The sequence below is a fragment of the Coleofasciculus sp. G1-WW12-02 genome, assembly GCF_040219735.1.
In the GTDB taxonomy this organism is placed as follows: Bacteria; Cyanobacteriota; Cyanobacteriia; order Cyanobacteriales; family Coleofasciculaceae; genus Coleofasciculus.
In genome coordinates this window covers 1-57,671 of record NZ_JAVJRX010000178.1, presented here as the reverse complement: position 1 = coordinate 57,671, position 57,671 = coordinate 1, and the positions used below count along the sequence as shown (strand labels likewise).

At 44.7% G+C, this 57,671-nt stretch carries 54 protein-coding genes, 1 tRNA gene and 2 pseudogenes (1 of these 57 running past the window's edge); 29 read left to right on the top strand and 28 right to left on the bottom strand.

Translation table 11 applies throughout. The features are described 5' to 3' along the window. Positions 1-722 carry the 3' portion of a LysR substrate-binding domain-containing protein gene (locus tag RID09_RS27870; protein ID WP_446339184.1) on the top strand. 292 nt of this gene lie to the left of the window's left edge, so 722 of the gene's 1,014 nt are visible here — the last part of the coding sequence; its start codon lies beyond the left edge, outside the window; the stop codon is at positions 720-722. Here RID09_RS27870 and RID09_RS27865 read toward each other — a convergent pair. Further along, on the bottom strand, positions 664-1,779 hold the full coding sequence (locus RID09_RS27865) for an ABC transporter permease (RefSeq protein WP_446339164.1): 1,116 nt from the start codon (positions 1,777-1,779) through the stop codon (positions 664-666). The genes RID09_RS27870 and RID09_RS27865 overlap by 59 nt on opposite strands. A 10-nt stretch (positions 1,780-1,789) precedes the next feature. Next, entirely contained in the window at positions 1,790-2,665 is an 876-nt protein-coding gene (locus tag RID09_RS27860) for an Npun_R2479 family HD domain-containing metalloprotein (protein WP_446339163.1), read from the bottom strand. A 582-nt stretch (positions 2,666-3,247) separates the two neighbouring features. Between RID09_RS27860 and RID09_RS27855 the strand changes: the two genes are divergently transcribed. Both RID09_RS27855 and RID09_RS27850 read left to right on the top strand, forming a co-directional pair. Beyond that, positions 3,248-3,634, top strand: coding sequence for a hypothetical protein (locus RID09_RS27855; RefSeq protein WP_446339162.1), 387 nt, complete (start codon positions 3,248-3,250; stop codon positions 3,632-3,634). 246 nt (positions 3,635-3,880) lie between these two features. Next, positions 3,881-3,952 (top strand) — tRNA-Gly (locus RID09_RS27850). Between the two features lie 87 nt (positions 3,953-4,039). On the opposite strand, the gene RID09_RS27845 is transcribed toward RID09_RS27850, so the two are convergent. The 3 genes from RID09_RS27845 to galE all read right to left on the bottom strand — a co-directional run bounded on the left by RID09_RS27845 (position 4,040) and on the right by galE (position 6,145). Next, positions 4,040-4,564 (bottom strand): hypothetical protein, encoded by a 525-nt coding sequence (locus RID09_RS27845; RefSeq protein WP_446339161.1) that lies wholly within the window; start codon positions 4,562-4,564, stop codon positions 4,040-4,042. Positions 4,565-4,602: 38 nt separating this feature from the next. Next, complete coding sequence (locus RID09_RS27840) at positions 4,603-4,896, bottom strand: hypothetical protein (RefSeq protein WP_446339183.1); 294 nt, start codon at positions 4,894-4,896, stop codon at positions 4,603-4,605. Between the two features lie 250 nt (positions 4,897-5,146). Beyond that, positions 5,147-6,145, bottom strand: coding sequence for a UDP-glucose 4-epimerase GalE (galE, locus tag RID09_RS27835; protein ID WP_446339160.1), 999 nt, complete (start codon positions 6,143-6,145; stop codon positions 5,147-5,149). 467 nt (positions 6,146-6,612) lie between these two features. On the opposite strand from galE, the gene RID09_RS27830 reads away from it, so the two are divergent. Together RID09_RS27830 and RID09_RS27825 are read left to right on the top strand one after the other, a co-directional pair. Then, positions 6,613-7,590, top strand: coding sequence for a YdcF family protein (locus RID09_RS27830; RefSeq protein ID WP_446339159.1), 978 nt, complete (start codon positions 6,613-6,615; stop codon positions 7,588-7,590). A 444-nt stretch (positions 7,591-8,034) separates the two neighbouring features. After that, the gene (locus tag RID09_RS27825; RefSeq protein WP_446339158.1) at positions 8,035-8,523 is read left to right on the top strand and encodes a hypothetical protein; all 489 of its coding nucleotides are present in this window, start codon (positions 8,035-8,037) and stop codon (positions 8,521-8,523) included. A gap of 157 nt (positions 8,524-8,680) precedes the next feature. Here RID09_RS27825 and RID09_RS27820 read toward each other — a convergent pair whose 3' ends face one another. The 3 genes and pseudogenes from RID09_RS27820 to RID09_RS27810 all read right to left on the bottom strand — a co-directional run bounded on the left by RID09_RS27820 (position 8,681) and on the right by RID09_RS27810 (position 12,692). Continuing rightward, positions 8,681-9,406, bottom strand: coding sequence for a GerMN domain-containing protein (locus tag RID09_RS27820; RefSeq protein WP_446339157.1), 726 nt, complete (start codon positions 9,404-9,406; stop codon positions 8,681-8,683). A gap of 114 nt (positions 9,407-9,520) precedes the next feature. Then, positions 9,521-9,676: pseudogene (locus RID09_RS27815) on the bottom strand (element excision factor XisI family protein); the annotation flags it as partial. A gap of 217 nt (positions 9,677-9,893) precedes the next feature. Then, positions 9,894-12,692 (bottom strand): UPF0182 family membrane protein, encoded by a 2,799-nt coding sequence (locus RID09_RS27810; RefSeq protein WP_446339156.1) that lies wholly within the window; start codon positions 12,690-12,692, stop codon positions 9,894-9,896. Between the two features lie 326 nt (positions 12,693-13,018). Between RID09_RS27810 and RID09_RS27805 the strand changes: the two genes are divergently transcribed. Then, positions 13,019-13,297 (top strand): tetratricopeptide repeat protein, encoded by a 279-nt coding sequence (locus RID09_RS27805; protein ID WP_446339155.1) that lies wholly within the window; start codon positions 13,019-13,021, stop codon positions 13,295-13,297. 179 nt (positions 13,298-13,476) lie between these two features. Here the strand turns inward: RID09_RS27805 and rfbB are convergent, their stop codons facing one another. The 3 genes from rfbB to RID09_RS27790 form a co-directional block, all read right to left on the bottom strand. Continuing rightward, positions 13,477-14,550, bottom strand: coding sequence for a dTDP-glucose 4,6-dehydratase (gene rfbB, locus RID09_RS27800; protein WP_446339154.1), 1,074 nt, complete (start codon positions 14,548-14,550; stop codon positions 13,477-13,479). 125 nt (positions 14,551-14,675) lie between these two features. Then, positions 14,676-16,013: a TonB family protein gene (locus tag RID09_RS27795; RefSeq protein WP_446339153.1), complete on the bottom strand. Its 1,338-nt coding sequence runs from the start codon at positions 16,011-16,013 to the stop codon at positions 14,676-14,678. 63 nt (positions 16,014-16,076) lie between these two features. Continuing rightward, on the bottom strand, positions 16,077-16,811 hold the full coding sequence (locus tag RID09_RS27790; RefSeq protein ID WP_446339152.1) for a precorrin-2 C(20)-methyltransferase: 735 nt from the start codon (positions 16,809-16,811) through the stop codon (positions 16,077-16,079). A 47-nt stretch (positions 16,812-16,858) separates the two neighbouring features. Between RID09_RS27790 and RID09_RS27785 the strand changes: the two genes are divergently transcribed. Beyond that, positions 16,859-17,563 carry an esterase/lipase family protein gene (locus tag RID09_RS27785; protein ID WP_446339151.1) on the top strand — a complete coding sequence of 235 codons (705 nt, stop codon included), beginning with the start codon at positions 16,859-16,861 and terminating at the stop codon, positions 17,561-17,563. Between the two features lie 136 nt (positions 17,564-17,699). Here the strand turns inward: RID09_RS27785 and RID09_RS27780 are convergent, their stop codons facing one another. Beyond that, the gene (locus RID09_RS27780) at positions 17,700-19,676 is read right to left on the bottom strand and encodes a cation:proton antiporter (protein WP_446339150.1); all 1,977 of its coding nucleotides are present in this window, start codon (positions 19,674-19,676) and stop codon (positions 17,700-17,702) included. Positions 19,677-19,998: 322 nt separating this feature from the next. Here RID09_RS27780 and RID09_RS27775 point away from each other — a divergent pair, with 322 nt between their 5' ends. Further along, on the top strand, positions 19,999-21,330 hold the full coding sequence (locus RID09_RS27775; protein WP_446339149.1) for an ArnT family glycosyltransferase: 1,332 nt from the start codon (positions 19,999-20,001) through the stop codon (positions 21,328-21,330). 239 nt (positions 21,331-21,569) lie between these two features. On the opposite strand, the gene RID09_RS27770 is transcribed toward RID09_RS27775, so the two are convergent. Further along, on the bottom strand, positions 21,570-21,974 hold the full coding sequence (locus RID09_RS27770; protein WP_446339148.1) for an AbrB family transcriptional regulator: 405 nt from the start codon (positions 21,972-21,974) through the stop codon (positions 21,570-21,572). Positions 21,975-22,429: 455 nt separating this feature from the next. On the opposite strand from RID09_RS27770, the gene RID09_RS27765 reads away from it, so the two are divergent. The 7 genes from RID09_RS27765 (at position 22,430) to RID09_RS27735 (ending at position 28,792) form a co-directional block, all read left to right on the top strand. Beyond that, on the top strand, positions 22,430-22,873 hold the full coding sequence (locus RID09_RS27765) for an RrF2 family transcriptional regulator (protein ID WP_446339147.1): 444 nt from the start codon (positions 22,430-22,432) through the stop codon (positions 22,871-22,873). A gap of 18 nt (positions 22,874-22,891) precedes the next feature. Next, entirely contained in the window at positions 22,892-23,293 is a 402-nt protein-coding gene (locus tag RID09_RS27760) for a GFA family protein (protein ID WP_446339146.1), read from the top strand. Then, entirely contained in the window at positions 23,286-24,344 is a 1,059-nt protein-coding gene (gene cbiB, locus RID09_RS27755; RefSeq protein ID WP_446339145.1) for an adenosylcobinamide-phosphate synthase CbiB, read from the top strand. The genes RID09_RS27760 and cbiB overlap by 8 nt, the downstream gene beginning before the upstream one ends. Before the next feature lie 34 nt (positions 24,345-24,378). Then, entirely contained in the window at positions 24,379-24,918 is a 540-nt protein-coding gene (gene pyrR / locus RID09_RS27750; protein ID WP_446339144.1) for a bifunctional pyr operon transcriptional regulator/uracil phosphoribosyltransferase PyrR, read from the top strand. A 188-nt stretch (positions 24,919-25,106) separates the two neighbouring features. Next, positions 25,107-26,135 carry a type 2 isopentenyl-diphosphate Delta-isomerase gene (fni, locus tag RID09_RS27745; RefSeq protein ID WP_446339143.1) on the top strand — a complete coding sequence of 343 codons (1,029 nt, stop codon included), beginning with the start codon at positions 25,107-25,109 and terminating at the stop codon, positions 26,133-26,135. A gap of 114 nt (positions 26,136-26,249) precedes the next feature. After that, complete coding sequence (sppA, locus tag RID09_RS27740) at positions 26,250-28,064, top strand: signal peptide peptidase SppA (protein ID WP_446339142.1); 1,815 nt, start codon at positions 26,250-26,252, stop codon at positions 28,062-28,064. Between the two features lie 371 nt (positions 28,065-28,435). Continuing rightward, positions 28,436-28,792, top strand: a complete 357-nt coding sequence (locus RID09_RS27735; protein WP_446339141.1) for a DUF433 domain-containing protein — start codon at positions 28,436-28,438, stop codon at positions 28,790-28,792. A gap of 210 nt (positions 28,793-29,002) precedes the next feature. Here the strand turns inward: RID09_RS27735 and RID09_RS27730 are convergent, their stop codons facing one another. Next, complete coding sequence (locus tag RID09_RS27730; RefSeq protein WP_446339140.1) at positions 29,003-29,539, bottom strand: helix-turn-helix transcriptional regulator; 537 nt, start codon at positions 29,537-29,539, stop codon at positions 29,003-29,005. A gap of 260 nt (positions 29,540-29,799) precedes the next feature. Between RID09_RS27730 and RID09_RS27725 the strand changes: the two genes are divergently transcribed. Further along, positions 29,800-30,303, top strand: a complete 504-nt coding sequence (locus tag RID09_RS27725) for a DUF6232 family protein (protein WP_446339139.1) — start codon at positions 29,800-29,802, stop codon at positions 30,301-30,303. 55 nt (positions 30,304-30,358) lie between these two features. Continuing rightward, a complete protein-coding gene (locus RID09_RS27720) occupies positions 30,359-30,748 on the top strand; it encodes a hypothetical protein (protein ID WP_446339138.1) in 390 nt (129 codons plus the stop codon). 206 nt (positions 30,749-30,954) lie between these two features. On the opposite strand, the gene RID09_RS27715 is transcribed toward RID09_RS27720, so the two are convergent. Together RID09_RS27715 and RID09_RS27710 are read right to left on the bottom strand one after the other, a co-directional pair. Beyond that, entirely contained in the window at positions 30,955-31,905 is a 951-nt protein-coding gene (locus RID09_RS27715) for an alpha/beta fold hydrolase (RefSeq protein WP_446339137.1), read from the bottom strand. A 336-nt stretch (positions 31,906-32,241) separates the two neighbouring features. Continuing rightward, on the bottom strand, positions 32,242-32,904 hold the full coding sequence (locus tag RID09_RS27710) for a GDYXXLXY domain-containing protein (protein WP_446339136.1): 663 nt from the start codon (positions 32,902-32,904) through the stop codon (positions 32,242-32,244). 613 nt (positions 32,905-33,517) lie between these two features. Between RID09_RS27710 and RID09_RS27705 the strand changes: the two genes are divergently transcribed. Beyond that, positions 33,518-34,450 carry a bestrophin family protein gene (locus tag RID09_RS27705; RefSeq protein WP_446339182.1) on the top strand — a complete coding sequence of 311 codons (933 nt, stop codon included), beginning with the start codon at positions 33,518-33,520 and terminating at the stop codon, positions 34,448-34,450. A 95-nt stretch (positions 34,451-34,545) separates the two neighbouring features. On the opposite strand, the gene RID09_RS27700 is transcribed toward RID09_RS27705, so the two are convergent. Together RID09_RS27700 and RID09_RS27695 are read right to left on the bottom strand one after the other, a co-directional pair. After that, positions 34,546-35,907: a DUF2157 domain-containing protein gene (locus RID09_RS27700; RefSeq protein ID WP_446339135.1), complete on the bottom strand. Its 1,362-nt coding sequence runs from the start codon at positions 35,905-35,907 to the stop codon at positions 34,546-34,548. Positions 35,908-35,961: 54 nt separating this feature from the next. Next, a pseudogene (locus RID09_RS27695) lies at positions 35,962-36,180 on the bottom strand (amidohydrolase family protein); the annotation flags it as partial. A gap of 62 nt (positions 36,181-36,242) precedes the next feature. Between RID09_RS27695 and RID09_RS27690 the strand changes: the two are divergent. Next, entirely contained in the window at positions 36,243-36,722 is a 480-nt protein-coding gene (locus tag RID09_RS27690; protein ID WP_446339134.1) for a GNAT family N-acetyltransferase, read from the top strand. Positions 36,723-36,807: 85 nt separating this feature from the next. Here RID09_RS27690 and RID09_RS27685 read toward each other — a convergent pair whose 3' ends face one another. The 4 genes from RID09_RS27685 to RID09_RS27670 form a co-directional block, all read right to left on the bottom strand. Then, the gene (locus tag RID09_RS27685) at positions 36,808-38,262 is read right to left on the bottom strand and encodes an adenylate/guanylate cyclase domain-containing protein (RefSeq protein WP_446339133.1); all 1,455 of its coding nucleotides are present in this window, start codon (positions 38,260-38,262) and stop codon (positions 36,808-36,810) included. 189 nt (positions 38,263-38,451) lie between these two features. After that, entirely contained in the window at positions 38,452-39,189 is a 738-nt protein-coding gene (locus tag RID09_RS27680; protein WP_446339132.1) for a DUF1995 family protein, read from the bottom strand. A 264-nt stretch (positions 39,190-39,453) separates the two neighbouring features. Next, complete coding sequence (locus RID09_RS27675) at positions 39,454-40,104, bottom strand: response regulator transcription factor (RefSeq protein WP_446339131.1); 651 nt, start codon at positions 40,102-40,104, stop codon at positions 39,454-39,456. A 151-nt stretch (positions 40,105-40,255) separates the two neighbouring features. Then, complete coding sequence (locus RID09_RS27670) at positions 40,256-40,792, bottom strand: (2Fe-2S) ferredoxin domain-containing protein (protein ID WP_446339130.1); 537 nt, start codon at positions 40,790-40,792, stop codon at positions 40,256-40,258. 340 nt (positions 40,793-41,132) lie between these two features. Between RID09_RS27670 and groES the strand changes: the two genes are divergently transcribed. The 4 genes from groES to RID09_RS27650 all read left to right on the top strand — a co-directional run bounded on the left by groES (position 41,133) and on the right by RID09_RS27650 (position 44,441). Then, complete coding sequence (gene groES, locus RID09_RS27665; RefSeq protein ID WP_446339129.1) at positions 41,133-41,444, top strand: co-chaperone GroES; 312 nt, start codon at positions 41,133-41,135, stop codon at positions 41,442-41,444. 124 nt (positions 41,445-41,568) lie between these two features. Beyond that, positions 41,569-43,203, top strand: coding sequence for a chaperonin GroEL (gene groL, locus RID09_RS27660; RefSeq protein WP_446339128.1), 1,635 nt, complete (start codon positions 41,569-41,571; stop codon positions 43,201-43,203). A 212-nt stretch (positions 43,204-43,415) separates the two neighbouring features. Continuing rightward, entirely contained in the window at positions 43,416-43,826 is a 411-nt protein-coding gene (locus RID09_RS27655; protein ID WP_446339127.1) for a deaminase domain-containing protein, read from the top strand. 141 nt (positions 43,827-43,967) lie between these two features. Beyond that, positions 43,968-44,441 (top strand): SMI1/KNR4 family protein, encoded by a 474-nt coding sequence (locus tag RID09_RS27650; protein ID WP_446339126.1) that lies wholly within the window; start codon positions 43,968-43,970, stop codon positions 44,439-44,441. 107 nt (positions 44,442-44,548) lie between these two features. On the opposite strand, the gene RID09_RS27645 is transcribed toward RID09_RS27650, so the two are convergent. From RID09_RS27645 to RID09_RS27635, 3 genes are all read right to left on the bottom strand, one after another. Beyond that, the gene (locus RID09_RS27645) at positions 44,549-45,598 is read right to left on the bottom strand and encodes a DUF1611 domain-containing protein (protein WP_446339125.1); all 1,050 of its coding nucleotides are present in this window, start codon (positions 45,596-45,598) and stop codon (positions 44,549-44,551) included. Continuing rightward, positions 45,582-46,655: a dipeptide epimerase gene (locus tag RID09_RS27640; protein ID WP_446339124.1), complete on the bottom strand. Its 1,074-nt coding sequence runs from the start codon at positions 46,653-46,655 to the stop codon at positions 45,582-45,584. Before RID09_RS27640 ends, RID09_RS27645 begins: the two co-directional genes overlap by 17 nt. 362 nt (positions 46,656-47,017) lie before the next feature. Beyond that, positions 47,018-50,146: an NACHT domain-containing protein gene (locus RID09_RS27635; RefSeq protein ID WP_446339123.1), complete on the bottom strand. Its 3,129-nt coding sequence runs from the start codon at positions 50,144-50,146 to the stop codon at positions 47,018-47,020. On the opposite strand from RID09_RS27635, the gene RID09_RS27630 reads away from it, so the two are divergent. Next, a complete protein-coding gene (locus RID09_RS27630; RefSeq protein ID WP_446339122.1) occupies positions 50,136-50,552 on the top strand; it encodes a hypothetical protein in 417 nt (138 codons plus the stop codon). The two genes, RID09_RS27635 and RID09_RS27630, sit on opposite strands and share 11 nt — an antisense overlap. A 200-nt stretch (positions 50,553-50,752) precedes the next feature. Here RID09_RS27630 and RID09_RS27625 read toward each other — a convergent pair whose 3' ends face one another. Continuing rightward, positions 50,753-51,094: a histidine triad nucleotide-binding protein gene (locus RID09_RS27625; protein ID WP_446339121.1), complete on the bottom strand. Its 342-nt coding sequence runs from the start codon at positions 51,092-51,094 to the stop codon at positions 50,753-50,755. Positions 51,095-51,287: 193 nt separating this feature from the next. Between RID09_RS27625 and ebsA the strand changes: the two genes are divergently transcribed. From ebsA to lspA, 3 genes are all read left to right on the top strand, one after another. Continuing rightward, positions 51,288-51,659 (top strand): type IV pilus biogenesis protein EbsA, encoded by a 372-nt coding sequence (ebsA, locus tag RID09_RS27620; RefSeq protein ID WP_446339120.1) that lies wholly within the window; start codon positions 51,288-51,290, stop codon positions 51,657-51,659. A 38-nt stretch (positions 51,660-51,697) separates the two neighbouring features. Then, on the top strand, positions 51,698-52,789 hold the full coding sequence (locus RID09_RS27615) for a phosphotransacetylase family protein (RefSeq protein WP_446339119.1): 1,092 nt from the start codon (positions 51,698-51,700) through the stop codon (positions 52,787-52,789). A gap of 79 nt (positions 52,790-52,868) precedes the next feature. Continuing rightward, positions 52,869-53,423, top strand: a complete 555-nt coding sequence (gene lspA, locus RID09_RS27610; RefSeq protein WP_446339118.1) for a signal peptidase II — start codon at positions 52,869-52,871, stop codon at positions 53,421-53,423. 302 nt (positions 53,424-53,725) lie between these two features. Here lspA and RID09_RS27605 read toward each other — a convergent pair whose 3' ends face one another. Continuing rightward, the gene (locus RID09_RS27605; RefSeq protein WP_446339117.1) at positions 53,726-54,415 is read right to left on the bottom strand and encodes a peptidase C15; all 690 of its coding nucleotides are present in this window, start codon (positions 54,413-54,415) and stop codon (positions 53,726-53,728) included. 64 nt (positions 54,416-54,479) lie between these two features. Here RID09_RS27605 and hisH point away from each other — a divergent pair, with 64 nt between their 5' ends. After that, complete coding sequence (gene hisH, locus RID09_RS27600; protein ID WP_446339116.1) at positions 54,480-55,115, top strand: imidazole glycerol phosphate synthase subunit HisH; 636 nt, start codon at positions 54,480-54,482, stop codon at positions 55,113-55,115. Positions 55,116-55,255: 140 nt separating this feature from the next. Here hisH and RID09_RS27595 read toward each other — a convergent pair whose 3' ends face one another. Beyond that, on the bottom strand, positions 55,256-56,023 hold the full coding sequence (locus tag RID09_RS27595) for a carbonic anhydrase (protein ID WP_446339115.1): 768 nt from the start codon (positions 56,021-56,023) through the stop codon (positions 55,256-55,258). Positions 56,024-56,601: 578 nt separating this feature from the next. Here RID09_RS27595 and RID09_RS27590 point away from each other — a divergent pair. Continuing rightward, positions 56,602-57,459 carry a prohibitin family protein gene (locus tag RID09_RS27590; RefSeq protein WP_446339114.1) on the top strand — a complete coding sequence of 286 codons (858 nt, stop codon included), beginning with the start codon at positions 56,602-56,604 and terminating at the stop codon, positions 57,457-57,459. Positions 57,460-57,671 lie beyond the last annotated feature (212 nt).

Here is a 57,671-nt window from a genome sequence, read left to right as displayed (position 1 = left end):
TTGCTGTGATCACAACAGCCAAATATTTTATTCCCCGGTTACTCGGTCCATTTTGTCGGCGTTATCCAGGAATCGATGTGTCGCTACAGGTGACCAATCACGAACACATCATTGGTCGTCTAAATGACAATGCTGATGACTTGTATGTCATGAGTCAACTACCAGACTATCTGGATATTACCTACGAAGCCATCATGGAAAATCCCCTGGTCGTGATTGCGCCTGCGGATCATCCCTTAGCCAATGAAACCAATATTCCCCTGGAGCGCTTGGGGGATGAACCCTTTATTATGAGAGAACCGGGGTCAGGAACGCGCAAGGCGGTGCAAGAACTCTTCGATGCCCGTGATATTACCCTAAAAGTGCAGCTTGACTTGGGCAGCAACGAAGCGATTAAACAAGCGATCGCGGGAGGGTTGGGTATTTCGGTTTTATCCCGTCACACCTTAGCATTAGAAGGCATCTGCAATGAACTGACGATTTTAGATGTCGAAGAATTCCCAATTGAACGATACTGGTATGCCGTTTACCCAAACGGCAAACAACTCTCCATTGTCGCTCGCACATTTCTCGACTATCTGCTCACGGAAGGCAAAGACTTTGCCCAAAAAACTGCCCCACGCCGAACCTCGGCACAAATACCATCTAATGGAAACCCTCCCCCTAGCGCTGCAGACTCCGAGGATCAAGGGCATCCCGTAGACCATCCCCCAGCAAGTTAAAGGCTAAAACCGTCAAAATAATCAGTACGGCGGGGGGCCAAATTAACCAGGGTTGTAGCACCAAAATCGAAGCATTGGTTGCCAAAGACAGCAAATTTCCCCAAGAGGGGTCAGGTTGCTGAATTCCCAGACCGATTAAACTTAGCACCGACTCCGCCACAATAAAACTAGGTACAGCCAGAGTCGCCGAGATAATCACATAAGTCGCTGTTTGGGGCAGAACATGACGCACAATAATGTATAGCGGCTTAGCCCCCATGGCTTGGGAGGCTTGGACAAATTCTCGTTCTTTAATCGACAAAACCTGTCCGCGAATCACCCGTGCTAATCCAGCCCAGCCAATAAACGACGTAATCAAAACAATTAATAAAAATCGTTGGGCGCTGGTTAGTCCTGGTGGTAACACGGAAGCCAGCGCCACGAGTAGGTATAGGGTGGGAATCGTCATCATAACTTCAACTAGGCGCATAAGAATGCCATCGAGCCACCCCCCGAAATAGCCAGAAATTCCACCAACGATTAAACCCAGAGGAAAAGAGATCGCAATTCCCACTAAACCGATACTGAGACTAATGCGCCCTCCATGCACCAAACGACTAAATTGATCGCGACCTTGCTCATCAGTACCTAATAGATTCAGTTTACCTTCACCAATCGTACCGAATAAGTGCAAATTCATCGGAATTCCGCCAAAGATCTCCACCTCTTCAAAGTTGGGGGGTAAGGGGAAACGAAGTTGGAGAAACTGGTAAGCCGAACCTTGAACAAATAAGCGGATGGGGGATGGATTTTGCCAATCCACAATGAGTTCTCGTTCCCCTGTCTCTAAATCCGTTGGTCCTTGGGTGGTTGGATAGACGTGTAGACCAATAAACCTGCCCTCAGGAGTGCGCCAATAGACTTGGGTTGGTGGCAACAGGGAACCATTCGGTTGGGAGACATAAGGGTCATAAGGGGCTACAAAATCAGCCGCAATCACGGCAATGTAGAAAATCAATAGCACGATCGCGCCAAACCGAGCTAGGGGGTTCTTTTTCAGTTTTTGCCACCAGTTCATAGGTTAGGGGTTAAGAGTGAAGCTGTTGTGCGAGTTGTCGATGTTCTTCTTCGTTCTTTTCGTGTTCCACCACAAACACGTTGGAGTAGAGGTTGGCGGTGATTTGCTTACCCTCTTGAGTTAGGGAAAGGTAACGCAGAGCTTCCTGAATAAAAGGAAACACTCCATTCCAGTAAAACCGAGAATAACCAGCGCGAAGGTCACCAGGATGCTCATATCCTAAGGCTTGATTGACACCTGTTTCTTCAAACTCGTAATATAGAGAACTAATTTTCTTGAGATAGCGGGGATCAGAAAGCTGACCAATTAAGTCAGAGGCACGAATCAAACCGGGATAGTTCAGGGTATCTCGATGATCCCCTTCTTTGGGAACCGGGAAACGAGTCAGTTCAATATTGAGCTTAATCAGTTCAGCGTCAATCAGTTTGTGACCGCCAAATCGCTCATCAATAAACAGTTTCGCCCGATCAACATGATGAGGCGTTAGGGATGCATCGGTAGCGCCAGGGGGCAGATGCACCATCTCACCATGTTTGCCCGTCGCGTACAGTCGTTCAGTTTCGCGATCCTGACGACAGACTCCTTTAACATAGCCAATGTCGTGGCAAACCAGAGAAATGATAAAGTGCAACCAATCTTCTGGAGTGACGCCACCTTCACGGATATGCTTGCCTCGGAGAATCTCCTGACCCACTAACGTGACGAGGATAGAATGCTCGACATTATGATAGAGGGCGTCGCTGTTGGCAATATTTTCCATTGCCATACTGCCTGCCCAAGCAATAATGTCCTCATAGTCAGTTTTCAGCCCTCCATAAGTCCGGTGGTAGCCTTCCCGGAGTCTTTGGACAAATGAGTTTATGAGAATTTCTGTTGCGTTAAACATCCTGGGTAATCCCTGCGGAGTGCAATGGTTTGAGGATTGATGGAACAGTTACAACTCTATACTTTACAGGATGCAACGAAATTAGGCTGATTGCCATCTAAAGATTCACAACCTCAGAGTGTTTTTGGTCATTTGCCATCGCCAAAACTTGATATTCCGTAGGGTGGGCATTGCCCACCAAGCTTCAGTCAGTACCATTCGGGTTCAGCTTTTGTGTCCAGAAGGCAGATATAAGACAAATTTATAGAAGGCGATGGTGAAAGCTTTCGTCCTGAGCTGGCGAAGGATCTATCCGAGGGATGAAACCGAGCAAGGCGTTTCAGCCGAGTAGGGATTTGGTATGCCAAGCCCCTACTTTAGTTGCCTAGTACTCTGAATATATCCTTTAGACGGTTAGACGGTCATAATCTGAGCTTTGTTAAAAGTCTGAAAGCCTAGGGTAAGCAAGGAATCCAGATCTTGTTGATGTGTGAGGTGTGCCTGTTCGATAAAAGAGGAGATAGCGATCTTGAACTGCGAAAATCCAGGCTAATATAATAAGATTATAGAGATAAATAACTTTTTTAAGAAAAAATATGTACTATGCAAAATCCATGGGATGTTTGGATAAATAATAGGAAGCCTATCGATATTTGTTATCAAATCAAAGACACTCTTGTCAAGACTAGCTGGCTATCTATCTTTGATAAAGATACTAGCTATGAGGACAATCTAAACCCTACTTCTGAAGATAATAATAAAATCACACCACTGATGACAACAAAATACATTGATTCTAGAGGTGGAAAATCAGAAGCTTTTAAAGCACCCCGAACATCAAGACAGTACCAAATAAAGTACCAAATAAAATTGCTAGAATATACTCTTGATTTTTATCAGCAATTGCAAGTTCAAATTGAAAATTATTTAAAATCACGAATAAAAAATAATAATGTAGTGATCGAGTTGGCTCTCCCGTACATAAGGTGATAAATTTTCCTTATGTGTGTGGCGATTGGCTTGATTTGAAGAAAACCTAGCTTAATAGCTTGATTCGTTGGGAGTCCTTGGTCAACCCTCTACAGGGAAGCTCTTGACGCACTTGGGATGAACGCGGGTATAAACATACACTGCTAAGTTTTGTCCGATTGTTCCAGTTTTAGGGACATTTTTTCTGGTTTTTAAAAGCAGTATCAATGATATAATATTCTGTAGGTTCTCGTTGAGAGCCAACTTGCGGGTGTAGTTCAGTGGTAGAACGTCAGCTTCCCAAGCTGGATGTCGTGGGTTCGAGTCCCATCACCCGCTTTGTCTAAAACCTAATCATATCAAGCTTTTCCGGCATTAAGTCGTGCCGCGCAGCAAAAAGAAACTATGGCAACGTGTTCATGAGTGTCAATGACCGGAGCAATAAGCATTAAGATTATCCGCTAATTGCTTGTTTGGAGTCATGGCTTGCAGAAAGTTCATCTCTGCCGCTTTCGCCGCTTGGTAGTCATCCTGCTCAAATGCCAGGGCATAATCACCCATCGCGTGACTCATATCGCGATACATGTTGACAAAACTGGCTTGATAGTCCTGTAACGTCTCATCGGTTACGTCTATCGCGTTCATTTCTTCAGAAGCCTTATTCATGACAGCCGCCGCTTGTCGCATTGCCTCTGCTTGCGGATTGTCCTCTTGAACACCACTGGTCACGACTTTGGCGTCACTAACCGCCTGATTCGCTACCTGAATCATTTGGTTACACTGAGAAACCTTGCTCTGACCACAGCTTACCGCTAATAGGCTAATCACAGCCGTGACAAAGAGCCTGAGGAAATTTCGCTGAGGACAATACATAAATGCTCTGGGTTTCCCTTGGGGATGTTGTCCATTTTTTCTCGACTGGCACGTCGATGTCATTTGAGAAACGCTCATAATTTAGGATTAAGCCGTCCAAAATTGTAACGCTACTTCTAGCTTACTGACTTCTGCTGAGCTTCGATGGCAGCAGCAAGGCGTTGGAGTGTTTCCGTGAGTTGTCCAAGTTCTGCGAGTGACTCATTTTGATTTTCGGCTAAGGTTTGCACCGCATCACTCAAAGCGAAGAGTTGGTAACCCTGTTGTTGAACTTGATGCCCTTGGTGTTGTACCTGCACAGCCAAAGCATCAACCCGCTTTCCTAGACGGTCAATAGTCTCAGTTGTGGCAAGCACCGCCTCACCAATTTGTCCAACAATGGATTCCAAGCGGCTGATTCGAGCTTCCAGGGAAAGAGTCCCTTTGTTGGTAGAGTTGAGGTTGTTTTTAGCCTTTCCAGTCTGGGTGTTTCTATTCACCGATAATTGTTTCACTGCTTCTGCTTCAAAAAACTGACGTGAACTCCGAGTTTCTTAGAAAATAGCAGATGAACTACCCAGCCCTACTTCATTGAGGGCTGTATTTGAGCATCCAGCCCTGTAGAACTGCGTTTTCGACGCTTCACTTGCGGACATCGGCGATTAGGTTGTCCATACTGTACTAATGATGACGCCGTTGATGCCACTGCCAAGCATCGCTGATAATTTTACTTAGCTCCGGGTATTTGGCAGACCAACCCAGAATTTTTCTCGCCTTGTCGCTACTACCGACCAAAATGGGTGCATCACCAGGGCGGCGATCGCACTCAATGATTTTAATCTCTTTTTGGGTGACTTGCCTTGCTGTTTCAATCACCTGTCGCACGGAGAAACCGTTGCCACTGCCTAAATTAAAGATTTCACTCTTACCGCCACCTAACAAATACTCTAGCCCCAAGATATGGGCATCTGCCAAGTCGCTGACGTGAATATAGTCCCGCAAGCAGGTTCCGTCTGGGGTGGAGTAGTCTGTTCCCCAAATAGCGATCGAGTCTCGTTTGCCTAATGCTGTCCACAGGACTAAGGGAATCAGATGGGTTTCTGGATAATGGTCTTCACCCAGTAGTCCTTCAGGATTCGCCCCAGCCGCGTTGAAGAAGCGAAACACAATTGAACGTAAATTATAAGCGCGATCAAAGTCGGCTAACATGCGCTCCATCATCCACTTACTCGTCGCATAGGGATTGATCGGATTTTGAGGATGGTCTTCCGTCATTGGTACGTGCTGAGGCATCCCGTAGACAGCACAGGTGGATGGAAACACTAAGGTTTTCACATCAGCGGCGACCATGGCTTCTAAGAGGGTCAGAGTGCCACTGACGTTATTGCGGTAGTACTTGGCGGGGTAGGTAACCGACTCACCCACGGCAATATAGGCGGCAAAGTGGAGTACAGCAGCAATGTTGTGGGTGGCGAAGATTTGGTCTAACAGGGTGCGATCGCCCACATCCCCGATCACCAATTTTGCTTTCAGGATCTCTTCTACGAATTCTCGATGTCCACAAACCAGGTTATCCAGTACAACGACGTTATAACCTGCCCGTTGTAGGGCTAAGACTGTGTGAGAGCCGATGTAGCCAGCTCCGCCAGTTACTAGAATTTCGGGTTGGACTTGCGACACACTCAAACTGCCCCTGTTTCTTTTTATAGACTAACTTTACAAATATTTTTCCTCTTTGTCTTTGCCTGAGAAGTAATTTTGCTCAAAACTGCCTCGAAATTGGGGAGTGGTGATTAGTGAGGAGGGGATTGGGGAATAGGGGAATTCTCCTCCTGCTCTTAGAACTCCTCGCTCCCAGAGTTCTCTTACCTTATACCCCTCTTGTGGACAAAAGCACACAATTGCGTTCTACGCAGGGGTTGCTCAAACCCAAAGTAGGTAGTTGACAGGTTTGCATAAGTTTGACTGTCCGAAATGGAACTATAATGCCCGTGTTAGGGTAGTTTGAACCGTGGTTCTCCCTAGGTGATACGTTACACAAAACTTGATCCCAATCCCCCCTAACTTGTTAATGGTTATTTTGGGGAGTCAGACGAACCCGTCACAATTCCTCGCTCACCATCAAAACGTTACACCATCAAAACACAATGTTTTTACTACTGACTCGAGTCCTACTTTGGCTGCTGATTGCAGTTATTCTTTACAACCTGTTTAAGAAGGTAATCCCCAAGGAGTATTTTACCTTGCTTGGGGGTTTATTTCTGTTTGGCTTCATTGTTGTGGCGTTTTTCTCTCCCAACAATGATGTGGTATCAACGATTTGGGAGGTTCTCTCGTTTCCCTTAAAGCCTGTTGGTGCGACCATTGTGCTGTTGAGTTTTGCCCTGCGCCAAGGGCTGGAGAAGTCAAAGAACCAGGTTTTGGCAGCCTTACTAATCTTACTTATAGCCAGCACGCCTTTTTTCTCTAACCTGTTGGCGGCGACTACAGAACAAGCAGTGGTTACGCCTGAAGCTGCAGGTGCTCAAACCGCCTCAGCGATTGTGGTACTCGGACAAGGAACCACCCAACCTGATGAACCACCTCGAACCCAAATTCAACTTACCGATACGGGCGATCGCATTCTATATGCGGCTCAACTGTATCGACAATCGGGGAATAACCCTTTAGTCGTGGTTAGTGCTGGTCCTCGACCTAACCTGGTAGGAACTCAAGAGCAAATTGTCGAAGCCAATGATATCCGCGCCTTACTGGTTCAGTTTGGGGTTCCTCAAACTCGGATTGTGGTTGAACCGACAGGGACTAATCTCCGCACCAGCGCCGAAGAGGTTGAGGATATTTTACGCGATCGCGGAATAGCGGACAATCGCGTTTTTCTGGTTACTTCAGCCTATAACAGCCGTCGCGCTCAACAGGTGTTTAGAAGTGTCGGTTTAACCAATGTCATTGCTAAACCGACTGGCTTCTTTACTGTTCAACCGGGTTCAAGATCCACAGTTGACCAGTGGATTGCATCCTTTATCCCCTCTGTAGAATCACTGGCTATCACGACGCAAATTGTGGAGGAATTTTACACTTCGGTTTACTATTATTTGCGCGGTTGGCAAACTCCCACCATTATTTAACCCTTTCAAGAATCGGAAAAATCCGTGAGGAGGGGAAGTGCTGCGTTTTTCCGAAAGTAGGGGTGGGTTTCTATCATTTCTTCCCTCATCCAGATGCGGAGAAACCTGCCCCAATCTAGAGTTTTAGCTGGCGTTATCCCAGGTAGCTGTCAAAAGAAGTAATAAGTCATAACCTGAAATATTTGGCAGTTTAGGTTATCTGTTTAATCGAAAATGTGACAGTTTCTATTGATGGGTGCATACTGATTCCATTACTGAACGGATGTTCTAGTGCCAGAATTAACTCCCCTTCCCCATTTCCCCTATCATTCGATACTTTATGGATAATTCGATAATTTGGCGGATAAGCTGAAACATTATATAACCTAAGGTCGATGACAAGTCAACTCAGTGACCCAGACACTGGAGGTTAAATGTTGAATGCCCAACTATTTCTCATCGATTATGGAAACGCTCAAAGAACACAGAGACCTTTTAGAGGTTGCTGAATTTTTTTTTGATGATGGCAAATTAATACAGGCAATTAGTTATGCTACAGCTTCTCTTGACTTGACGATCAGCTTTGCCAAAGGAATTATTTTAGAACTGCAACCCAATGAGGCTTCCAGCCTTGAAGAATTTGACGGATTTATTGTTCAGGATGAATTTGGTAAACAAAAAGTTAATGTTCAAGTTTCTCAAGAATTGCAAAAAATGCAGGAAATCTTGCTATGTTATGCTATACAAATAGATTATGAGAATTATTTGAGATATAGAAACTGGGTGGGTTATGCACTTATAACTGGAGCAAATACCCCTGAGGAAAAAGTACAACTTTCCTTGGACATTAATAATATAGAACAGGATCAGGCGAGAGCAGCTTTAGATTACTGCCAGCAGCTTGTTAAAAAAATTGAAAACAAAATTGATAAATTTCAAATGGGTTTTATTTAAGGTTTTTAGTATATAAATGAACAGAATACGGCAATTAAAATCGCCCTGTTTCCTTTCCGCTTTAGATCCCCCTTCCGTCCCCCTTTTAGATCCCCCTCCCGTCCCCCAATAGATCCCCCTCCCGTCCCCCTTAAAAAGGGGGAAGCCAGCGGATGGGTTAGGCGTTCACATCAAAGTTAATCGCGTCTCCATTACGACTAATGGTATTAATCCCGACTTCCCAAGGTTGGGGATTGACCCTACCTAATTCACCCCCAGACGAGGCTTTAGTCCCAGGAACGGGTCGCCATACGATACCTTCAATGGAATTTAAGCAGGCATTTTTACCACTCATATCTTTAAAGCAGTCGCCGTTCTTGTTGAAAATAACCACTTGATCAACACTATTAAACTGTTTTAGTGTGTTGGTTACCGCTTTTTGGATTCCCGCATCTTCGCCAATTCCAGCCGTAGGGACTGTCCGACAAAATTGGAGTTGGGCAATTCCATTGGAGATATTAATAGTAAAATTTTTCCCACAGGTGGATTCGCCTCGGAAGTCAACTATATTAGTAAATCCTTGCTCTTTTTCGGCGGATGTTGGTCCTTGAATAATTTGCTCAATTGCAAATTCGGCAACATCGACGCGGGATGTGGCTCGGTTAACAGGTTCAACGTAGCCTATCGTTTGATTGTTGGCGGAAGGCTTCGGTAAAAAGACTTGAATTTGCCTGAGATCATCTGCATTTTGGCTAATTTGCGATTGTGAGGTGGCTGGAGAGTTCTCTGGAGGGGTTATTGAGGTACTCTGGGCTTCCTTAGTCGCTGCGGTGGTGAAGGATAGCGCCAAGACAGCACTCATCAATAGGGATTGGTGTTTCAAATTGATTTTACTCCGATTCATAAAGTCAGTCGCTCCTTAGTCGCCTACTGTTTTATGATCAAAGTCAATTCAATTTTATTCATCTTGCTAAAGTAATACTATTGTTCTGATAATGTTTTTAAAGTCCTGGTTCCGTCAAGTAACCGCATAGCCAGTCATTGGACGTACTTCAGGAGGTTTAAACCCCAATACAATATGATCTTTCGGAATTCCCGCATTTTCCAAATCTAGTGCAATTCCATCTTCCGTTCCATCTCGTTGAATCCACACTTTATTACCAATAATATCAATCGTTAACTTTAATTGTGTTCACCTCCTCTCAGTATGCCGCAAGCTTGATGGCAGCAGCTATACTTCTCTGACTTTTCACGGGAAGTCTAGAAACCTGAGTCGGGGCGGGTTTAGTCACATCTGGATACAACCGAAAAGATAGTAGTGAAACCCGCCCCTACACACATTGCCCCAAATACCGTGAAAAGTCTGATACTTCTGCTTTTTTTCACTAGGATTAATTTGGCTCGCCTGCTGATTTTCTCAGATCAGGTGCTGATTTTGGGGTTTGGTTCAATTGCTGCAAGATGCTTTCTAGTTCTTGTTGATATTGACCATATTTTTCCCAATTGCCTTGACGCATGGCTTCCTGTGCTTTTTGATAAGTTTCTAAAGCAGATTGGGCGAGTTTAGAAACCCCTTCTTTTGGTGGAGCAGATGGTGGAGCAGAAGTAGGTTGTTGCACCTCGGCTTGAGTTCCACCAAAGATAGTAGCTAAGGCTTGCTCTAAGGTTTCCTCCATGACCACTTCTTTAGCATAAGCAACAATCACGCGCTTCAATTCCGGAAGTTCCCCTTGTTCGGCTCGCAGATAAATGGGTTCGACGTAAAGTAATGATTGATCAATGGGAATCACTAATAAATCGCCGCGAATTACCCGCGAACCTTCCTGACTCCATAGGGTTAATTCTTGGGAAATTTGCGGATTTTGGTCAATGCGAGCTTCAATTTGTGAAGGACCATAGACAAGTTCTTGTTTAGGGAATTCATACAAAAGCAATTTGCCGTAATTTTCCCCATCAGAACGCGCTGCCATCCAAGCAATCATGTTATCTTTATTGACGGGTGTAAAGGGCAGAATTAGAATAAATTCTTCCCTCGACTCTTCGGGTAAGCGCATAATTACATAGTAAGGCTCCATGATCCGCTCATTCCCTTCATAGATTTCTGTCGGAAAACGCCACAAATCCTCCCGGTTGTAAAAGACTTGGGGATTATTCATGTGGTAAGACAGATACATCTGCGCCTGAATGGTGAACAGATCCAGGGGATAGCGAAAATGAGCTTTTACATCGGCTGGAATAGCCTCCTTGGCGGTAAACAATGTGGGGAATATTTTGCGGTATGTTGTCAGTACAGGGTCATCCTCATCAATGATAAAAAACTGCATTGTGCCATTAAACGCATCAACGACTACCTTAACGGAGTTGCGAATATAATTGATATCGCCTTGGGACATTTGGGCGATATTCCCGCCTTGGAATATGGCGTTTGCATTATGACTTTGGGAAACGGGTTCAGAATAAGGATAGCGATCGCTAACGGTATAGGCATCGATGATCCAGTGTAATCTACCATTAATTAGGGTAATGTAGGGGTCATTATCAAACCGCAAAAAAGGTGCAACTTGGTTCACCCGTTCCTTAATCTGGCGGTGGTAATGAATGCGGGAGGTGTTGATAAAGTAATTGGAAATTAAAATTTTGAGATCGCCCAAATCATAAGCATACGCCAATCGCTGCCAAAAAGAAGGGATTGGTACACCACCTTTCCCGTCGTAGGTGGTGAAGGCATTTTCATCGCCACGGGGATAATCAAATTCTTGGGTATTTGTACCTGTAAAGATATAGTTATCGGTTTCTTCGCCGTAGTAAATGGCGGATTCATTCACTTGGAGATCGATTTGGGAAATCGGTGGAATATCTTGGATAAACAGTTCAGGTAAGCCATCCTCTGTGACGACATTGACTGGACTCATTACCAAACCATAGCCATGGGTATATTTTAGCCTTTGGTTGACCCAAGTCTGAGCGCGATCGGGAACTTGAGAATACAATAGTTCCCGTGGTGAGAGCATGACTTGTCTATAGTTATCGTCAATGGTATAACGATCAACATCGACATCATTGAATCGATAGTAAAGACGAATTTCTTGCAGTTGGCGATAGGTACTTAGTAAAGGTCGATAGTCCCACAAGCGAATGTTACGAATCGTAGATTGGTTCTCTTGTAACGCTTGGCGACTTAATTGTTCTTCCGCTGGATAGTCTTGTGTTGGTACTTCGTCTAAAGCGTAAGCCTTGCGAGTATAGGCGATATTATGTTCAATGTAGGGTTTTTCTTTTTCTAACTCATTGGGTTCGACAATAAATCGTTGTTGAAACCAGGGAAAAAGACCACTGAAAACGAGCCAAGCAATGAGATAAATCCCGATTCCGTAGGTGGGTAAGGTAATATTGTTTTGCCAAATTGCCAGGATAAACGACAAGCCTAGCATTAGTGATACAATGCTCATAATCCAGAATGCCAGACGCTGAGCATGATCATCGGTATACCCAGCACCATAGACGACACCATCGGTTGTGTAGAGTAGTTCATAGCGTTCTAGCCAGAAGCCGATCGCGACAACTAGGGCAATCCCTGCTAACAGTAGACTAAGATGGGTTTTTACGTCTTTGGTTATGAAATGTTGCCAGTAACGATCTAACCTTATTTTACCTTTTAAAACATAAACAGCAACGGATAATCCAAACCCCCAGAACAAAAGATTCAAAAACCAATCTTTTAGTCCTTCATAGAAAGGAAACTGAAACAGGTAAAAACCAATATTTTGTTGATAAATGGGGTCAGTCAGATTAAAATCTGTGGCATTCAGGTATTTTAATATTGTCTCCCAAGCTGATGCACTAGCTGTGGCGGCGGCTAAACTGACAAGGAACGTTACAAGCAGGGCGGCGGAATTGGCTATAGTATCGGTATAGGGAGCTAAATCACTACCCTCTAGGAAACGAAACGCGCGATCGCGAGTTAGACGCTGCGCCATCCAATAGTTAAACCACAAGAATAGTCCGTAAATAATAAATGTCCCCACCCAAGCCATAATTTTCCAGGTGATCCGCGTCCAGAATACATCGGAAAAGTTAACGGAATCAAACCACCAGGCTTCTGTAAGAATGTGAGCCAGGGTGTGAGAGAAGGGTAAGCCGATGATGACGACTAATAGAAAGCCTATGATAATTTTATTGGCTGATTTCATATTTTTTTAATTAACTCACCGGAATCCGTAAGCCATAATCCAACCCTAACACGAATGTTACGGACTAACCTAAGTTCGTAGTTGCGCTTCAGCGCTGATGGCACGAAGTGTGCCAACTACGAACTCTAATGCCAGTGCCATTCTTCTTCAGCATGAGATTATCAACTCACTGCTAAGATATTAGAGCTTTCCATTATAGTGAAGAGACATAATTTTTTCCTCTAACAAACGGTATAAAAATTTTATTAGGGTGATTCAGTTGTCACATCCTTACACTGTGTTAGTTCTAAGAAGGAAACCAAGTTACCAATCAAGTATCAATAAAAATGTCAATTTCTCATAGAATTGATATTTTTTACTCAAAGCGTGGTTTTGTTCATCTGCAACAAGGAAATATTCAACAAGCCCTCACTGATCTTAACCAAGCGATTGAAATTAATCCTAACTACACCTCAGCCTATTATCATCGCGGACTTACCCATGTTCAATTAGGTAAAAAAGAAGCAGCGATCGCGGATTTCCAAAAGGCAGCAGATTTATCTAGACAACAGGGCGACATGACGCTTTATCAATCATCTCTTGACCAAATTCAACAGATTCAGTAAAGAGGTACATACGGTAGGGGTACGGCATTGCCGTACCCCTACGATTGATATAGGTTTAGGTAATCTTTGTACTCCTTCGACAGCAACGGTTCCCACCAATCCCGATGGATTAAATACCATTCAACGGTGCGAGGTAATCCCCCTTCAAGTGAATTGATTCATACATAATGGAGGCTGATTTAACCATAAATTTGTCGGTAATAATCTTGATACTCCTTAGAAAGCAGGGGTTCCCACCAATCACGATGAGTCAAATACCATTCAACGGTGCTACGTAATCCTCCTTCAATGGTTTCTTTAGGCGTCCAACCCAATTTTGCTTTAATTTTGCGAGCATCAATACCGTATCGGCGATCATGTCCGGGTCTATCTTTGACCAAGGAGATTAAGTCTTTACTTGGATAAACCGGCAAATCTGAGGCTAATTCATCCATAAGCTGGCAAACCATCTGTACCAAATCCAGGTTTTTGATTTGGTTATTACCGCCAATGTTATAGGTTTCGCCAGGAATCCCTTGGTGAATGACTAAATCGATCGCCTGACAATGATCATTGACATAAAGCCAATCTCGCACCTGCTGTCCATCCCCATAAACGGGTAACGGTTGACCCAGCATGATGTTAATGCACATCAGAGGAATCAGCTTTTCAGGAAACTGATAGGGACCATAGTTGTTCGAGCAATTGGTAATTAGCGTCGGTACGCCGTAGGTATGATGATAAGCACGGACGATGTGATCACTACCTGCTTTAGAAGCGGCGTAGGGACTGTTTGGCTGATACGGCGTCGTTTCACTAAACAAAGGGTCATCTGGCTCTAAGCTGCCGTATACTTCATCCGTAGAGACATGGAGAAAGCGATCGCTATCCAAACTTCCCCGCTTTTTCCAATGCTGGCGAAAGGCTTCCAAGAGAGTGGACGTACCTAAAACATTGGTTCTGACAAATGCTTCGGGTCCCAAAATTGAGCGGTCAACATGGGATTCAGCCGCAAAGTGGGCAACTGTATCAATTGCCTCAGTGCGAAGTAAAGCATCAACAAGAGTGCGATCGCAAATATCTCCCGGTACAAACCGAAAATTGTCTCGTCCCTCGACTGAATCGAGATTACGACGATTACCGGCGTAACTGAGCAAATCGAGGACAATCACCCGATCCTGGGGATAGCGATCGCACCAGTGATGGACGAAGTTGGAGCCAATAAACCCCGCTCCACCTGTTATAAGTATGCGGCGAGGTTCTCTTGAAGGCATAATAACTTGAGTTCCTTTTTGCTGTAATCTTGGAGGGGACAGTTCTAACCGTCGATCATCTTAACATCCTGTTAGGGATCAAGCATTAGACCGATCAAAAATTGATAGCGAATGCCCATCTTGAGCTAGAGTGTCGGTACAATAACCGAATTATCCACTGGCTTTGAGGCTTCGGGTGTCTCCTCCGGTGATGGTTGGGGATTGGCTGACTCTTCCGGTTTGACTTTTTTCGGATCGGACTCTGAGGTTGTTTGTGATGGTGATTGTTGTCCAGAATTGACCGGATCACGATCAGACGTTTCCTGATTGGAAGAGGGAGAGTTATTAGAATTCGATTCCTCAGACGTCTCCGGATTCACGGGTTGGGGCGTTGGGGAATTAGAACGCTCAGGATTTTGATTCGAGGCTTCTGGAGGTGTTGGCTTCGGGCAAACTTTTTCTTGACCGGAAAACTGGACAGATACCCGGTATTCCTGCGGCTGTTCCGTGCGATTTAGAAAACGCTGAGCGTTTATTTGCTCCTGTGCTTTTTGATCGAGAATGGGATCACCAGCCCGTCGAATCGGTTGTAAATTCGTCGGTTTGCCATCAGCGCCTACAACGACGCTATAAATGGCTGTGCCGTTAAGCTGCTTCTGGCAAGCGTCTTTGGGATAGGAAGCAATTAATGTTCTTTGGAGTACGGGCGGAAGTTCTACTTTATCCCCTTCAGCGCGAGTGCTATCTTCGGCTTGCTCAGGCTGTTTATCCGCTATGGGATCGCCTGATTCTGATGCAGGTTCTTCCGGATCGGGGGTTGGAGGGTTTTCATTGGCTGGGGGATTGGGATCTTGATTAGTAGCAACTTGCTCTGGGGGGGATTCCGGTGGTTGAGATCTTGCATGATCACTTGACTCGTGATTGGGTGATCGTGCCAGACGATCAATACTAGGCTGAGGCTCTGATTCTGAGTAGATAGAGTCTGGGTTTGTTGCTCCTAGGGGAGGCGATGAAGGAAGTTGGTTGCCAAAAACCGGGATTCCTAAATTTCTCCTCAAGGGTGGAAATGGAGTACTCGGTTGACTTCCGGGCGCAATCGTTCTTATGGGTTTCCGGCTTATCGATGATGACGGAATTTTTAACGATTGTGGAGGGGGCGTCATTGAAATGTTGCCATCGAGGGGCAAAGAATCTTGGGGGGGCAGAGGTGGCAGAGGTGGGAATGGCGATGTTAATGGTGTCTGCTGATAAATATACGGGGGCAAAGTTGGCACCGAAAGATCAGGTAAGCGACTTAAATCCGCTTCAGTTAATTCCAACAGTTGTACAGTGCGCCGAGTCGGAGGCGCTTCACTAGAAAAAACGGGTACATAAAAGGGTAAGGTTAGCCCCAAGACGACATGAATACCAACCGATGCGATTACAGCAATACCAGTTGGCTGATTGAGTTTCTCTGAGACAGTTTTAATTAAGAGATTAGACATAGCTGTTATCGTTCTCTCGGTTGCGGGGTTGTTGGGAATTCTATTGGTTTTAATAAAAATAATCTAGAGTCTAATTGAACTCAGGGATTGGGTAACGTTGACAATCATTATGGAAAAGTAGGGTAATTTTAGGGTTGAGCGATCGCGTAAATCTTGATAAATGACTTGATCCGGTAGGGTAGCGCGTTCGACTACCCAGGCGGTGTCCAATAACTGGCGGCGATGCAACACCTGCCATACCTGTTCATACACCGAACTCACTTTCATCAGGACTATGACATCCGCCCAATCTAAAATAGTTTCCAGTTCCTTTACATTATAGAGAGCAGGCAGCACCACCAAGCGATCGCGCTGTACGGTTAGGGGTAATCCTAACACTGAGGCGGCTGCCATGGGTGAACAGACGCCTGGGATCATCTGCACAACAGCGGTTGATTGCTGCTGTTGTAAGGTTTGCGCCAAATAGGTAAACGTGCTGTAAAAACTGATATCCCCTTCACAAACAAATGCCACATCTTGCCCTACCTTCAGATAATGCCAAACCTGCTTGGCGGCTTCCTCCCACGCTTGGGTAAGAATGTCTTGGTCTTGCACGTAAGGAAATATTAAGGGAAGTTGAACTTGCTCAGCGTTTAACCATTGCCCCACAATTTGTTGAGCCATACCCAGTTTACCCCTCACCCCAGCCGGAAAAGCCACCACAGGAGATTGTTTCAGGATACGTAGGGCTTTGAGCGTGATTAATTCGCGATCGCCAGGACCTACACCCAGACCGTAAAGTGTGCCAACTTGCCCCATCACTATTTGTTAACTTTGATTAATAATTCAAAAATCTAAAATTCCAAATGCCACTACCGACTGTCATTGTACCGGGTTTTTTTGCCGGGGCAACTGAATATCGAGGATTAGAAACCGCTTTAAATCAGTTTGGGTTTCCCACCGTTACTGTACCACTACGACAAGGCGATTGGATTCCCACTATAGGCGGTCGCTCAGTTGTGCCAATTTTACGGCAACTTGATCAAACCGTGAAACAGGTTATGGCAGATTACAGCGCCACTCAGGTTAATCTGATTGGTCATTCAGCCGGGGGCTGGATTGCCCGAATCTACCTCGGCGAAAAACCCTACGATATTCATAGCAATGTGACTCTTTCAGTTCCAGGATTATGGAATGCTCATCCAACCATTGCCACACTGGTAACACTGGGGACACCTCATAGTAGCCAAGAACGCTGGACGAAACGCAATCTGGATTTCGTGGCAATGAACTATCCGGGAGCGTTTTATCCCCATGTCAAGTATATCTGTGTCGCCGGTAAAGCTATCTATGGTCAACGGCGCTTGGGTCAATGGTTAGCGTATAACAGTTATCAGCAAACCTGTGGAGTTGGAAATTGTTGGGGAGATGGGATTACTCCGATTGAAGCGGCTCATTTAGACGGCGCCGTGAATCTTACCTTGGAAGGGGTGCTGCATTCACCTCGGCGACAAGGACTTTGGTATGGTTCCCAAGAAACGATGAAATTATGGATTCCCTATTTAATTTAATGTGTTCGCGGGAGTCCCCACCCTCATTCGCTTTTTAACCCGACCAAAAGGAAGAATAAGGTGTAATTGCAGTAAGGTGTACCTTCCGGATTGAACACCTGACTTCCTACCAGGTTCCCTCTGGCAATCCCTGTCCTCACGGAGTAGGGCGGGGTTCATGAACCTTCACCTCTTCTTCAACTTTAGATTTATTGACAATTTCTTTAATTGCTTTCTCTTCCACAGGCTCTGAAATCGGGATTTCCTCAACTTCTGGCAACTTTTCTACCGCCAGACGGGAAGACGAACTGCCACCGGATAAGCGTTTCAATAGTTTAGGTCTAGGATCGTGCAGTAGATAAATAATTTGATCATTAGCCTGCCAGGTTTCATTCGCGCTAGCCACTTGTATACTGCCTTGCCGTTCGATTAACAAGGGAACCAGTTCTCCCGCCCGGATCAACGCTTGCAAATGCGCTCGCTGAAATGCCAATCCCGACTCTTTTAACGTGGTTGTGCCTAACTTCACTTGCCCCTCAGTAATATACTTATTCCACGTCTTAATCGGCAGTTGAGAAACAAATGCTTGATTGACTTTCGTTTTATTATTCGTGGCATTGGCTTGGGGATCACGAGGAAAGACGGCAATCACTCGCGGCGGGGCAAACTCTTCAACCGCTCGCTGAGCCAAGACTAAGTTCACCTCACCATTGTTGGTCATTGCCAAAAATGTACCCACCGATTCAATCCCAGCTTCTTCTAAAACGTCAACATCCAGACCACTGCTTTGGAACACCCGCAGATTTTCTTCCTCGGCTTGTTGGCAAGCTTCCGGGTCAGTGTCGATGAGGACAACTTCTTCTCCCTGCTCTTGAAACAAACGCGCAATCAGCCGACTCAAGGGATTACAGCCAACAATCACCGCACCTGTTGCCTTGTCCTGGGGATTCAGTTGCAGCCATTGGGCAACCCAACGTGCTGTTAACCCTTGTACAAATACTGTCAGCATAATCGTCAGGAAAACCAGGGCTTTAATCGAATCCCCACCATTAATCCCGCGTTCGGTGAGGAGAATCGCAAACAAGGAGGCGACGGAAGCGCTGACAATCCCTTTGGGAGCAATCCAGGATAAAAAGATTTTCTGTCGCCAATTTAAGCCGCTATTCCAGGTACATAAGCTGACGCTAATCGGGCGCACCGCCATCATTAATGCCAAAACGGTGAATACACTTCCCCAACCTAAGGCGAAAACACTGTCAATGGACAAATCGGCGGAGAGCAGAACGAATAGCACGGAAACCCCAAGCACCGTTAATTGTCCTTTAAACCGTCGCAACAGTCGCTCTTCGGGTAGAGAAGACGCACCGACAACGATTCCGGCGACGACGGTTGCCATCAATCCGGATTCCGAGCGAATCGTTTGTGCCAAACCAAATAAGCCCCACATCCCGGCTAGCACAACCAGATTTTTCAGGTCTTCTGAAAGAAATTCAGCTCGTTTGAGAAACAAACCCAGCAACCAGCCACCGATACCGCCAATCAAACCACCAATACCGAGGCGTAAACCTAGACCGACAATGGCAGCAGATGCTCCAGCCTCGCTGTTGAGAATTGTATCAAGTACGACAACCGCTAGAATGGCACCGACTGGGTCAATTAAAACCCCTTCCCCTTCTAAAAGGGCGGCGACTCGTCGATCAACTTTCACTTGTTTGAGCAGTGGACCAATAACCGTCGGACCGGTCACAACCACCAGAGCAGCATAGAGAAACGCAATCGGCCAGGGAAATTCTCCTAACCAATGGGCTGCCATCCCACCGCCCAGCAGCGTAATCAGCGTTCCCAGGGTGACTAGGTTTCTCAGAGAACCCGATACTTTGCCTAAGTCGCGCAGGTTGAGGTTAAGCCCTCCCTCGAAAAGAATTACGGCGACTGACAAGGCAACAATAACTTCCAAACCCACTCCCAGTTCTTGGGGGTGTAATAAACCCAAACCATCGGAGCCAAGGGAAACGCCAAAGATCAGTAGAAAGACAATGCTGGGGACTTTCAGGTACTCGGCAATCACCTGAGCGCTGATTCCAGCACAGACAGCGATGACCATTTGTAGGGTTAATTCAAAAGATCCTTCCATAGGTTTGCCTGTCGCAGGTGAGAGACTTGGGTCTAGATGCCTAATGATTGGCTCTATTTAACAAAGCCTACCTATATTACTGTGAATAAGCAGCAGGAGTGGTTCGGTTGACCCGTCGTGTGTGATTAACGTTGATCCTAACGCGGCTACATCTATCTATAGCTATTGGTTAAAGTTTTTTATTTTTAATTGAAAAGTCATAATTGAAAAGTCACCGTTTGATTAGGTCGCGCCACGGGTTGAGTTACGGTGCAGGCACAGGCAACCCGTTGGATGGCAGAACTACTCGCGACCAGCAGCACTCTAAGTTGTTCGTTTAAAGATGAATCGTCAAACATTTATTTGGGGACACTCCGGGAGCAGAATTCGCAGAACTCAACGCTGGGTTGAGCGGATGTGGGTGTTTAGCTTACTTTTAGCCGCGCTGCTCTTATTTTGTATTAATCTGGATAGCCCACCTCTATTAAATGGGGGTGAACAAACGGTTAATCAGGTTGCTCGTGAATTGAGTAGCACGCCTTGGGCATCTTGGCAATGGTTTTATCCCACATTTAGTGAGCAATCTTATGTTGAAGAACCACCCTTGCTTTATTGGCTAATTGCTTTAGCTTATAAGACAGGAAATGATAGCACCTTGATGACACGCTTACCGACTGCTCTGCTGAGTGTTCTATCTGTTCCCCTCTTCTATGGAATCGGTCGGGAAATTTTTCCATCCCGTCAAAACGCGCTTTTTTCGAGTTTCATTTATTTAACCGTATTACCTGTTGTACAGTATGGACGACTCGCCATCCTGGATAGTACGGTGCTATGCTTTGTCATGCTGATGATGGTATGTCTGTTGCGATCGCGTCGTGATTTTCGTTGGTCTTTGGGAGCAGGCATTGGATTCGGTTTAATTTGCCTCACTCAAGGAATTGGATTGGGATTTGTTTTGTTGGCGATCGGTTTTATCTTTATTGCCTGGGATACCCCTAGACTACTCAGATCTGGCTATTGGTGGTTGGGTTGGGTGTTAGGTATCATACCTGCGTTGGTTTGGTATACTCTACCTTGGGTTTATAGTCAAGGGTTTCTCACCGCCAATCTAGTTAAAGAGTCATTACAACCGTTTTGGCATTCAGTAGAGATTAACCGGACTCTTAAGAGCGATTACGATTACCTATTGGAACTCTTAAAATTCTCGGTTCCCTGGTTACTATTTTGGTCTTATGGATTAGGGCTGGCGTGGAATAATCGCAATTGGGGTTGGGCAAAATTCGTATTGGTTTGGACGGGTGTTTATGGGGGAGCTGTTTGTCTGATGGCGTTTCCTTTACCGGAGTATAGTTTGCCACTCTACCCAGCTTTAGCACTAGCGGGTGGCGCTCAGCTTACCGCTGTGTGGAATTTGCCCCGCTCTCAGTCCTATCCTCGTTTATGGATCTTTGGGTTGAGTTTCATGTCCTTAGGAGCAATCGCCGCGACTATTTATTTAGTCCTAGAAGCCTCCCAGAGCCTTTTTCCTGTGGTTTCCAGCTCAGTAGCATTAACCTTAGCGATCGCAGCTATCCTCGTGGCTCGACGTGACCTGCAATTTATTTTCATTTTGTTTTGGGGAATGTACGTCTCTCTATTATTGTTGATGACCTCTCCCCATTGGATTGTGTCTTAGCCATTGAACTTACATCCCGGTCAAGACAATCCGTTCACAATAGCAATGTATCCCCCGCTGAATCTTCCAGATGACAACGGGGGTTTTTTTTGCCAACTCCAATCAAAATCATATCGCCCAACCATTCGGTTGGGACGAGGACTTATCAAGTGTCGCTACTTTGACTTAAGACCATTGAATTTTGGGTAAACCGTCAGTATCTTTAGCCTCTGGAGTTTTCCTTCGCCATCGGCTGAGCCTTACTCTTCGATTTCGTCTTCTGCGCCAAGTTGCTTGAGATGAATGTGCTTGCGACCTAAAGAGATTTCAAATTCATCCCCAGGTTGTAAACCCATCTGTTTTGTGTAAGCAGAACCAATCAGCAGATTGCCGTTAGATTGCACCGAGATGCGATAGCTCGCACTCCTACCACCCCGCCCATTGCCATTGGCTTTGCTATCTAATTCAATACCCTCAGCATCAATCAGTGCATTGAGGAATTTCATCATATTGACGCGCTCTACATCGTTTTTCGTCACGGTGTAGTAGCCACAGGCTCTAGCTTTTTCTTCTTTGCTGAGGTTACCTAGCTCTCTAACTTTCTCAAGCAGTGCTTGACCCTCTAAGGGTTCCATCTTGGGCTCCATTTTTTTCTTTTTAGCCATCAACTTGAATCTAAACCTAAACAGTGAAGTCTCGGGTAGCGCTTTCGCTATACTGACACATAACCAAGATAACAAAATCTTGATCTTATATCACCCTCTATAAAACTATATTACACCCATACTGTCAACTTTGTTGGTTATATTTGTTGAATTTATCTTTGTAACAAATCAATCGCCGACTGGAGAACGTGTCAGTAATGGAGACGGGGCGATAAGGTGGGGCGTTTCCAGTTGATCGAGTCATCAACAAAAACCAACGATGTGTAAAACTCAGGATTGATGGAAGGCGTTATCAGGCTTCAGGAAAAACCTCTCAGGTTATAGTTGACAGTACAACCTTCCTGGGACAGCCATAAAAACCATTCAACTCTTAACCCTGTACGACTCAACCAGAAATTAGCTGGATTAGACTCCAGCTAAGAGCCAACTCCAAGCTAGGATAGTTTGCCATCCCTATGAAATTGACAACTCGCGGACATTATAGTGTTAAAGCGCTACTTGATCTCAGCCTACAGCCCGGTTATGGACCAACATCCGTTAAAATGATTGCCCATCGTCAAGCTCTACCAGCTCCATATTTAGAGAAACTACTGATTGAAATGCGTCGTGCTAATTTAGTGAATTCAGTACGCGGCTCTCAAGGTGGCTATCAATTAGCTCGCGAACCTTCAAAAATTTCCCTAGGTCAGATTTTAGAAGCCGTTGGCGAAACAATCGAACCATTACACCATCACACAGCAGATGCGACTGTTGCCGAAGACTGGGTAACCTTAACTTTGTGGCACCGACTCCACCAAAAACTGAAAGATGCCTTATATAGCATTACCCTTGCCGATCTTTACTATGATGCTCGGAGTTGGCAAGCTGCTCAAGGAGAACAAACCAGTTTTGTGATTTAATAGATGCTTTGCTGGGAAATGACCACCATGAATCAACCAATTACCTATCAAGGGGGCTGTCACTGCGGTGCTGTCCGTTTCAGTGTGACAGTTGACCAGCACGAGGCAATCGATTGCAATTGCTCAATTTGTCACAAAAAAGGCTTCATCCACCTAATTGTACCCCCTGAACAGTTTACTCTATTGAGTGGGGCTGACGTTTTAACAACATATACGTTTAATACTAATACGGCTAAACATACATTTTGTCGTATTTGTGGGATTCACCCCTTTTATCGCCCCCGTTCTCATCCTCAGTCGATTGATGTTAACCTGCGTTGTCTCGATGATGATGTACTGTCTCGATTTGCCAGAGTGTCGTTTGACGGTGCCAATTGGGAAGAAAATATAGATACGCTCAAAAGCGACTACATTGACTAGAAGTGCTATTGTTTTGTTACTTGCCGCCCGTCTAGATTACTGGATAGGTGATCCTTGGGGTTGGCTTCATCCAGTCCAAGTCATGGGTTGGCTGGTTTCTCACCTCAGCCAATGGATTATTCACAATCTTTATCGCCCATGGAAACGTCGCCTCGCCGGAATTGGATTGGGGTTAGGATTAATTATCGGTAGTGGAGTGGCAGGATGGGTAATCGTGCTGGGAGCAAACTGGCTTCATCCTTGGGTAGGGATTGGGATTGAAAGTATTCTGCTGGCAAGTTGTTTGGCAGGTCGCAGTTTGCGAGATGCGGCTAATGATGTGGTAGAACCATTAACCGATGGAGAGTTAGAGCAAGCGCGTTCTCGTTTGAGTCGATATGTGGGTCGAGATACGGAAAAACTTACAGCACCAGAAATACTCCGGGCTGTTCTAGAAACAGTCGCAGAAAATGCTACCGATGGTGTTACAGCGCCCTTATTCTATGCTATTATCGGTTCATTTTTTCCGGCGGTGGGTAGCGCTCCCTTGGCTTTAGCCTATAAAGCGGCTAGCACTCTGGATTCAATGATTGGTTATCGACGCGAACCTTACACAGATTTAGGTTGGTTCAGTGCTAAACTTGAGGATTGCTTAACTTGGTTACCCTGTCGGCTAACTGTAATAACGTTAGCCCTTTTGTCAGGAAAACCCCGTAAGGTATGGAGTTTATGCTATCGGGATGGGACTAAAGATCCTAGCCCAAATTCAGGTTGGAGTGAATGCGCTTATGCTGCTATTCTGGGCGTACAACTGGGGGGAACTAACTGGTATCAGGGAGTTGCTAAATATAAACCCCTTTTAGGTGATCCGGTTGACCCGATTACACCGACCAAAATTGACCAAGGGTTACAGTTGACCCGATACTGCTGTTTGATTTGGCTGGTCATCACGATCGCAATACTTGAGTCTTCTCAATTGTTCCCATCCTTATATATATGGCTGATAATTAAAGACGATACCCGATTATTCCCCATGCTCCCTCTAAACAATATCCTAGATTTTCTCCCCTAGTCCCATCCCATCCGCCATAAAACCAGTAACGAGAATGCCAACTCAAATTATTGAAATTCTCTCCGCCGAAGAACTGCGCCGCACTGTCACTCGTTTGGCATCTGAGGTGATTGAACGCGCCGGAGATGTATCGAAACTCGTCCTTTTAGGCATTTATACTCGCGGAGTTCCTCTTGCCAAACTGCTAGGACGCCAAATTGAAATGTTAGAACAGGTATCGGTAGCGGTGGGTGCGATCGATATTACCTTTTACCGCGATGATTTGGATCAGATTGGCGTTCGTACCCCGGCTAAAACGGATATTTCCTGTGATCTTTCTGGCAAAATTGTGGTACTGGTCGATGATGTTATCTATAGTGGGCGCACAATTCGTGCCGCTCTAAATGCTGTGACTGAATACGGCAGACCCCAAGTGATTCAGTTATTAGTTCTTGTCGATCGCGGACATCGCGAGTTGCCGATATGTCCAGACTTTACGGGCAAACAGCTACCAACCTCCAGAGACGAACAGGTAAAGGTTTACCTGCAAGATTTTGATGGACGAGATGCTGTGGAGTTGATCAAAGTCTTCTAAGGTGTCAGTTGGCGTAACCAGTCATGCCTTCATGTAGAGAGGTTCCATGACACATCTGTCAAAAATTCGGAATTTTGGTAGCAAATATTACCGTTTTTCTGTTGATGACTTAACCGATGTTCTAGGTTTTGCCGCAAACCCTGATCACCAATCCCCTCTTTCCCTGTTCCTTTCTATTTCCCAGCACGATGACAGAAACCCAGACGCGCAAAGCAGACCACATCAGGATTTGTCTCAATGAAGATGTCCAGTTTAATCAAATTACGAATGGACTGGAACGCTATCGCTTTACCCACTGTTGTTTACCGGAAATCAACCGCCATGAGATTGATATCTCCACCAGGTTTTTGGGTAAAATCTTAGGCGCTCCCTTGCTAATATCCTCTATGACTGGGGGAACCCAGCAGGCGCAAACTATTAATTTTCGCCTTGCTCAAGTAGCACAAGAGTATCAATTAGCCATGGGTGTGGGTTCCCAGCGAGTCGCGGTGGAGAATCCTCAAGTGGCGGATACCTTTGCCGTGCGATCGCTAGCACCGGATATTCTATTATTGGCGAATCTTGGTGCGGTTCAACTCAATTACAGTTACGGCTTGGATGAATGCTTGCGCGTGGTTGAACTTTTAGCCGCCGATGCTTTAATTTTGCACCTCAATCCCTTACAGGAATGTATTCAGACGAACGGGGATACAAATTTTCACGGCTTACTTGACAAAATAAATAAAGTATGCAGTAAGTTACCTGTACCTGTGATTGCCAAAGAAGTCGGCAACGGCATCTCAGCACCCATGGCACAGAAGCTGCTTGAGGCGGGCGTGAGCGCAATTGACGTAGCCGGTGCTGGGGGAACATCTTGGGCAAAGGTGGAAAGTGAACGGGCATTAAATCTCAAGCAACGTCGCTTAGGACAAACCTTTGCCGACTGGGGATTACCCACAGCCGATTGTATTACTAGTATTCGAGAAATTGCCCCGGATATCCCGCTGATCGCCTCGGGTGGATTACGCAATGGGTTAGAGGTTGCCAAAGCGATCGCGCTGGGTGCGGATTTGGCAGGATTAGCATTTCCCTTTCTCCAAGCCGCATCAGAGTCTACAGAGGCGGTGGATGAACTCGTACAGTTACTAATCGCTGAGATAACCACTGTACTTTTCTGTACAGGGAATGTCAATCTGTCTCAACTCAGACAATCTGGTGCCTTACAAAAGTTAGGATGAATGTTTGTAGTAAGCACGAAGCGTGCCAGAAGCGAAGACAGCGCTTACTACAAACTCTTAGTTCAGTGACATTCAAGTTAGGATAACGGACATTTCACAACAAACAACCCGAAAATGCGTCAATTTATTAAGCAAACCTTCGCCAGTGTAATTGGTAGCCTGATCGGTTTTACCTTGTTTTTCGGCATAGGTACAGTTGGACTCATTAGTTTAATTATCACCGCCGCATCTAAAGATACGGGACCCCAAGTCAAGGATAAATCGGTATTGGTTTTTGATTTATCCTTAAATATTAGGGATACCGATCCCACATCCAGCACCAGTAGAGCCATTGAAGAAGCCCTATCTGGAGAAGAAACCGCCACAATTACATTACGCACTGTTATTGATACCTTAAACGCGGCAGTTGAGGATTCCCGGATTGTGGCGCTTTACCTGGATGGATCACGTACAACTACCAGTAGTGACACAGGGTTTGCCACGCTAAAAGAAGTCCGAGAAGCTTTAGAACGGTTTAAAGAAAGCGGTAAAAAAATTATTGCCTACGACGTTGATTCGGGAGAAGGGGAATATTATCTGAGTTCAGTTGCAGACACCATTATCCTCAACCCGATGGGAAGCCTAGAAATGAATGGCTTTAGTTCTGAACCCATGTTTTTCACGGGAGCCTTAGAAAAATTTGGCATTGGGATTCAGGTAATTCGGGTAGGTAAATATAAGTCAGCGATAGAACCGTTTGTCCTCAAAGAACTGAGTCTAGAAAACCGACAACAGATGCAAGCATTATTAGAGGATCTGTGGTCAGAATTTCGGACAACGGTGGGGAAAAGTCGTCAGGTAACGCCCCAACAGATACAAGCGATCGCGGATAATCAAGGTATCGTCTTGGCATCTGATGCGATTGGACGTCGCTTAATTGATAAAGTGGGGTATTACGATGAAGTAATCGCCCAACTTCAGGAACTCACCGGTGAAAGTGAGACAAAGGAATCATTTCGTCAGATTCGCCTATCTACTTATGCGGATATCGCCGATAAACCTGGAACCCAACGCTTTTCTCACAATAAAATAGCTGTACTTTATGCTGAGGGTGAAATCGTCGATGGTGAAGGGAGCATCCAACAGGTGGGAGGCGAATCCTTTGCGGCACAAATGCGGGAATTGCGCCTGGATGATTCAGTGAAAGCTGTCGTCTTACGGGTGAATAGTCCAGGTGGTAGTGCTACCGCGTCTGAGATTATCCAACGGGAAGTCAAACTCACACGCGACTCCAAACCTGTGATTGTTTCCATGGGAGATATTGCTGCATCTGGGGGATATTGGATTTCCACCTATGGTAACCGGATTTTTGCCGAACCCAATACAGTAACGGGTTCGATTGGGGTGTTTGGATTACTGATGAATATCCAGCAAATTGCCAACGAGAATGGGATTACGTGGGATGTGGTGAAAACGGGGCGTTTCGCAGATACCCAAACCGTTTCTCGTCCCAAAACCCCCCAAGAGTTAGCCCTGAGTCAAAAAATAGTTGATCAAGTTTACTGGAAATTCTTGGCTAAAGTCGCCGAGTCCCGTAAGCTACCCCAACAGAAGGTGGCACAAATTGCTCAGGGGCGAGTTTGGTCGGGTATTGATGCTAAACAGTTAGGGTTAGTGGATGAAATTGGCGGATTAAATGATGCGATTGAGTATGCAGCACAACAGGCAAATTTAGGAGAAGATTGGGAATTAGAAGAGTATCCCAAATTTCAAACCTTGGAAGAACGTCTGCTTGAAGAGTTTATGGGAAATAGTAGTGCTAAAACGCGACAGCCTGATCCGTTAATGGCAGAGTTTCTGAAGTTTAAAGAGGATTTGGCTATGTTACAAGCGATGAATGATCCAAAAGGTATTTATGCGCGTCTACCGTTTAATTGGCGGTTCGATTGAGAAACGTTCGTAGCTCGCAGGAATTTTGCCACGGCGATTTAAATCGCTGCTACACAAACCAAGTCCGCCTGCGCGGACTGGATTATAAAAGGAGTCGTTAACCCAGATTTTGTATAAATCAATGCGACTAATGTTAAGTTGGATGGCACTGCAATAAGCATTTTGGAATCGCCGAAACCCTTAATATACCGTAGGGTGGGCATTGCCCACCAGCATACCAGTCAGATATGATATACCGTAGGGTGGGCATTGCCCACCAGCATACCAGTCAGTACCATTCATTTTAAGTTGAATAAATCATGAAAGAGTTTTGATTGTAGAGACGTAGCCTGCTACATCTTAGTTTTAATCTTTAATAGAAGGAGCCAACGATGCAACTTGAGGACTATTTCAATATTCTCTCCCCCAATGATATTCGGCTTAAGGATTCGCGTATCGGAATTGAGACTATCTTGTATGAGTACATTTATCGCGCTCGTACCCCAGAAGAAATTGCCAAAATCTATACCTCACTTACCCTAGAACAAGTCTATGCTACGATCCTTTATTATCTACATCATAAAGAAACAATTAGTAACTATATGGCAGATTGGTTAGAGTGGGGACAAAAAAGGAGGCAGGAACAACGACGGAATCCATCACCTGTGGTGAGAAAACTCATGGGATTAAAGGCGGACAAAAGCACATTATATCCAGAAACTGTAGGGGCGCATGGCGTGCGCCCATAAAATCTGCAAATCTAATCCACCATTTTAGCTGGGTCACACCGCCATCGTGAGGAGAGCGTAGCGTAACGCACCATTGCCACTATATATGATGTACCTGCGTAAGTTATTTTTATTTTAAACCATGATATGGGTATTGGTGAAACAATGGATGAATTGATACTTATTGCTGGAGGAGCTTTAGATAACCAATATCAAGACCAAATTATTTATCTACCCATTTGAATTTTTAGAAATATTTTCGTCAAAGGTATTCTTTAAGTCCAAAGCTTGCTCCATATTAGTCAAAGAATCATGGTTTAAACTTTCTGAAGAGGATGTGGTAGGTATGCGTAGATTAAAGGCGATTACGATTTGATTATTCTCTATACTAATATTACTGATATTAACTACACTTTTTTCAGCCAACAAATCACTGACGTTTAAGTCAGCAGGTGACTGAACTTTATAGCCTGCCTCCTCAAGCCATTCTGTAATATTTCTCCAATTTTCTATTTTTTCATTACATTTGTTGACCAAACTTTTAACATATCGATACAAAGTGGCACAGAGATCAGTTTCCACTCCCTTAACATTCTTACCCAGCTTCTCTGCTATTTCCGCCGGACTATAACCGCAAAGCAAACCCCGCAAATGTAGCTTCTCAACGGGTGTCAGACGTTTGCCTTTAGCCGAAGCGAGGTCTGTGTACAGCGTGTCCAAGTCCCAGTGGTTTGACGCCTGGGTAAACTGCTCATCGATGGATGCCATAGTTGAAGCACTCTAAATTCCTGATGTGATTCTAATATAAATCCTGATGTGTGTCAGGGAATGGCTAGTTAAATTTAGCTTATTATAAAAAAATAAACTACACAAACGTCTGAGGTCTAGAGCCGAAAGACATACAGTAGCTTGCAATCACGTAAGTTCGATTCTTTCACCTCTTAATCTTTTCCATTTAATCTTAATCTATGTGTACTGCATTCAAGTAAAAACTACTGTATTTTGAATGTATTTTAGCTAAAATAGCTATGGATGATCAAAGTAGACTTCTCAATGCCTTCTTAAAACTTCCAGATAATCTTTCTCTAGAAAAAGCAGAAGTTTTATATATTACTAAGCAAACCTTAAGGTTTGGAGATGATGTTTATCAATTCAAAAATATTACTGGATTTGGTGTTGGACAAATCAAAGTAATGATTCCATTCTCATTAATCATTATAGTGTTTATATTTGGGGTGATTATCAGTTCGTGGTTGAGTAGACAATGGGGAAATGTCACAATAATTATTTCTTGTTTGGCGGCTATATTTAGTTTCATTCAACCCAAACAGTATGGTTTGCAAATTTACCTAAACTCTGGCGACAAAAAACTGTTCGTTACGAGTGATACAAAATGGCTAGAAAGAGCTGTAAGTAGATTGTATGATTTTATGGAAAACGCTCCAGAGGGAAGTTCTATGACTATTGAAATTGGGGGAAATATTCAAGGCAATATTATACAGGGGAGTAACGTGGAAGGTCGCAATCATTGACAACATACATTTCATTGACCGATAAAGTTTACGTTGAATTGAGAGGAATTTTGATATGCCAGATCACTCAATCAGCATTGGTGGAAATGCCGGAAATATAATACAGGGTAGTACAGTTCAAGGAAATGTATCGGCAGCTATTAACGAGCTACCTGCGTCTAACGATCCTGAAAAACCCGACCTAAAAGAACTGCTGATTCAACTCAAGAGGGCTATTGAAACTGAACCTAGCCTAGATGATAAGAAAAAAATCAAAGCATTGAAACAAGTAGAATCTTTGGCAAAAGCTGCTGAAATTCCCCAAGAGGGAGAGAAAAAAGAACGAGCAGAAGATGCCTTGACAATGCTGAAAGGAATTTTCTCTAACTTAAACACTGGTGCAACATTGTTTCTAGCTTGGGATCAATTACACCCAATGTTGTCTCAACTATTTAGACTTGAATAATTTATTGAGATAAAAAAATCAGTCCTCACCCTGATTCCTTATCTTTTCCCGTAAACTAGGTTCTAAGTTGTTACAGGAAATCACGAAACCTGCCTATCGGGGCGGGTTTAGTCGCATCTCTTGTCCAACCGAAGAGATAGTTGTAAAACCCGCCCCTACATCTTGACGTGCAATACCTGAGTATTCAGGACGTTCGGTCAAAATCATTATATGCCGTGAAAAGTCAGGAACTCCGTTGACTTCTGTTGATTAATCCAATTGGCAACAACAGAGACAAAATCAGCCGTTGACTCATAAGGCAAAACATTTCGACCCGGAATTTGGCACCCCTGACCTTGGGGCAAATACTTGATATAGTAATCTAAGCGTTGCTCTGGTGTTTCTAATTTACCCTCGCGACTAATACTGCTGGCTTCTTCGCCTACTACCACAAATGTCGGTTGCTGAATGGAAGCAATAACCTGTTGATAGTCTTGTCGCCAAAACCCAGCTAGGAAAGAAAAAACAGCATGGCGACTAGCGGTATCAGCAGCACCTTCTTTGAGACTGTCTAACCATTGTTCATCAATATCTTCTGGTTTAGCAAATAGCTGCTTCGAGGAAAACGAACGCAAAAATTGACGACGACGGGCGTAGCGATAGAATAGACGACCAAAAGGTGAATCAAATAGATTCCAGGCAAGTTTGTGCTTCAATGTAGACGTTTCCTGAGTCATTACAGCCCAAGAAGGCGGACCCGATAATACGCATCCTTTGATATAATTAGATGCATCTGGTAATTGGACTAGAGAAAGGGCTACGGGTAACTCTGCACCTTGCACCACTATAATGGCGGGTTTTTTGACAACAGTCTGTAAAAAATAACCTAACTGTTGCGCCCAATCTGTAGGATGATAAGCAACATGGGGCATATCACTTTCACCACATCCGAGTAAGTCCGGATTATAGATGGGTTGAGAATATCCCGCTTGATACCACTGTTGACAAAAGCGATGCCAAAACCAACCTGATAACCCGACGCCAATCGGATGCAGTAACACCAATGGTGTATCGCTAGCCTGATTCGGCTGATAATATTCGTAAGCACAACGATAATTACGCCAACGGTAAAACTCAGTTGTTGCTGACGGGATGGGGGAGTTTGAAGTAATCGTCATAAAAAGTCAACAGTCAACAGTAATAAATTATGTAGGAACAGGTTTAGCCACAATTGTAGGGGCGGGCTTAGGAACTACAGCAGTTATTGGTGAAATAACTGAACAAGAAAACCCGCCCTAACTTATTGATAACATATCAACAAAACCCGCCCTGATTCAATTATTGGGGCGTGACACAGTTCGTAGTAAGGGCTTTAGCCTTTGGTTTTGTTGGGTTTGGGAGCATGTCAGGGAAAGCACATAATGTTCATGCTAATCCTAGAGTTGGGTTTCGTACCTCAACCCAACCTACAACCTCCACTATTAAAGACAAATGACATAAGACGAATTACCAAATCAGAGACGATATTGGCGAATCTGTCGTTGTGAGGCTTCACCAGTCCGCACCCAAAGACTAATAGGAACGGCATTTCCCAAACTATCCACCTTAATTTCCATAACAATAGGCGGAAGTTGTTGGGTTTGTTCGGGATTAGCTTGTCTGGCTGTCTGCAGATCATCATTAATCTGATTGCGTTCGGCTTCAGGCATATTATAATTTTCGAGTCCATACTCAATTAATCCCCGTTGGGCAATTCCTCTGAGAACAACCTGATTGTTGGTGAGAGAAGTAGGACGTTTGAGGGTAAGGGCAATGGGTTCCCACGGTTGTGGTAGTCCAGGTAACCTGAGTGAAATCGGTTCTGCTAAAATTACATAAAAGTAAGTTCCTGGCTTGATAAACGTTACGGTGTTGTCATCACTTTGTTGTTTGGGTAAATTGTTCCAACCTGGTAAACCACGTAATTCCTCTTGACTAGAGATGTCATACCTCATGGTTTGAGAGTAGCTTCGCAATAGATTGTAAGGTTCTAAGGGGGTTGTTTGCAAAATGATGATTTTACCTGTGATATGAGTGTAAATTGCTTGGGCGGGAACTGCCAGGATTAAAGCTGTTTGAAATAACAAAGCGAGCCAAAATCGCCGGAAAGGAATAGAATTGGTCGTGTCATTTGTCATTTGAAATACTCATTTATCTGGAGAGTGTTAGCTCTTCTAGATTAACTAGGATAAATATCAAGGCGGCTCTGTCTGTAGCCATAAGAGCTACGACTCCCCGGAGATTATCGTAAGTACAACGTTTTAAGGCTCGATGTGATACACTCTTTCCAAGAGTAGAAAAACACTATCTCATAGTTCCTGTACTACACTGTGTTAGAAAGTGCTGTATAAGACGGTTCTGAGATTACTCGCTTTTATTGTACTACAAAAAACTACTTCAACTTGAAGTGCGGAATGTGAGTATTGTTCGCTATGGCTCTGATGATGTACTTAACCCTGAACCAAAAAAGTCTAAGGGATTCAAAATTGTTGATGAAGCGGATATAGAGTAAAAGTATCTCAATTATGCTTGACAAAAAGAACTGATAACGGTAATTTCAAAACTAAAAAACTTGTATTTTTTGGTAATTAATGTGCATTTTTTTAGTTGAAAACATAATTAGATTACTGTTAATACTCAATTTATGGCAATAATTAAAAGGTCACAACTAACAACAGTTTATGTGTTATAAAAATGAGGAAATTAAGTGAAATATTTTTTGTAAAAACAGGCAGCAAAAACAAAGAAATGATGCCAACTTCAATTAATGACTCGGATTGGCAGAAACGGAATTGGTTTCGTCTTGCTTTAAGATTAAAAGGGTCAGTCGTTATAGCTATTTTACCTCGTGTTATCTTATGCAGTGTTTTTGGTTTGGTTATTTCACTCTTTTATGAGCTTGGATTTTCCGTATCTTTGCCAGTTTTGAGTGGAGTGGTTCCCAGTATTGTCTTAGGTTTACTCTTAGTTTTCCGAACCAATACGGCTTACGAACGTTTTTGGGAAGGTCGTAAAATCTGGGGAATGATAGTTAATACAGTTCGTAACTTGGCTCGTCAGATTTGGACTGCCATCGCCGAAAATAGCTCAGAAGATAAACAGGCTAAAGAGGAAACCTTGCGCTTATTAGTAGCGTTTGCTGTAGCGACTAAGCAACATCTCCGAGGAGAGCGATTGCAGCGTGAGTTAGAACCGTTGATGTCAGCAGAGCGGTATCAAATCCTCCAATCCATGAATCACCCACCCCTGGAAATTGCTTTTTGGATTGGAGATTATCTGCAAAAGCAGCACGAACGGGATTACCTCAACACCTATCAACTCACTGCCATGTTGAAATTACTCGATATAATGGTTGACCATTTAGGGATGTGTGAACGGATTCTCAAGACTCCTATTCCTTTAGCTTATTCGATTCATTTGAAGCAATTGTTATTAATTTATTGCCTATCACTGCCATTTCCTATGGTTAGCGAACTGAATTGGCTAACTGGGATAGTTGTGGGAGTGATTAGTTTTGCTGTATTTGGGATTGAGGAAATTGGCATTGAAATCGAAAATCCCTTTGGTTATGATACCAATGACTTACCCTTAGATACAATTTGCACGACAATGCAACACAATATTGAAGATTTAATCACGCTAGATCCTTTTGTGAGGCATTGGAAAATGACCAATAAGCAATAACAAATGATAACTTATTTGTCATGCTAAACGGTTATCGAATTATTGATGCAGACGCTCTAACACCTATCCCCACCACAACACTTATTCAGCAGCCCCTATTTAGAGTGTTGAGCGCGAATATAGTATTCAAAACTTACCCCAGCCGCTATAAGACCGCAACCACACAATAAAAAAACTAGGGATTTGAACAGTAAATCGGTATTGTACTCTATCATCCGGCTTAATACTTGTAATGTTAACAGTACCAACCCTCCCCAGAAAAAGCGTCGTTGGGCTTGGGTGATTCCCTTACGGATTAAACCGACAGCCAACACTAGTAAGAGTAAATTGAAAGTTAGTACAGCAGCGATATCTAAAGAACCCGTGCTTAGATGCCAATAGGGAATGACAGCACTAATCACAATCATGAATGCCACAAAGCCAGTTATTCGGTTGAACTGACGCCAACTATGCAGCCATTCCCAAATGGTTAAGCTGACTAAGATAAACAGATTGACCAAAATATACCATGGTACATGAGAGGTATTGTTGGCAGATGGTATAAAGGAGACGTTCCACATCCAATAGAACGATAAGAGGGAAAATAAGAGACTGAGGAAAATAATGGCAAGCGTGCGGGCTGTACTCTCGAAGGACTTAGCATTTTCGAGATACCGTCTCCAAAACTTATCCCTGTATCCCCATAACAATGCTGGCGGAAGGGCGCAAGCGATCGCGCTAACCCAGGCGGGGGCGACTAAAAGGTTGAGGTGTACTAAGTTGAATTCCAACGAATAAATCACTGCGATCGCACCGAGGCGAAAAATCCACCGAGAACCGCACCAGTAGGCTAAGGGAATAAACATCACACCCGATACTACGGGCATAAATCGTACCATCAGCCGCAGCCATGCTATCTCTCCCAGCGCCAAAAATTCTGGTTGTCCTTGTCCCTGGATATATCCAATTGTGATCAAAAGGGCAGAAAGTATCCCTAACCCCGTTAACCGCAAGCTATACGCCATCCCTAAGACACCGAGTCCCCAAAGCAGCAGCAACTGGTAAGCGGGTCTATTTTGGTGAAAGATTTGGGACATCAGCGCCATATTTGCCCCCAGTGTCAGCGCCCCTAGCACTAGCAATGTCTTTCCTAAACGGCGTTTTCCTCCTTTAGGACGTTGCCATAGATAAAAGCCTGCTGTATTTAATCCAATAAACAGAAGCAGGAGTAACGCTACTCTAAACTCTCGCGACCAAACTTGCCAGTTGGCGGCGATAAGCATAATCGTACCTACGCCTAAAAGAATACTACCTATCAACAGAAGAATCGAGACAAATTGCTTACGGGAAGCACTTTCGAGTTCCTCAAATTGATAGCGTTGGGCAAGTTGTTCATAGACAGAGGCATTAATTAACCCCTCACTCTGCCATTGCTGTGCTTCTTGACGCAACTGGCGACGAAACTTATTGGAAGACATATTAGCATTTTAGTTCTGTTCCACCTCTTAAAATGTTGTAACATTTAATTATTATTCTTTTAAATAGGGATAAGCCGCGTGCAGTAGGACAATGGGGACGTTTTCAAAGCGTTTATCTTCGAGGAGCGATCGCAGATACAGATGGTTGCTCAAGCGCAGATCCAAATCCGGGTCACCAAAACCCGTATGAAATTGTATCGGTAACTGGTATTTAGTCGCAATTTCTAGGGCTTGGGTGATTAAAAAATCAATGAAGGGCTTGTCTGATAGCTGAGAGTTGATCGAGAGGCAACCAAAGACGATAATAAAACTCGATAGCTTTGATTTCGTATACGATGAAAACCTATTACCGTGACTTTTTAATTCGTGACTGGGAACCGCGAGATCGCGTCACCGCCGCTGAGGTGATTGGTTCCGTCTTGTCAGAATACGGCTTAACCTGGGAACCTAGGGGAGCTGATCGTGATGTGGTTGACGTCGAAACCTTCTATCAAACGGTTGGGGGAGAGTTTTGGGTGATAGAATACCTTGGTAAAGTTGTGGGAACGTCGGCGTATTATCCTGTCGAACGCGGCGAAAACGCTGTAGAGATCCGCAAAATGTACCTCCTTCCAGAGGTTCGAGGTGAAGGGATCGGTAAATTTTTATTGCAACAGCTTGAACAAACAATTGCCAACCGGGGTTTCCAAAAAATTTGGATTGAAACCGCCAGCGCTCTCCAAGAAGCCATCCAGCTTTATGAAAATAGCGGCTATCAGCAAACCACAGGGGTAGAGACAAAGCGGTGCGATCGCGTTTATGTCAAACAACTATAGTATAGTGCGTGAGTTTTGAACTCCCTTATCTTCCTCATCTCCCCTGCACATCCGCACCTCTCCAGACGTTCCACACCTTACGTCTCTATTTCTCCTGCTTCCCGATCAGCCAATAGCTGGTCATTTTCCCTTTTCCCTTAACCACGATCGCACCCCGTTCTTCAAATACATACTGATCCTGCAAACGCTTTTTTGTCGCCGCCGTCACTTGAATTTTCCCCGGAAGTCCAGATGATTCCATGCGAGACGCCACATTAACCGCATCTCCCCAAAGATCATAGCTAAACTTTTTAATCCCAATTACACCCGCTACCACAAGTCCCGTATTAATGCCAATGCGAATTTGGAAGGGTTCCCCTTGTGGTGTTTTAAACTGTTGAATGGCTTGTTGCATATCCAATGCCATTTGAGCAATTGCCTCGGCATGGAGATCATTCACTACAGGTAAACCCGCCACAGCCATATAAGCATCGCCAATCGTTTTGATTTTCTCAATGCCATGTTTTTCGGCTAATTGATCAAAAACAGAAAAAATCTGATTTAATAGATTAAGCAGTTCTAAGGGAGATATTTGAGCCGCAAAGTGAGTAAAACCGACAATATCGGCAAATAAGATAGTGGCTTCAGTAAATTGTTGCGCTAAAGTTCCCTCAAATTGTTTTAATTGCTCAACAATAGTCTTGGGTAAAATGTTTAGCAATAACTTTTCTGACTTTTGTTGTTCTAAGCGCAGAGCTTGTTCAGCTTTGATGCGATCGCTAATATCCGATTGAATTCCAACGAAATGAGTCAGATTATTTCTATCATCATGAATGGGCGAAATTGTCAATTCATTCCAGAACGGTGTTCCATCTTTCCGGTAATTGAGTAAGGTAACGGTGCAATGTTGTCCAGCTTTTATCGCAGCACGAAGTTGAGTCACCGCAGGCTGATTAGTATCTTTTCCTTGCAAGAAACGGCAATTGTAACCCAAGACTTCAGCGGCAGAGTAACCCGTTATTTTCTCAAAGGCAGGATTAACATAGATAAGGGGCATATCCGGCAAACGCGCATCAGCAATGACAATGCCAACACTACTCGCCGCGATCGCTTGATCCCGTAGTTTAACGGTTTCCTGTACTCCTTTACGATAAGCCTGACTGCCTCGCCAATTGCTTTCGGTGACATCTTGGGCAATGCCATAGCTGACACTATTTTGATAGGCTCCCAAACGCCAAGACAGCCAACGATAGCTTCCGTCTCGACAACGAAAGCGATGTTTAAGGCGTATCGGGGTTGTATTATCCTGGAGAGTGTAACATTGATTCTCCATATCAAAAGTAAATGCCACATCATCAGGATGAACAAACTCTAACCAAGGACGCGATCGCAGTTCATCCAACGTCCAGCCTAGAGTCTTTTCCCAAACGGAGTTGAGTTCCCTAAAATACCCATTACTGTCACGGATACACAACAAATCAGGAGAAAGATCGAAGAAGGCTTGGAGAGATGCTTCCCTATGGAATAGGTTTGGCTCATTCTCCTCACAAGAAGGATTCATTGGACATTTTCCAGGGAAGATTTACGGTTGGTTTTTGCACCCTCTATCGGAATTTTCTATTCAATTTCAATTATCGCATTGACATATTTAAGTGTAGAATCATATCATAAATGACGCTTTTTCAACATTTTTTTTGGAAAAAGACGCTGTCTATCGTGTGGTTTTGAAGTTTAGTGTTTAGATTTTTGATTAACGACTCAATGCATCTAAAAAGCTCTGTAGTGTAGAGAGAAACCCTGTTTTTTTGGGCGCAGACACTTCTTCTGAGTCAGTGCTACCCGTTGCTTTGGCAATAATCAATTCTAAGGCATCTCCTACAGGTTTTTGCGGTTCTTCAGCAATAAGCTGATAGGCATTTTCCCCCTCCAGCAAGATTTGCCACATTCCCGGATAAACCCGCAAAAGAGCCGCCCCATCAAGAGGTTGGACGTAGTAACAAGAGGTTAGGGTGCTGAGAAACCGTTCACGGAGTTGACGTGCGGCGTAGCCAATACCAACCACTTTGAGATCTTCAAGCTGGGGAATGAGTAAAACGCAGGGGCGATCGCCAGCCAAATTGCAGATTTTTTCCACTTGAGTCACTTCCACCGCCGAGGGAGCAACAATCAAAAACGCCTCATCCTCTGGCTGAATTCTACTTTCGACAGGGGAGCGACTTGTGCCAATGTCTGTCACTTTAAACGGTGTTTCTCCCCAGTCTCGACGGGCGAGTGCAGCAGCCCCAGTATCAGGAAAGAGAACCTTTAGCCCCGAACCATACTGTTCAAAGATAGGGGTAAATTGCCATGCAAGGGACTGGGCTTGCAAGGCAATCTCTGGAAAAACTAACTCGACTTGCAGGCGAGTATATCCATCATTGAGAGCAGCTTGTGTCGCTTCGCGAGCTTGAGCGATCGCTTCGTCTAAGGTTTGAGGAAGTTCAGCCATCGGTCATTTGTCCTTTGTCCTTCGTCCTTGATGCATAGTGCGTCGTGTCCTCTCAATTGTAACGAACTATGAATCACAAGATGGAACAGGGAATAGTTTTGAGTTTTGAATTTTGACCCAACGCCCTTGCTAGTCGGGCATGGCGCTTGTGTCGGGGCGGGTTTCACTATTATCGTTTATTACCTCACCTAGATGAGACTCAACCCGCCCTGACTCAGGTATGGAAGTTTTTGGCGAATGACGAATGACATGAGACAATGACCCCTAAGCCTGACAACTTTCAATTGCCCAACGAGCTAATTCGGTACGGTTATGCAATCCAGTTTTGCTTAGCATATTAGAAACATGGCTTTCAATCGTGCGCTGACTCACATTAAGCTCCTTAGCAATTTCCCGATTTGCCAATCCCCGTGCCACAAACTGTACAACCTTCAGTTCAGTTGGTGTCAATTCCACATGGGCGGGAACTTTAATGTTAGATGGCGGCTCTCCTGCAGGTGTCGGGGAGCGAGTCGTTAAGCGGCTAGCCTGTCTCAGAGAAGATTCAACTTGAGCGACCAATTCTTCTGGCTCAAATGGTTTGACCATGTAAACATCGGCGCCGGTGTTGAGTCCCTTTACCCGATCATGGCTTTGTCCTTTGGCAGAGAGAAATAGCACGGGAACCCAGTTCATGCGCGGATCTTGCCGAACATACTCAACCAGAGCATAGCCATCCATCTCTGGCATCATCACATCACAAATGATCATGTCTGGAATATCTTGCTCTAAAACATCCAGCGCCTCTCGACCATTTTCCGCCGTGATCACTTTGTACCCGCGAAACTCTAGGTAGTCCTTAACGAGCAAAATTAAATTAGGGTCATCGTCAATCAGCAGCAGTTGCTTGTTAGTTCTGATAACGTTTTCTTTCATTTTCTCCCCCCGTGGAGACCCCCGCTAGACCGCTCGATTCGGTTAGTCGGCGGGTAGTTTACGTCCTATGTTAGTCTACTGAACCAGGAAACTAAAGGCTCTCCAGTAGTCAGGGTGAGAAAAGCCGTTAAGTTTAATTTTTCCCACCTACTTAGCTCCTCCAGAAGCGCTGGAAAATCTGGGTCCAAGGGCTTTTGGGTTGATCTACACGGGCGACTTTTTCGGGAGTTATCTGCGGTTTGAATTGACTGTCGGCTCTTTTAACTCCTGCTGGTTCGGAGATAGGAGATTGATCGGTTTCTGGAAGAGGATGAATTAAAAAAGCATAGTCTTCGACAATCTTGTTTCCAATAAGATGCTCTTGGATAATGCGTTCGATGACCTCTGGCGTCGCGTTACGATACCAAACGCCATCAGGGTAAACCACCAGAATTGGACCGCTAGCACAGACGCGCAGACAGTTGGCTTTGGTACGAAAGACGCAGCTTTGTCGCTCCTGAGTGGGTTGATCCAGCTTGAGCTGTTTCAGACGGGTTTTTAAGTAGTCCCAGGAATCAAGACCCGCTTGTTTAGAGCAGCACTTCGGTTTAGTCTGGTCAGCGCACAGCAAAATATGGCGTTGAATTTGATTGAGTCCTAGGCTATGTACATTTTTTGCCAACAGTGTTTTGTCTGATGCTGTATTCATCTGTCTTACCCCCTAAAAATTCCCATTATCCTGTAGGGTAGCGCGTCACTACAGGTCTTGAGTTTTAAGTGTTCCAGACGTGCCATTATTCGTCTTTCCGGGGCGGGTTTAGGGACAAACACTAATTGTTTTACCTAACTTTTTTGCCAAACTCGCCCTACCCCTCACCCAACACCCCTACTTCACCACCCATCCTTTAGTTCGGGAACCCGTACCCGGACATTGATTGCAGTTTGATGCCTTAGTTGAGTAAATTAGCACTCAGAAGCAGAGAGTGCTAATCACTCAACAGCAGAAAGTGCGAAGTGAGACTAAACCACGCAAATTAGGAGGGAATTCAATGGCAGCCGTATCTCTGAGTGTTTCTACAGTCAAGCCATTAGGCGATCGCGTTTTTGTCAAGGTCAGTGCCGCTGAAGAGAAAACTGCAGGTGGCATCTTGTTACCCGACAACGCGAAAGAGAAGCCTCAAATCGGGGAAATTGTCGCGACAGGTCCTGGCAAGCGCAACGATGATGGCTCTCGCTCGGAACTGGAAGTCAAAATTGGCGACAAAGTTCTCTACTCTAAGTATGCCGGTACTGATATCAAACTAGGCAACGAGGAGTATGTTCTACTTTCAGAAAAAGACATCCTCGCCGTCGTTTCCTAGTCATGCTCCCTAAACGTTCAGGAGTACACCAAGCCAGGGATCTGGCAATTCTCCTGAATGATGAACTCATCCCAATTTCTAATAATTCACCGTTCAATTCTCAGACTCAACATCACTGAAATCTATGGCTAAGCGCATCATTTACAACGAAAATGCTCGTCGCGCCCTGGAAAAGGGTATGGATATTCTGGCAGAAGCCGTTGCCGTTACCCTCGGTCCAAAAGGTCGCAACGTGGTTCTGGAGAAAAAATTTGGCGCTCCTCAAATTGTCAATGACGGAGTGACCATTGCTAAAGAAATCGAATTGGAAGACCACGTAGAAAACACGGGTGTCGCCCTGATTCGTCAAGCTGCGTCTAAGACTAATGATGCGGCGGGTGACGGTACTACAACCGCTACTGTCCTGGCTCATGCCATGGTCAAAGAAGGATTGCGGAATGTTGCGGCTGGTGCGAATGCCATCGCCTTGAAGCGGGGGATTGACAAAGCCATTGCTTTCTTGGTGGACAAGATTGCCGAAAATGCCCGTCCTGTTGAAGATTCTAAAGCCATTGCTCAAGTCGGTTCCATCTCTGCCGGTAACGACGAAGAAGTTGGCTCGATGATTGCCCAAGCAATGGATAAGGTGGGCAAAGAAGGCGTGATTTCCCTCGAAGAAGGGAAGTCTATGACCACTGAATTAGAAATCACCGAAGGGATGCGCTTTGACAAGGGCTACATCTCGCCCTACTTCGCCACCGATATGGAGCGGATGGAAGCGATTCTGGAAGAACCCTTCATCCTGATTACCGATAAGAAAATTACCCTGGTTCAGGATATAGTACCTGTGCTAGAGCAAGTTGCTCGTTCGAGTCGTCCTCTGCTAATTTTGGCTGAAGACATTGAAAAAGAAGCCCTGGCGACTCTGGTGGTCAACCGTCTGCGCGGTGTGCTCAACGTCGCTGCGGTTAAAGCTCCTGGTTTTGGCGATCGCCGTAAGGCTATGCTGGAAGATATCGCGGTATTGACAGGTGGTCAAGTGATCACCGAAGACGCGGGTCTGAAGCTGGAAAACACCAAGCTAGATATGCTGGGTAAAGCGCGTCGCATCAACATCACCAAAGACAATACCACAATTGTGGCTGAAGGCAACGAAGCGGCGGTTAAAGCCCGTTGTGAACAAATCCGTCGTCAGATTGAAGAATCGGATTCTTCCTACGACAAGGAGAAACTGCAAGAGCGTTTGGCGAAGCTGTCCGGTGGCGTTGCGGTGGTAAAAGTCGGGGCGGCGACGGAAACTGAAATGAAAGACCGCAAGCTGCGCTTAGAAGACGCGATTAACGCGACCAAGGCGGCGGTAGAAGAAGGGATTGTTCCCGGTGGTGGTACGACTCTGGCTCATCTGACTCCTACCCTGGAATCTTGGGCAAATGAAAACCTGACCGGTGAAGGTTTGATTGGGGCAATGATTGTTTCTCGTGCGCTAGCCGCGCCCCTGAAGCGGATTGCTGAGAATGCGGGTCAAAATGGTGCGGTTATCGCTGAGCGGGTGAAAGAGAAAGACTTTAATGTTGGCTACAACGCGGCGACGAATGAGTTCGTTGATATGTTTGAAGCCGGTATCGTTGATCCCGCCAAGGTGACTCGTTCCGCCCTGCAAAATGCAGCCTCTATCGCGGGGATGGTATTGACTACTGAATGTATCGTAGTTGACAAGCCTGAACCCAAGGAAGGTGCTGGTGCTGGCGCTGGTGCTGGTATGGGCGATTTCGATTACTAATCGCTGACGTTTTAGGGGCGATTCATGAATTGCCCCTACACCAAATTGAGCAAAAACTTTTCTATTTAGTCTCATTATTTCATCGGGTTTCCAGCTTCTAGCTGAAAATTCTCTCTTAGCTCCTCTGCTGCTCTAAGAATGCAAAACATATTAAAAACCGCTATAGTATTAAGTAGACTATTATTTTAAACTATATATTCAATTAACTTAATATGGTAAACAATAACCCAGAAAGCTGGTGTATTCGCATTGCTCAGCTTCGGCATGAGTTGGGGATAGGACAGCGCCGAAATATTGCTATTGCTGAGTTTCAGATTGGAAATGACAGTGGTGAACTCATAGCCGTCAGTGGTCAGGCAATTCGCCCCGGAACTATTAGCTTACCTCAGCAGCCTTTATTTAAAACCTTTGAATCTCCTCCTGGACATTCACGAGCTTATGATAGTGAGTATAAACTTCTTGAGGAATTGGCTTCTCGATATGCCCAAACTCCAGAGATTCAAGGTACTGTCAATCTAGTCACGGAAAGACCGCCTTGTGTATCCTGTAGCTACGTCATTAAGCAATTTCGTCAGCGGTTTCCAAACATTGTCCTGAACATCAACGATGTCAATACCGTTTGATTGCTGATTATGGAGAGGATGGGGGGAGATAGTATAAGACGCATAATGAGTCCCATTTCTCCCCCTATTCTCAAAAACCTGGGATGCAGCGATTAAACTTAAAAGATATTATTGATGCAAGATTGAATCGAGGATATAGATGTGTATTTAGATACAGTTAAACAACAGCTACAACAACTAGGACTGGTACAGCCAGATGAGTTAGTTGGGTGTACAGCTTCCGAAATCAATAAACTTGAACAGGAGTTAGGAATTTCTCTACCAAAAGCCTATCAAGAATTTATCCTGGAGATGGGGCATGGTGCGGGTCAATTCTTGCGCGGCTCTGACTGCTTTTTTAAGCATCTCCCCTATTTGAGAGAATGGGCTATAGAGTTATTAGAGGAAAATAACTTTCCTAAACCCCTGCCAAATGATGCTTTTATTTTCTTCATGCACCAGGGATATCAGTTTAGTTTTTTTCTCGTTTCTGAAGGGGATGACCCACCGATTTACTCTTACTGTGAAGGTGAAAATCAGATTCAATTCACGAAAAGCAACGCAAAATTTAGTGAATTTTTGGAACAAGAAGTTGAGATTCATCAGAAATACCTCTGTTCTCTTGCCAGTAATTGAATGTAGAGACGTTGCCTGTAACGTCTCTACAGATGCTCGGCTCATAGAGAATACCAAATTCTGGTTTACTACCCCCTTTATAATCGAGTCTGCAAAGTGGGAATTGATTATATTTTTCCCATGACAGCATCAACCAACAAATTAGCCCCAAACCGCACCACATCGGTACAAGGTAAACCTGTCTCATCCTGAACCTGCGCGATCGCGTCTCGTGCTTCCCCATCTCTCAAATGCCCGGTATTCAAGGCTATTGCCACCACTGACACTGGTGCAAATGCCCCTCCCGCCCTAGCCACGGTTTCATACAGTCGAATAACCTCTGGTAACGGTGGAATCAGCACATCCGGGCAATGGCGAATATGTCGTTGTCCAGCGCGATGAACTAATATTAAACCTGTGGGTTGTGTACCTCGAATTAGGGGTAAGGTTGCCGTAGAACCGGGATGAATCAGTGAACCCTGCCCTTCTATCATTAACAAGTCATAACCATTACCAAATTTCATCACTATTTGTTCAACCGCACCCGCCGCAAAATCGACCCGAATTGCATCTAAAGGAATGCCATCCCCAGCAATCATTAACCCCGCTTGACCGGTTGCTAAAAACTTGGACTTAATTCCCTTTCGACAAGCGGCGCGATGGAACTCAATACTGGTAGACATTTTCCCCACACTCATATCCGTACCCACGGTTAAAATCCGTTGACAAGACAGCGATCGCGCTTGGGCTTTGCCAATCCCCAAACCCCTTGGTTCCTGGCGAATATCCCAAATTTGTTGATTGGGTTTGAGTAATTCCTGTAATTCTGGATCAGATGCCATTGGCGTATGCAAACCGTTATAAACGGAAAGTCCCGCCGCGATTCCCTGCTTAACTTCTTGCCACCAAACCTCTGGCAATCGTCCCCCCGGTGGGGCAATTCCAATCGCTAAAATCGTGGGATTGTAGGCGAGGGCGGAACTCACTGAATCCACAATCGGCGCATTACAGTTAATTCCAGTTAATTCAGATAAAGATTCTCCAGCACAATCCTTATCAATCACTGCCACCACAGTTGCTTCTGTATATCGTAGCAGCGTTAATCCGGTTTTCCCCTGATCGCCGCGAATCCCTTCATGTAATAAAATAGCGACGCGCTGATCACTCGTCAGATACATGGCGTTTTACTCCCAATCCTGATAAGTTATTTGGTATCAATCGTCCATCTTGAAGCGTCGCCCCGGTAAAGGGATCGTCAACTAAGTTCAAATGGCTATCTAAATCCAGATAATCGGCGAAAGATGATAGGTGAGAAGCGGCGGTATTGGCGAGGGTACTATCGGAATAGCAGCCATACATCACCTGTAACCCAAAGGCTTTGGCAGTATGTACCATCCGCAATGCTTCCGTTAATCCACCGGATTTCATTAGTTTGATATTAATCCCATGAATGCAATCAGCCAGGGGAGGAATATCTTCACTGGTAAAGCAGCTTTCATCAACGAAAATAGGTAGAGGCGATCGCGAATACAAATGAGGTAAATCCGCCTCTTGTCCGGCTCTAAGGGGTTGTTCGACGTATTTAACACCCTGTTGGGCTAACCAGTCGCAAATTTTTACAGCGTCGTCTAAACTCCAACCGCCATTCGCATCAACGGTTAGCTGGGCTTGGGGGGCGACGTCTCGGATGGCTAATAGCATTTCGCGATCGGCTTCAATTCCGTCGGGAGAACCGAGTTTAATTTTAAGCACATTACCCCCAGTGATCGGTATCCAATCTCGCACTCGTTCTTGTGCGGCTTCAGGTGTACCAATTCCTACCGTGGCGGAAATTGGCACAATCCGGTGACGATTACATCCCCATAATTTCCATAAGGGAACACCTAACTGTTTTCCTAACCAATCATGTAATGCAATATCAATCGCCGCCCTAGCCGCTGATGGTGCATCAGTTTCTGCTAACACTCGTTCGATTTTCTGTCGTTCCCAGGGTGTATATGCCTCTAGTATGGGTATAAGTAACTCAAGTGCAGTTAACAGGATCTGAGTGGTTTGGGGAGTTTTATTTAAGGGATGGGATGGAGTCGCGATCGCAAAGGGAGAGGCTTCGCCCCAACCCTCTATCCCCTGATGTTCTAGCCGCACCCAGATATTGGTGCTTTGGGAGGTTGTACCGCGACTAATGGTTAAGGGAAATCGCTTGTGAACAGTAAAAGGTTCTAAGCTAAGGCGCATAATCCAAGGGTGGTTTATTACACAGTAAGCCCATATTAGGTTGAATAGCACTGAAAAGCGTGCATTTTGGGAGCGCCTCCACCATTGATATACCGTAGGGTGGGCATTGCCCACCAGCATACCAGTCAGTGACATTTATATTAGGCTATGGTACTGGAATTGGCTGATTCCAACCCGAAGCCGATGTGGTAACTATCTTAAAGCTTAGCTTGACAGCGCTTCAGGTAAATCTGTAGGGTGAGGAGAGTGAAGCGTAACGCACCACTCACCGTTAAAGACTTTGGTGGAATAGATTTTACGGTTAAATCGGGCGCAAGCCTTGCGCCCCTACATTTAGGTGTACCTTAAACACTGGAGAACCGCTATATTTGTTCGTCACCACTAACTCGAACTCTGGCTCTATGACTAACGGAATAAAGGGCAGAGTAAATTTCAGGTTTCAAATCCATTTCTTGGTTGCTAGTAAGCGATAAATAGGTTCTTTGTAATTCGGTCACTGTTTCACGATCATCAGCTACTTCGCCAATTGCTCTAACTATACAACGTTTCCAATTGAAGTTTCGATTATTGTTGTGGATTTCGGGTAATAGCTCCCGTAGTTCAGGTACTAACAACTTGGTAATAAATGTGGGCAAGTTGTTCAAAATTTCATTTTGAAATACCAGCCAATGGGATTGACACAATATTGATAGTATTTGTTGAGCAATTGTATCAGACTGGTACTCTGAGGCAGCCCAGATAATACCTTTTGCCTCACAAATAGATAAATTATACTTTTCTGTCGTAGTGAAAATTCTATTAGCGTAGTCAACGATAAACTTGCGCCCTGATTCCGGCGCTACTCTATGATCCCAGCTTGCCTGACTTTGTTCCAATGCTTGCACCAGCGTTGGCACTACAGAGTTATCTCCCAAGCTTTTGAGAGTGCGAGTTATTCGTTGCCAAACATATCCAAGCCAAATAGAGTCTCCTAAACACCAGTTAGGAGGCACAACTTGCCTTTCTATTGCCTGAACTAGATAGGTGATGCTCTCTTGTTTTTCCCAAATTCCCAAAGTTGTGGATATGCCCACTCGAACACGCTCATCAATGTTGTGGTCTTTTTGGATTTGTCTTAGTGAATCTATCGCAATTTCTTGTAAACCTTCCAGAGATTCTGTCAATAACCACCGAATCTGCCAATCAATGGATTCATCCTGAATATGTTGCAAAATGGAATTCACCAAAGATGCATTCTTTAAATCTCTTAACGCGCTAGAAATGGCTGGCTTTACTCCAGGGCTTGTATTGTCTGCTAGAATCAAATCCAGTAGTTTTGGAGCGATACATTGATCACCTGAACTGCCCAGCAACTCAAAAATTTCAATTTCTTCTCTGTTATAGCATTTTGGGTCAGTCCGCATATTCAGCAGCTCAGAAGTTACAGAGGTTTTGCCTAGCTCGATCAACGCCCTAGCAATCTGTAGCCTAATTAATATCCATTCGTCATTTTCTTGTCTAAATATCTTGAGTAGATAATCGCTAGCATTTGTCGCTTTTAACTCAGCTAGCGCATATAAGATACGTCCACATACCTGTCCATCCAGTTCTACCTTCCTCTGAAAAAGTTTCAGCAATTTATTAGCTACATTCTGGTCACCATATTTTCCACAAGCCGAGGCAATGATAAATTGCTTTTCCATTAAGGCAACATTCATCCTTCGCCGTTCTAGCTCATTCTTGCCTACGATAACCAGCATCTCCAGTAGCTCATCAATTAGGGTTGGGTCGCCAATCTCCACCAAAACTTTAGCTGCCCGTTCCCAATTCAGGGCATAGGGTGAATTACTAAGCAGATCTTTCACTTCGGTAATAATGCGATCGCGTAACCCCTGCATCAGATTGGGTTTACCAACCAGACAACGTGCTGCCAAGAGCAAATCACTATCAAAAAGGTCATCATTGACAGCTAGCGGTTCCCCTTCCGGTATTAACTGGTTGATGTTTCCAGGTGACAATGGAGGTAGCGAACGTCCCAAGATACCTAACAGTAGCGGTGTCGCATCGTCCATACATTCAGCTAATAGCAGGATTACCTCTTCCCACCAAGGTTCATGTCGATGCTTAACAACCTCTTGCCATCCAACTGCACCTTTTTTATTAGCGGCTAGTGCGGCAAAATATTCTTGAAACGTCAAATGCAGAAAGCTATACAATTCATAGGCGGCTTCTTTCAGCAAACTCGATGAATCTGTAATTTCCTCCAGGATTGCTTTGTTCTCTTCTGGTGAGATATTGATTTGAGCATTAGAAAGAAAGCGAGGAAGTTGCCGCAATAGTTCAGCTTCGCGGAAATAGCTTGTCCCTTGCTGATGGAAATACCACGCCACCTCTATCAACAGATTCTGCATTTGTGTTGGTGTAAACTGCATCAATCGATTAACATCTCGATTAGGTTCGGCATCCCATTCTTCGAGCAATACTTCAACGCAGTGCTGGTACAATTCAGAGCGACGCTCAGGTAATTTCAATTCTCGCCCATAGACAATCGCCATTAGTGAGAGAATTAACGGATTTCCTGCCAACGTCTTCATCCGCAAGTTTTTATCTAATTCTTGCCATAATCCTTCCGCCTTGGAAGGATCTGATTTGAACCAGTTGTTGGCAAATTCCTTAATATCAGGTTCATCAAATTCCAGCACTTCCATTGTCTGGAACCCAGTTAAACCACCGCGCCAGCCAGCCCGACGACAGGTAACTGCGATCGGAGCATTAGGAAATTGTGTGGCTAATTGATTTACTTTACCAACCGCCTGATTGTAAGCATTTTTCGCCTCAGCAGAACTTTTACCACCCAATACTTCGTCTAATCCGTCTAACAGCAATGCAGCATTACCGTCTTTTAGCTGTTTTTCAAGATAGGGACGGGCATTTTGAAAGCCGTAGCGTTTCGCCAAGTCAGCAGCAACAAACTCTAGAACATTTCCCGTATTACCTTCTAAAAATTTCAGTTCAACATAAATTGGCAAATAGGGTAAGCTTGGCTCATCTTTAGCCATTCGCACAGCTAGGTGTCGCAGGATCGTAGTTTTACCTGCACCAGGCTCACCCAGTACCGTTATCCGTTTGTGTTTGGTTAATGCTGCTTCTGGGGAAATTGCCGTTGCCGCTTTTTCTGCTAAACGCTGTTGAAATTGTCGCAACAGTTCCCCTGGCTCACCCTCAGCTAACGAGGCTTTTTCTTCTTCTTGGGTAGAGGACAGTGGTTGTTCTTGCCGCACTTGCAGTTTTACATAAATATTCTCCAGATCCAAAGGACTGGACATCTTAAAAATCTGTAGATTGCCGAGTCTATAAATCAGGTTTTGGCGGTAGTCTTCTATAGCCTGTTTTTGGTGAGCCTCAGCTTCTGCTTGCTTTAGTTCCGCTTCCTTATTGGCTGCATCTTGCCGTTTACGTCTGTTTCTCTCATCCCAAAAATGAGTTACTTTTGGTGCAAATATGAATGCCAAGACTGTAAATATAAGAGTTAAAATAGTAGCTATAGCACCTACTGCACCCCAATCAATAGAGCCCCAATCAATAGAGGGTGTTGTTAAGTCTGATGGTGCTTGCTTTGGAGAGACATCAGGATTCGCTGCGGGTGACGGTGATGGTGTAGGCGAGACAACTGGATCAGGTGTTGGCGTGGGTGAAGCTGTAGGCTTGATCGTCGGTTTTGTCTCAATAGAGGGTGTTGTTGAGTCTGATGGTGCTTGCTTTGGAGAGACATCAGGATTCGCTGTGGGTGAAGGTAATGATGTGGGCGAGACAACTGAATTAGGTGTTGGTGTAGGTGAAGCTGTGGGCTTGATCGTCTGTTGTGTCGTAGTTGAGGAGAGGGCGACCCGAGTCTATTTAGTGGACTGGAGTTGTTAATTAGTGCAAGCGGGTCGCCCCTACACGAAGACTAACGGTCTTTATTCCTTGTATCACGGATGATACCAATACCCAAATCACTGTCCAGTCGAGCTAATGTTCTATTTTGCCACGTTATTTAAAGAATCTTTAAGAAATTATCTTCCTGCACCCCTCCGCACCTCCGCACCTCCGCACCTCCACCCCCCACACCCCAACTTTTAACCGGGGGGCCAGTCCATCTGGCGTCCGCCTAAAATGTGTAAATGTAGATGATCCACGGTTTGACCGCCATCAGCACCGTTGTTGATCACCACCCGATACCCTTGATTCAAACCTACTTGTTCAGCCACTCGCTTGGCGGTTAACAGCAGATGTCCCATAAGGGCGTGATCTTGGGACTCAGCCGCCGCTAGCTGGGGAATCGGTTTTTTGGGAATGAGCAGAATATGAACGGGGGCTTTGGGCGTAATATCCTTGAAAGCTAGGACTAGATCATCCTCATAAACAATGTCAGCCGGGATTTCCCGACGGATAATCTTGCTAAAGATTGTCTCACTCATGGCTAATCGCGGTTTTAGTATAAATGCTTCATTAGAAAGTAGCATACAGGAACCAAAAACGCCTAAGATCGAGGTAGAGTAAACAATTAATGGAGAGATCTATCTAGTTTAACCGCATCGGTTTTCTATAATTTATTAACCTCTAACGAGAGTGCATGACATTCTCCATACCGGAACAAGACGTTAGTCAGCTATGTCAATCGAGAAACTTCAGCCTGCCGAGAAAAGCGCCTACGGTGTCTACATGCCTTACTATCAAGGCGCTAAACGCAATGCCCTCCCCCTGGCGTTTAGTCTGTATCAACAGGGTTCCTTAGAAGGGAGTCGCCGTATTGAAGGCGGTGAGAGCATTCCCTTTGTGGCAACCTGGTTTGTCTCCAAGCTACCTTCGGAACTCACCCGCTGCCGATTACAGTTTGATGGGAATGCGGAACTCAGTTATGAGGTAACTTTGGCAAATTCTGAATTTATTAATTACTTAATCGAAGTCATTTTGAATTTCAAGCGCACTCGCTTGACCGATTTTTCCCAGACATTTTATCGAAAACTACTACGTGACGAGTAAACTCAAGTGACATTTTGAACGGAGGAGTGAAATTAGGGGTGACAAAATCCGTGAATTATCTACTAATCGGATCAACTGAAGCGTATAGTGGCAAGTCTGCCATTATTCTGGGCATCGCCCATCAGCTCAAAAGTAAAGGACTGGATATTGGTTATGGTAAGCTCTTAGCCTGTACTGAGTATGTGAATAAACTGGATCGGGAAGGCGATGATGTGCAGTTTATTCCGTCTATCCTAGATCTACCAGAAAAGCAGGTGCGATCGCCTTTACTTTGCCTCGATGATCAGACAATACAAAAACGCTTACGCGGTGAGGATTCTACCAATTACCGTCAATCGCTGAAGTCCTATCTCCAGCCTCCGATTGGCGATTTAATGGTACTCGAAGGACCGAGTACGCTTTTTGAAGGCAATCTATTTGACCTCTCGTTACTGGACATTGCTCAGGAAATAGAGGCTTCAATTGTATTAGTCAGCCGTTTTCATTCGGTGTTACTGGTGGAAACGCTGCTATCTGCCAAACACCAACTTGGCGATCGCTTACGGGGAATTGTGATTAATGCGATTCCGGCTGATCAACTGGAAATCGTTCAATCCACTGTCCAACCCTTTCTAGAGGCACAAGGTATTCCTGTATTGGGGATGTTACCCCAAAATGATTTGCTCCGCAGCGTTACGGTGCGAGAATTGATTCATCAACTCGATGCTCAAGTACTTTGCCGTCCGGATCGGATAGATTTATTGGTTCAAAGTTTGACCATTGGCGCGATGAATGTCAACTCTGCCCTAAAATACTTCCGCAAAGGCAAGCACATGGCAGTCGTCACCGGAGGCGATCGCACGGATATCCAAATGGCAGCACTGGAAACCTCAACCCACTGTCTGATTTTAACGGGACATATACCACCCCAACCGTTGATTGTCAACCGTGCTGAAGAATTGGAAATCCCCATTTTATCGGTGGATCTCGATACCCTCACCACTGTGGAAATTATCGATCGCGCTTTTGGTCAAGTACGCCTGCGCGAATCCATAAAAGCACAATGCGTCCAACAGCTTATGACAGAACATTTTGACATTGAACGGTTGATGAATCTGTTGGGTTTAGAAGCGGTTGTATCAACTCATTGAATCGTACCTACACTATAATGCCAAGCATTTAGTGTAGGAGGATGTCACAGTGGTAATATTCGATGTCAATCAATTGACTATGCCTTTTAGAAAAAATCGTTACTTCTGGATAATTGCCGCTGTTAGTTTAATTTTGGATCAACTGACTAAATATTTAGTGGTACAAAATTTTGCATTATACGAAAGTTTGCCTCTGATTCCTGATATTTTTCACTTAACGTATGTGACGAATACCGGGGCAGCATTTAGTCTGTTTAGTAAGGGCGGAGTTTGGCTGCGCTGGCTATCACTGGCAGTGAGTCTGGGTTTAATGGGGTTGGCATGGTTTGGTTCCCGGCTGAAACCTATTGAGCAGTTAGGCTACGGGTTTATTTTAGGGGGTGCATTAGGCAATGGAATTGATCGATTTTTTAATGATTGTATCGTTAATGGAAAACAGTTAACCTGTGTGGTTGATTTTCTGGAGTTTCCGATCGTCAAGTTTCCTGTATTAGTCGATTTTCGGCATATTCGACTCGCTCCTTTTCCAGTGTTTAATTTTGCTGATGTTTTTATTAATCTAGGGATTATCTGCTTGTTAATTATCAGTTTTCGCCAAAGTCGCCCACCTGGGGATCAATCTCACAGACAGTAAGCCCTTTTTGCCCTGGCGATTAAAATCGCTGCTACACAAAAAACTTCGCCTGCGCGGACTGGATAAGGGGGTAGTCAACCCGGATTTTGTATTAACTCAAGATGAGGGCGAGTCAACAAAATTAATCGGTTTTCCCTTTAACGCTAGTCCGGCGACTCGCCCCTACAGGGGATGATTATAAATGATTATCGAAAAATCACGGTTAATTGAAGATGAGGGCGAGTTAACAAAATTAGTCAGTTTTTCCTTTTGATCGGATCGCCCTCTATTGAAACGAGAAGGAATCTATGTTGTCTTTGTCTCTAAGCAGCAGTCGTTGTCTCTCTTATTTGATTTTGGCGTTGAATTATTGCCCAAACTGCTATTCTGGAAATAATTAGGCGAAAGTCTGTCAGAATTGTGGATAGGTTTTCGGGCGTTAGTAGGGGAACGTGGACAAAGATACAACCAGTTGTCGGGGAATAATCGCGCAAATAGCTTAATACTTGATAATAGAGTCCTTCACAGACAAATTTACCCGCGTTGTAACTAATCTCAGTTTCGGTTAATCCCTGTAATAGTTCCTCTAAGTCTACAGAGGTGTTGAGGAAGTGAGTCTCGATGTTTGTCTTATTGCCAAGGAAGGCGGAAAGATAATAGGACAACCCTTTAAAGCTGAAGATTTCCTGAAGAACTATATAATAAACCAACCAATAGACTTGAGTAATAAGGTATCGAGGCGTTGCCCCAGCTTCTACGGTTAATCGGGAACGGGATTCAGCCATGCCGCAACAGATTACCACATCCGGTTGCAGGTGTTCAATTTCCGCGATCGCTAAATCACTGGCTGGAAATACGTCAACGGGTAGTTGTCTCAGATACGTCAAGGATATGGCTTGTTCCTGAAACGGGTTACTCTCTTGTTGGATTTTCAGCAGTAAATCATCGGACGCATTGGATTTGTGATGAGGTAACCAGGTTTGAAAGGATGTCAAAAGGATAGTGGTTGACATTATCGATTAGCACCGAACTCATTAAAATATAGATTGAACCATAAAAATAACGAGGAATCGGTTCATGCCAATCATTGCGGTGGTCGATTACGATATGGGTAACCTGCACTCGGCTTGTAAAGGGTTGGAGAATGCGGGTGCAACAACCAAGGTGACAGATATCGCGGCTGAGATTGAACAGGCGGATGCGGTGGTACTACCGGGAGTGGGTTCATTTGACCCAGCCGTACAGCATTTGCGATCGCGCGGACTTGATGAACCGATTAAACGGGTGATTGCTAGCGGTAAACCGTTCCTGGGTATATGTCTAGGGTTGCAAATTCTGTTTGAGAGTTCAGAAGAAGGAAAGGAACCCGGATTAGGGATTATCCCTGGGAAAGTGCGGCGATTTCAGCCAGAACCGGATATCCGCATTCCGCACATGGGGTGGAACCATTTGGAGTTCACTCAACCAGATTGTCCCTTGTGGATGCAGCTATCTGAGAACCCACAAGTTTATTTTGTCCATTCCTACTACGTTGACCCTGTTGATCCGACAATTCGCGCCGCTACAGTAACACACGGATCACAACAGGTCACGGCTGCGATCGCGCGGGGTAATATGATGGCAGTTCAGTTTCATCCCGAAAAATCGTCCACAGCAGGCTTACAAATTCTATCGAACTTTGTCACTCTCCTGAAAACTCCTGTATCCGTCTAAGATTGGGGAACAGGAAACAGATGGAAATGAGGAATATGGGAATGTAGAGACGTTGCATGGAACATCTCTACATCCGGGCTGGTTTTGCACAAAGGTTATCAATAGCCAAGCCTAAAATCCCAAAACCCGCCCCTACCAACTTAAAACTCTTTGGTTTCAATAACTCGTTGATTCAGAGGTTGGACAGGTCGAGCATTACCGCTATAAACTGACTTAAATTTAGCTAGCTGCTGGGATGATATCTCAATTGGCTGTTTCAAAACATACCACTCGACGCCTTCTGTACAAGGTGGGGTAGTTAATGAACCTGTGTAATGATAATAAGACTTGTCTTGTGGCGGTAACGCACTAGCATTAATCGTCACACCCCGGACGATTCGTTCTCCTTTATGGGTTAGTATATTCGCCCATAAGGTTTCAATAAATGGATTGTATTGACCTTCTTTTAGGAAAACTCCAACAACCGCCAATTGTCCATCCTGACTTTTGTGAACCAGGTGGGCTTCCATGGGATAGGCTTCACCCTTAACCCTGTGTTCGCTGGGAGAATGGAAATGAAACTGGAGAAGTTCATACCGCTTACCTTCAATTTCTATATAACTTCCAGCCTTGTAGTCAACTTCAATGGCATGACCATTATTAATAACTTTAAAGGGTGTATTTTTATAGGTAAATTCAAGGGATTTAGCGCTAGAGGCTGACTTATCGTTCAGATTAATCGGAGACTGCTCTTTGCCAAGTTTACAGGTTTCAAATTTCGGACTTAAGTTTCCCCAATTTTTAGGTGATGCATCCCCACTATATCCCCAGTTAACCGAATGGGTATTACTTGATTGAACTTGAGGCGCGATGACTACACAAGACGCGAAAAGAACAAAGATAATGAATCTAATGGTACTGTTTTTCATAGCACTCCCTCACATTTTTCACCGATATACATAGGGTACATGTTAGCTTTGTCGGTTGGGTTGAGATACCTAGGCAAGGCTTCTCGAAGAGTAACCCAACACCATAGTTAGCGTGAATATTATGTGCTTTCCCTGACATGCTACCATGGACGTATCTCTATCTACCTTCATAGCATTATTCAGAATTAATTGATCCAGCAAATTCATAAATATTATGAATCATTTTATGGTTTATTGAGATAGATTTAGATATATTTGGGCAAAAATGATATTTCGCTTCCCTAGTTAGGATGCTACTCCCCCATCTCCCTTATTCCCTCTGCTCGCCATAGTTCCACGCCTTACGTCTAAAAAAGGCTTTCCCGGCTCCTCCGCTCCTCCGCTTCCCGATTTGGGCGGGTGCGAGTGAAGTTTCCAGACAGTGCCAAAATGTTATCTGTAAAACCCGCCCCTACAGCAGACGCGCCCTAGAACATCTGGAACATGCTTCCCCATTTTCCCCTAATCAACACAACTGGGTCTGAACATTGGTAGGCTGGAAAGAGTCGCCAATGGCTATGAAGTAAGGAGAGTAAACGTTGAAGTATCAGAATTCACAGAATTGGCAAGCTTTAGTGGGAGGGATTATTGCAGCAGCCTTGATTCTCCTTAGCTTTAGCTCCTTTGTGATCATCAACCCAGGTCAAGCCGGGGTCATCAGCATCTTGGGTAAAGCCAGAGATGGAGCCTTACTAGAAGGTATCCACATCAAGCCGCCTTTAATCTCAGTGGTGGACGTATATGATGTAACCGTGCAAAAATTTGAAGTTCCTGCTCAGAGTTCCACCAAGGATCTTCAGGATCTATCAGCTAGCTTTGCGATTAACTTCCGCCTTGATCCGACACAGGTGGTTACAATCCGACGCACACAAGGCACATTGCAGAATATCGTCTCGAAAATTATCGCCCCTCAAACTCAGGAATCATTCAAAGTTGCAGCGGCGAGGCGAACGGTAGAAGAAGCAATCACCAAACGGACTGAACTGAAGCAGGACTTTGATAATGCTTTGAATGAACGGTTGGAAAAGTATGGCATCATCGTCCTAGATACCAGCGTGGTTGACCTAAACTTCTCCCCAGAGTTCTCCAAGGCGGTTGAGGAAAAACAAATCGCTGAACAACGGGCGCAACGTGCTGTTTACGTTGCCCGGGAAGCCGAACAACAAGCCCAAGCGGACATTAATCGCGCCAAGGGTAGAGCCGAAGCCCAACGACTGTTGGCGGAAACCCTGAGAGAGCAAGGCGGACCACTGGTTCTGCAAAAAGAAGCCATCGAAGCCTGGAAACAAGGTGGGGCGCAAATGCCGAAAGTGTTGGTCATGGGTGGTGATTCCAAGAGTAGTGTGCCATTCTTATTTAACTTGGGGGATATAGCACAGGAAACGCTACGGCGCTAAGGACGCCAAATCCTGTGGTTATCCTGTTTGATTGGTTTCAAACTTAAGCGGAATGGCACTGAAATAAGCATTTTTGACACTCCCCCGCTTGAAAGACGGGGGATTCTTGAGCTAATCACAGCCCTTTCGAGTTACCCCTAATTAGGTCTTACACGATTATGTCCTACCCGAAGTCAACTAGAATATCACTTAATATCTAGAACCCCTCTTCT

Coding starts and splice junctions, on each gene's coding strand:
- RID09_RS27865 (WP_446339164.1), bottom strand. CDS start 1,779: ATGAACTGGTGGCAAAAACTGAAAAAGAACCCCCTAGCTCGGTTTGGC.
- RID09_RS27860 (WP_446339163.1), bottom strand. CDS start 2,665: ATGTTTAACGCAACAGAAATTCTCATAAACTCATTTGTCCAAAGACTC.
- RID09_RS27855 (WP_446339162.1), top strand. CDS start 3,248: ATGCAAAATCCATGGGATGTTTGGATAAATAATAGGAAGCCTATCGAT.
- RID09_RS27845 (WP_446339161.1), bottom strand. CDS start 4,564: ATGAGCGTTTCTCAAATGACATCGACGTGCCAGTCGAGAAAAAATGGA.
- RID09_RS27830 (WP_446339159.1), top strand. CDS start 6,613: ATGTTTTTACTACTGACTCGAGTCCTACTTTGGCTGCTGATTGCAGTT.
- RID09_RS27825 (WP_446339158.1), top strand. CDS start 8,035: ATGGAAACGCTCAAAGAACACAGAGACCTTTTAGAGGTTGCTGAATTT.
- RID09_RS27820 (WP_446339157.1), bottom strand. CDS start 9,406: ATGAATCGGAGTAAAATCAATTTGAAACACCAATCCCTATTGATGAGT.
- RID09_RS27810 (WP_446339156.1), bottom strand. CDS start 12,692: ATGAAATCAGCCAATAAAATTATCATAGGCTTTCTATTAGTCGTCATC.
- RID09_RS27805 (WP_446339155.1), top strand. CDS start 13,019: ATGTCAATTTCTCATAGAATTGATATTTTTTACTCAAAGCGTGGTTTT.
- rfbB (WP_446339154.1), bottom strand. CDS start 14,550: ATGCCTTCAAGAGAACCTCGCCGCATACTTATAACAGGTGGAGCGGGG.
- RID09_RS27795 (WP_446339153.1), bottom strand. CDS start 16,013: ATGTCTAATCTCTTAATTAAAACTGTCTCAGAGAAACTCAATCAGCCA.
- RID09_RS27790 (WP_446339152.1), bottom strand. CDS start 16,811: ATGGGGCAAGTTGGCACACTTTACGGTCTGGGTGTAGGTCCTGGCGAT.
- RID09_RS27785 (WP_446339151.1), top strand. CDS start 16,859: ATGCCACTACCGACTGTCATTGTACCGGGTTTTTTTGCCGGGGCAACT.
- RID09_RS27780 (WP_446339150.1), bottom strand. CDS start 19,676: ATGGAAGGATCTTTTGAATTAACCCTACAAATGGTCATCGCTGTCTGT.
- RID09_RS27775 (WP_446339149.1), top strand. CDS start 19,999: ATGAATCGTCAAACATTTATTTGGGGACACTCCGGGAGCAGAATTCGC.
- RID09_RS27770 (WP_446339148.1), bottom strand. CDS start 21,974: ATGGCTAAAAAGAAAAAAATGGAGCCCAAGATGGAACCCTTAGAGGGT.
- RID09_RS27765 (WP_446339147.1), top strand. CDS start 22,430: ATGAAATTGACAACTCGCGGACATTATAGTGTTAAAGCGCTACTTGAT.
- RID09_RS27760 (WP_446339146.1), top strand. CDS start 22,892: ATGACCACCATGAATCAACCAATTACCTATCAAGGGGGCTGTCACTGC.
- pyrR (WP_446339144.1), top strand. CDS start 24,379: ATGCCAACTCAAATTATTGAAATTCTCTCCGCCGAAGAACTGCGCCGC.
- fni (WP_446339143.1), top strand. CDS start 25,107: ATGACAGAAACCCAGACGCGCAAAGCAGACCACATCAGGATTTGTCTC.
- sppA (WP_446339142.1), top strand. CDS start 26,250: ATGCGTCAATTTATTAAGCAAACCTTCGCCAGTGTAATTGGTAGCCTG.
- RID09_RS27735 (WP_446339141.1), top strand. CDS start 28,436: ATGCAACTTGAGGACTATTTCAATATTCTCTCCCCCAATGATATTCGG.
- RID09_RS27730 (WP_446339140.1), bottom strand. CDS start 29,539: ATGGCATCCATCGATGAGCAGTTTACCCAGGCGTCAAACCACTGGGAC.
- RID09_RS27725 (WP_446339139.1), top strand. CDS start 29,800: ATGGATGATCAAAGTAGACTTCTCAATGCCTTCTTAAAACTTCCAGAT.
- RID09_RS27720 (WP_446339138.1), top strand. CDS start 30,359: ATGCCAGATCACTCAATCAGCATTGGTGGAAATGCCGGAAATATAATA.
- RID09_RS27715 (WP_446339137.1), bottom strand. CDS start 31,905: ATGACGATTACTTCAAACTCCCCCATCCCGTCAGCAACAACTGAGTTT.
- RID09_RS27710 (WP_446339136.1), bottom strand. CDS start 32,904: ATGACAAATGACACGACCAATTCTATTCCTTTCCGGCGATTTTGGCTC.
- RID09_RS27705 (WP_446339182.1), top strand. CDS start 33,518: ATGCCAACTTCAATTAATGACTCGGATTGGCAGAAACGGAATTGGTTT.
- RID09_RS27700 (WP_446339135.1), bottom strand. CDS start 35,907: ATGTCTTCCAATAAGTTTCGTCGCCAGTTGCGTCAAGAAGCACAGCAA.
- RID09_RS27690 (WP_446339134.1), top strand. CDS start 36,243: ATGAAAACCTATTACCGTGACTTTTTAATTCGTGACTGGGAACCGCGA.
- RID09_RS27685 (WP_446339133.1), bottom strand. CDS start 38,262: ATGAATCCTTCTTGTGAGGAGAATGAGCCAAACCTATTCCATAGGGAA.
- RID09_RS27680 (WP_446339132.1), bottom strand. CDS start 39,189: ATGGCTGAACTTCCTCAAACCTTAGACGAAGCGATCGCTCAAGCTCGC.
- RID09_RS27675 (WP_446339131.1), bottom strand. CDS start 40,104: ATGAAAGAAAACGTTATCAGAACTAACAAGCAACTGCTGCTGATTGAC.
- RID09_RS27670 (WP_446339130.1), bottom strand. CDS start 40,792: ATGAATACAGCATCAGACAAAACACTGTTGGCAAAAAATGTACATAGC.
- groES (WP_446339129.1), top strand. CDS start 41,133: ATGGCAGCCGTATCTCTGAGTGTTTCTACAGTCAAGCCATTAGGCGAT.
- groL (WP_446339128.1), top strand. CDS start 41,569: ATGGCTAAGCGCATCATTTACAACGAAAATGCTCGTCGCGCCCTGGAA.
- RID09_RS27655 (WP_446339127.1), top strand. CDS start 43,416: ATGGTAAACAATAACCCAGAAAGCTGGTGTATTCGCATTGCTCAGCTT.
- RID09_RS27645 (WP_446339125.1), bottom strand. CDS start 45,598: ATGTATCTGACGAGTGATCAGCGCGTCGCTATTTTATTACATGAAGGG.
- RID09_RS27640 (WP_446339124.1), bottom strand. CDS start 46,655: ATGCGCCTTAGCTTAGAACCTTTTACTGTTCACAAGCGATTTCCCTTA.
- RID09_RS27630 (WP_446339122.1), top strand. CDS start 50,136: ATGAATGCCAAGACTGTAAATATAAGAGTTAAAATAGTAGCTATAGCA.
- RID09_RS27625 (WP_446339121.1), bottom strand. CDS start 51,094: ATGAGTGAGACAATCTTTAGCAAGATTATCCGTCGGGAAATCCCGGCT.
- ebsA (WP_446339120.1), top strand. CDS start 51,288: ATGTCAATCGAGAAACTTCAGCCTGCCGAGAAAAGCGCCTACGGTGTC.
- lspA (WP_446339118.1), top strand. CDS start 52,869: ATGCCTTTTAGAAAAAATCGTTACTTCTGGATAATTGCCGCTGTTAGT.
- RID09_RS27605 (WP_446339117.1), bottom strand. CDS start 54,415: ATGTCAACCACTATCCTTTTGACATCCTTTCAAACCTGGTTACCTCAT.
- hisH (WP_446339116.1), top strand. CDS start 54,480: ATGCCAATCATTGCGGTGGTCGATTACGATATGGGTAACCTGCACTCG.
- RID09_RS27595 (WP_446339115.1), bottom strand. CDS start 56,023: ATGAAAAACAGTACCATTAGATTCATTATCTTTGTTCTTTTCGCGTCT.